Consider the following 44130-nt stretch of genomic DNA (forward strand, 5'->3'; position numbering starts at 1 on the left):
GCATGAGCCACACCGAACTCGCCAGCCAGCATTGCCAGCCACGGAAAGGCAAGGAGCACGCGCTGGACGCAACGCAGGTCACGGCGTTGTTGCAGCAGTTACCGGGGTGGCAGTTGAGCGCCGACCACAAGGCCATCGTCAAAGATTTCAAATTTGCCGACTTCCACCGCACCCTGGGCTTTATCAATGCGGTGGGGTTCATGGCCAACCATGAAGACCATCACCCCGACATCGAGGCGGGTTATGGCCATTGTCATTTGCTGTGGTCGACCCATGATGTGGGCGGCCTGTCTTTGAATGACTTCATTTGTGCCGCCCGCGTCGAGACTTTGCTCGCGCATTGAGCATGAGCCTGCGTCGTTGCTTCGCCGCGGCCGGCTTGGTGTTGGCAATGGCTGTTTTGCTAGGGGCCATTCAGTCGCTGTCGGCCTGGATGACCCGCGCCCAGCTGCAGCAAGATGCGGCGCATACGCTGGAAACCTTGCGCCGCGGCCAGCCGTTATGGCGTTGGCAGCTGCGTCAGCCGGCCGACCTGATCGCTGGCCGCGCCTTCGGCTCGGCCAGGGTGACGCAAGACGGTGATCAGCTTCGCATCACCAGCCTCGATGGCAGCCCTTATGATCTTGGCCTGCCCCTGGCGCAACCCATCGACCTGGCCCATTGGCCGCTGCTGCATCTACATATTGAAAGTAGCGCACCCGGCCAGTTGGGGCTGATATGGCAAGCGAATAATCAGAGCACCTGCCTGAACGCCGATGCGGCCAAGCTGTCCACCGGCGTCCAGAACCTCACCATCGACCTACGCCAATGGCATCCGGATGGAGCCTGCTCCTCGCCCGGCGTCACCCAGCTGTTACGGCTGCGCCCGCAGCTGCCGGCGGGATCATGGCTACGCCTTGGCATGGCCGAATTGCGCGCCGCTACCGCCCCGTCGATACCTGACGCCCATGACGTCGGCAGCAGCTTCACGCTGGCGAATGACCCGGCGGAAGCACAAGCGCAAATCGCAGCATGGGGCAAAAACAGCCACCCGCCGGCCGTTCCATGGGTCCGCCTACCCAGTGAGGCACCCGCAGAAACCCTGTTGGCGTTGCGCGATCGGCTGCGCCCCCTCTGGCCTGCAGCGCTGATACTGCCGGCCAGCGCCACACTCAGCGAAAGTGTCCGCCAGCCACTCCCTGCCTGGATCGGCTGGGCATGTTGCGGCGGCTACTTGCTGTTGCTAGGCCTTTTTGCCCTGAGAAAATCCATAACGATCAAGCGATCGCCCAGCGGCAAACCATGGCTGGACCTGGTGCTAATCCTCGCCGCCCCTTTATGGCTGATCGCCGGGCTGCAATGGGGACTACATCTTTCGGTCCCTGGCGTCATCGCCTTTGCCGCTGCGCTGGTCTATGCCCTGCACAGCGAATGGCGGCAACGGCCGTGGTCTTGGCAATGGCTGGGACGCCGCGGCAGCGACTGGCTTTGGCCACTGGCCCTGTTGCCCGTCGCGGCAGGGCTTTGCCTGGTCTTCGGCCACCATTGGGTTTGGCCAGGGCTACGCCATGTCCTGACCTACCTCGCCTGGGCCTGCCTGCAGCAATGGCTGATGCTGGTGGTAGTGCAGCGGCGGCTGCAGCAGATGCGCTTAGCGCCGATGGCTCAAATGCTGGTTATCGCCAGCCTGTTTGCCTTGCTGCACACCCCCAATGGCGCCCTGATGCAGCTATGCCTGCTGGCTGAGCTGTGGTGGGCCTGGTGCTTTTTGCGTTCGCGCTGCCTGCTTCCGATCGCACTTGCCCATGCCAGCTGCGCACTACTGGTCGAAAGCGGGCTTACTGGCAGCCTCGTTCGATCCCTAGAAATCAGTGCGCGATTTTTCCTGTAGGTAGCGCAGCCTTTTTCCTTTCACAGCAAGGACATCCAGGAAATCCTTCAAGTCGTCTGGCAGAGGCGCGGAGAAGCTATACGCGCGGCCGTCCAGCTCGAAGCTCATATGCGACGCACGCAAAAACAGCCGCTGCAGCCCCATATCGCGAAAACGCTTATTCATCTCGCGATCGCCGTATTTGGGATCGCCGGCCAGCGGATGACCGACATGCGCGGCATGTACACGAATCTGGTGGGTGCGCCCGGTACCCAGCGTCGCATGCATTAAACGGGCACTCGGATATTGCTCGGCCTCGCGGAAAAAAGTGAGCGATGGCTTGCCGTTATCGGCAACTCTTACCATCCGTTCTCCGCCCTGCATGACCGATTTCAACAGCGGCGCGTTGACGTCGAACTTGGCCTTGGACGGGTGCCCCACCATCAAGCACAGATATTGCTTGGTCACCGTACCGGCGCGAATTTCGGCTTGTAGCCCGATCAATCCAGCCCGGGTGCGAGCAAAGACCAGCACACCACTGGTATCGCGATCGAGCCGATGCACCAGCTCAAGGTGCTCGTTGGGGCGCGCGGCACGCAACAGCTCGATCGCGCCATGGCTGACCCCGCTACCGCCGTGACTGGCGATGCCGGCCGGCTTATCGATCACCAAGAAATGCTTGTCTTCAAAGATCACCGCGTCGGCTACCGAGGCCATCATGCCGCTCGGCGGCCCTTGCTCGGGCGGGCGCTCGGCTACCCGAACGGGTGGAATACGCAGCATATCGCCGGCGACCAGACGGGTATCCGGCTTGGCTCGCTTACCGTTGACCCGCACCTGACCGGTGCGAAGAATCCGGTAAATCATGCTTTTTGGCACACCTTTGAGCAGGGTCATCAACGCATTATCTATGCGTTGACCGTCCCGCTCGGGGCCAATCTCTACTTGACGCACTCCGTGAGGTGCATCGTGGGAAGTTACCGTCTGCATTGAAAAAAACCTGGCGAAATAGGATACTCGGCCGGCGCTACGCCCTGCCCGTATAAGTTCGGATGGGGCGGGATGCCCGCCCGCGACGTCGGCGAGGATAGCGCCGGAAGCCTCTGTGGCAACCGGTCGCTGCTCCCTTTCATCGTAACGGTTCGGATTGTCGTTTGTCTGGTATCAATGGGTACTGGGACGGCAGGCGCAATGCCACGAATAACCCCGACACCAGAAAACGGTGCCGTACTATGCCGCTTTACCGCAGCGGCGCAATCCTCGGCAGGCCGCCCCAATGGCGCCACCGCGGCACGCGACGCGCGGCAAGCCGAGGAAAAACTACAATGAAACGCATGTTGATCAACGCAACTCAGCGTGAAGAGTTGCGTGTGGCCATTGTCGATGGCCAAACCCTTTACGATCTCGATATTGAAATACCCTCTCGCGAACAGAAAAAAGCCAATATTTACAAAGGCCGAATCACTCGCGTCGAAGCTTCTCTCGAAGCCTGCTTCATCGATTACGGTGCTGAACGCCACGGCTTTCTCCCGCTGAAGGAAATCGCCCGCGAGTACTTCACCGCAGGCCTGGACCCCAACAAAGCCAACATCCGCGAACTGCTCAAAGAAGGGCAGGAAGTGGTCGTTCAGGTTGAGAAAGAGGAACGCGGCAACAAAGGCGCCGCGTTAACCACCTTCATCAGCCTGGCCGGTCGCTACATGGTGCTGATGCCGAACAACCCCAAAGCAGGCGGCGTCTCCCGTCGCATTGAGGGTGAAGACCGGCAGGCGCTCAAAGAAGCACTCGACCACCTGGCCGTACCCGACGATGTCGGTCTGATCGTACGCACCGCAGGCATGGGCCGCGATGCCGAAGAACTGCAATGGGACCTGGATTACCTACTGCAACTGTGGAAATCGATTTCCGCGGCGGCCGGCTCACAGAAAGCGCCGTTCCTGATTTATCAGGAGTCGAAGCTGTTCATCCGTGCCCTGCGCGACTACCTGCGCAACGATATTGGTGAAATCCTGATCGACGAGGAGTCACTGTACAACGACGCCCGTGAATTCGTTCAGCAGGTCATGCCGAACGCGCTGCGCAAGCTGAAGCTGTACAAAGACGATACTCCGCTGTTTTCGCGTTACCAAATCGAAACCCAGATCGAGAGCGCGTTTGATCGTCAGGTTCGCCTGCCCTCCGGCGGCTCGATCGTTATCGACCAAACCGAAGCGCTGACCGCGGTCGACGTCAACTCGTCGAAAGCGACCAAGGGTGGCGACATCGAAGAAACTGCCTTCAATACGAACTGTGAGGCGGCCGTCGAGCTGGCCCGCCAGTTGCGTATCCGCGATGCCGGCGGCCTGATCGTGATCGACTTCATCGACATGGACAGCCCCAAGCATCAGCGTGAAGTCGAAGAGCGCCTGAAAGACGCCCTGAAGCTGGACCGCGCCCGCGTGCAGGTTGGCCGCATCTCGCGTTTCGGCCTGTTGGAAATGTCCCGCCAGCGGCTGCGCCCTTCCCTGGGCGAAGCCACTGAAATCGTCTGCCCCCGCTGCGAAGGCCATGGCCATATTCGCGGGGTGGAGTCGCTGTCGCTATCGACGCTGCGACTGATCGAAGAACACGCCATGAAGGACAACACCGGGCAGGTGCTGGTACAGGCCCCGCCGGCGGTGGCGAACTTCATGCTCAACGAAAAACGCGCCAGCGTGGTCGAGATCGAGCTGCGTAATAAAGTGCATGTCGTCATCGTTGCGGACGACAAGCTCGAAACGCCGCATATCGAGATCCAGCGCATCCGCGAAGCCGACATGGGCGAGCACAGCAAGCCCAGCTACGAGCGTCTCACGGCGGTAGAAGCCGCCGCCGTACCGAAGATGGGACAGGCCCTGGGCAGCAGTGAACAACCCGCCGTCAGCGGCATTGTTCCGGCCACCCCGGCCCCGGTGCGTGAAGAAACCGCCACCACGGCAACGGCAACGCAGACGGCCCCGCGCCGCTCGGCGGCGGCGCCTGCGCCCAGTGGCGGCGTCATATCGCGCTTGCTTGGCTGGTTCCGTGGCAGCGCCACCCCAGAGGTCGCCGCCCCTGCCCCGACCACCAGCCGTCGCGAAGAATCGAGCTCGAATGCCCGCGGCAACCGCCGTGACGATCGAGGTCGCCCATCGCAAGGCAATGCGGGACGTCAGTCGTCGCGTCGCGAGCAGCAGCCTGCGCAGCAGCAAGCATCTAGCTCGGCCAAGGCCGCGCAACCGTCCTCGAAGAACCCACGTCAACGCGGCAATGAACAGGCTCAGCAGCGCCAGCAGCAACCTGGCAACACCAAGCAAGAGCGCCAGCCCAAAGCAGCTATCGCCGTTGTCGCTGAAAATGCAGCGATGCCGAACGAGCGCAAGCAACCAGCGCAGCAGCAGCCCAAGCAAGAACGCGCGCCTCGTCCGGCACCAAGCGAGCGTCCCGCCGCGGCGCTGCCTGCCGAGGCAGCGAAAGAAGCCCAGGTAGCAAAGCCGTTGGTGGTCGAAAACGGCGCTCCCGAGACCGATACCGTGATGGAAAGCGAGGGTGCGCAGTCGCGTCGCCGTCGCGGCCGTCGCGGTGGCCGTCGTCGTCGTCGCCAAGAAGACGGTACGCCGGAGCAGTTGAACAACGGCGTGCAGCAAGACGTCAATACCGGTGGCGCTGATCTGGATGACGAGGATCGTGACCAACAGGCCAACGCGCAGAATCATGCTGCCGCCAAGGCCCGGCAGGTCACCGAATCGGCAAGCCCGGTCGCAAACGTGGCCGCTGCCGCCACTATCGCCACCGGCGCTATCGTCGGTGCGGTAGCCACCGAGGCAACCCGTAGCCCGGCAGCTGCCGAGCCGGCAAAGCCGTCGCCGTTAACCACGCCGTGGCAGCCAACGCCATCGGCCGTGGAACATGTTCAGACCGAGCGTGCCGATACGGATCGTCCCGCGATGCCTGAACGGGCGCCGCTTGTCGCACCGCCTGAAGTCAGCACCCCGGCGCCCGCCCCGGTCACGTTCAACCTGCCGGTATTGCCACCGATTCCGGTGATGCCCGTGGCTGAAGAAGTGCATGAACAGGTCGCGACTCCAGTCGTGCAGCCCGTCGTCACAGCGGCCGTCATCGCCCCGGTTCAGGCTGCCGAGGTTGAAGTGACGCCGCTAGCTCATGTCGTGCACTTGCCCGACATCTCGGCCGCGCCATCGCCATCGCCATCGCCATCGCCATCGCCTACGACGGAAACGGAAGCCCCGGTGATTCAAACCCCGGTTGCCGTTATCAGCCATGTAGGGACCGAGGTCGCTAGCGAACCGGTTGCGGTTGTTCAAAAGGAAGCCGAGCCAAAACATCATGTTGAGCCGACGCCTCCCAGCGAAATCCCTGAGCCAGCCAAGCTGGTGGCCGACGCGAGCCCGGTAGCTACGCCGAGCGAGGCTGCGCCCGCCGTCGAGCCCCCTGCACCGTCGACCATCCTGCCGAAACAGGGCGACTTGCTGGCACCGCCGCATGTAGAGCCGCAGGTTATCGAGCATGCTCCGGCCCATACGACGGATGACAGCGCCATCGATGAGCACAGAGCGGACCACAAGGGCGCTTAATCGCGCACCTCGTCTTATCTCGATGTGTAAAACAAAAAGCCGGACTTTAAGTCCGGCTTTTTTTATGCGTCAACGCCGATGATCTTATGGGCGATGACCTAATCGGCGATGATCCAATGGGCGATGGGCTAACGGGCTACCGGGCTAATTGCCGACGCGATTGTTATGCGAATCGAGCAGGCCGTGTACCGTCATCAAATGCGCCAGACTGACCAAATGATCGACTTGGAGTTTCTCCATCAATCGTTGCTTATACGTCGATACCGTTTTGGGGCTAAGGCTTAGTTGCTCACCGATTGAAGTCAACGGCTTGCCGCGAACCAGCATCATCGCCACTTCCAATTCGCGGCTGGACAACGCGTCGAACGGCGATTGCTCGCCATCCAGCGTCGACAACGCCAGCTGTTGTGCAACCGCAGGCGCGAGATAACGCCGCCCCTTGGCGACCTGCCGTACCGCATTCAACAATTCTTCCGAATTGCAGCCCTTGGTCAAATAACCAAAAGCACCAGCCTCCAGCAGCCGCTTTGGAAAACGCGCATCGTCAACGATGGTCACGATAATAATGCGCGTCTTCATTTGCTTGGAACGATCGACACGCTCGGTAAGCTCAATGCCGCTCATGCCCGGCATATGTACGTCGACCAGCGCGATATCGGGCTTCTGCGTGCGAATCAGCGTCAGCCCTTCCTCGGCTGTCCCCGCTTCTCCGCTCACACACATATCCGGCTGTTGCTGCAGGATCATTCTGAAGCCGGTTCGCACTAATTCGTGATCGTCGATTAGAACGAGATTGATCACGTTGCTCCCTCCCTGGGTAAGGTACGTCGAACTTAGGCCGTGCGCCCTGTCATTGCAAGTATCAACCGAGGGCGTTTTCATGGCGAAACATACACTCAATGAATGACATACCGTAGGGCGATGGTGAAGACACCCGTGCGCAACTTATCGCACGGCAGCACACTGCCAACGCGGCGACACATGTTAATATGCGCGTTCGCATCGCGACGGCATGCACAAATGGCATGTCCAAGCCCATCCGCCCGGATGGCGAAATTGGTAGACGCAAGGGACTTAAAATCCCTCACCCGCAAGGGTATGCCGGTTCGATTCCGGCTCCGGGCACCATAATTTTCAGCAACTTAGATATAAATCGCGGCACGACGTCATTTTAATTGACCTGCTCGACGCCCGTTTTGACATCCAGCGAATACCGCCCTCTGCCACCAAATATTTCCCGTGGCCAGATATCTGTGCAGGTTAATGACTCCACCTGCCGTTGATAGCGTTTAAGCATCAACACTGACAACCATGACTTAGCTCCGTGCGGCACAGGCGCACGATGCGACTGACCTCCAACTCACACATCAGCGTGGCGAGCGAGTCAGCCTTGCCAACAGTAGACCGGCGAGCGATGCACCCTGGACTGCATCCTTCACGATGCGAAGTCACCTTGGCGATGTACGTCTCAGCACAAGAAACGGAGCGTTATTAACCGCCGGCGTCGATATGGTTGATGCAGGGAAAGGCGATCGCGTTTCTCGATTTCAACCATAGCCAATCAAGGGATTCATCATGTCCAAAGAAGACGACAACAAAGCCATCGTCGGGCGCTGGTTCACCGAGTTCTGGGGTGAAATCTACGACCCTGCCGTGGTGGACGATCTGGCAGCGCCCAATATGCTTTTGCACTATTCGCTGCATGAGCCGCGGCGTGGCCATGCAGACATCAAGGCATTCATGGCCGACTTCCGTGCCGCGTTCCCGAACCTGGCCTTCGCCGGCGCTGCCGATCTGATTGCTGAGGGTGATTATGTGGTCGGACGCTGGATCGGCGGCGGCACACACCATGGCCCAGCGTTCAGTGACTTCCTCATCGGCTCGCTGCCGGCGGCAACAGGACGGACGATGCGATTCACCGGGACCACCGTACTTCGTCTCGAGAATGGCAAGATCATGGAAGAAGTCGGCCTGGATGACGGCGTGACTGCCTTGCAACAACTGGGACTCATCCGCGCAGTCTGATCTACAACACAGGCCACGTTTGCGATCTAGCGATTGCGTTACGTGTAGCCAATGACAAGAAAAGGCCGGAATCTACCGGCCTTTTTTTAATCACGATATCGGCGGGCACACAAGCGACGATAGGTGGCCTCTTAACTTACAGCAAGCCCTCCAAGCGGCTACGCCTGAGCCCAAGATATCCATTCCAATCGCCACTTATTGCACCGGTCTGTCGATGCGCTGCTCTGATGAATCATTCGCGCGCCGATACCTAGCCATATAGACGTCTACTACGCGCATGGAGATGGCGCTTTTATCGGCATCGATGCGATCGAACCCCATCTCATGGCTAACCTCATAATCTTGAATGAACGTTTGTTTGCACGACGTGCTCCACTTGGCGCCGTTGCTCGCTGATGTGGAGGCTACAACGCGCGTCTCGCGAGCAGATCATGCTCTCGCCACCCATGGCGCCATGCATGGTCAAGCCAGCAAGTTATCGCGCGATGCATGCATCACTGGACGATATTCGCGGTGAGCATATGCATGGCTGCGCCTGCCATGACCATGCATTTATGCAGCCATCCATACTCGCAACTCGAAACTGCCAACTGCACCACAAGCATGCCGTGAGTGGCTTCACGTAGTCGCGATTGGATTGACAAGATGGCCGTGCTAGCGTCCGTGGCACAGGTGCGCCGAGCACCGAAGGGGATGCAGAATCATGCGACAGAATGGGTTTGTCCGCCGCTGCCTGCTCTTGGCAGGCTTGTCGACCGCGTTAAGTCTGGGGGTCGGCACGGCTATTGCCGCCGACGCCAATGGCAATTTCACTATAGGTTCACGCAATGTCGCCGTCGCCGATCCCAGCGTACCGCGACCGCAGGGTAAACCTTGCGTCGTTGAATTGTTTCGCGATGTGACATTTACCGATTTCAACACCCGACCTTTTTCCTACGCACCACCGACCGATTGCAACGATGAGCGCGAATCGGCCAACGGGCACGCCGCAAAGCACTGGGCAAAAGTCGTGCTCGAGGCGGACTTCTCGGTAACCGCCGGACGTCAGTACGATCGCACCGCCACGCTGTGGCTGGGTGGCGTCAATCTATACTTCGGCACCACCCAGGAACCCTCCGCCGCGGTTGCCCCGAGTTGGCACGTAGAACGTGACCTCACCGATTACAGTGCGCTGTTTCGCTCAGCCCAGCATGGTCAGGCCATCATCGGCAATGTCGTCAACAGCACCTATACTGGGGTCATCCATGGCAGCGCGCGATTGCTGTTCTATCGGGATGGACCAAAGCATCAGCAAGACAATCGAACCTCCGCACCGGATGCGATCTACCCACTGGGTGCCGATCCCGTCGGCAGCACAACGACACTGAATGGCCCTGGCGACAAGTTGGCCAAGACACTGAGATTGCCACGCAACGTCGAGCGAGCCTTTGTCGATGTGTTCGCCCAGAGCCAGGGTGGCGATGAGTTCTGGTACACCTGCGTGCCGGATGCGTACGCACAACAGGTACAAGATTGCGGCGGCGGCAATTTCCGCGAAGCCGAGGTCAGCATCGACGGCCAGGCAGCGGGTGTCGTGCCAGTGTATCCGTGGATCTACACCGGCGGCATCGACCCGTACTTGTGGCGACCGACCCCCGGCGTGCAAACACTCAACTTCATGCCGTATCGCGTCGATCTGACCCCCTTCGTTGGCCAGCTCAGCGACGGCACGCCGCACGAGGTGGCAATCAGTGTGGCCGGTGCGCACAATTATTTCTCTGCCACGGCGGCGCTGCTGGTGTATCAAGACAAGGGCAAGCGGCAAGTCACCGGCAAGATCACCCGCAATACGCTAGCTCAACAGTCGCCCACGCCAACCATCAACAGCACCCTGACCAACGATGGCAAGGGAAATATCAGCGGCGACATCACCACCGGCTTGAAGCGCCAATTCACCATCGAGGGGTATGCCGATACCTCTCGCGGTCGCGTGACGACCCTGGTCGATCAAACGGTCACGTTCAACAACAGGCAAAGCTTCAACATCAATGCATTGGCCATCGTTCGCCCGTCAAATACTACGCCGAGCACATCGACTATCCACTGTATGTGGACTACAACCAACAAACCGCCGCGGATGGCAGCAGCACCGCGGCCACCCAAGTGCAGCTGGACTACAACAAGACCATTGGGCTTAGCGAATCCAGCGGCAGCTACCAATGGGCCGATGTCCATAACGATGTCATGACGGCCGACACACTCGCATTCGACAAAAGCGGCAATCTCACCGGTCACACCGGTCAAGGCAGCCACCAGAGTTTCGATTTCCGTAACTCACAAGGCGACTGCTATCAGGCCAATGTCGCCAGTCAGGACGGCATGTTGTCGTCTTTCAATCAAGGCTCAGGCTGCCCCAATCATCAAGATCACGCGGCGTGGTACACCCATCCGGACGGTTCGCCGGATAGCCGTCTATGGTTCGGCAGCGCCGCTGGCCCAGCCAACTAACTGCATTTGAACCCACCGCCTGCACCGGGCGGTGGGTTCTGCTGCGGGTCAGTCTTCGCTTCGATGAGCACGCTGAGCCGGTAGAAATCACTCACCATGCACGCGACGATCTACAACGGCTCAAAGAGAACGGGCAACCAACGCAAGCCACTCCTCGAAGGACGTCGCAGGCCAGTTATTGCCGACGTTGAGCCGCGAAGATTCGTAGGGCCGTGGGCTACCGCCGTACCAGTTGAACCACCCCTGGCCCGGAACATACGCCAGCGGGACGTCAAATTCCTTGATCACAAAGTGCGTGCCTGCGGGGAAGTCACTCGATATGGGCAGCCTGGGCTTGTTCATCGGCGTACTAAGTCATCCAGTCATCAGATCGACCATTTGCATATTCGAAAGGCCGATCAAAACCCGTCGTATGGCGAGGTACAAACAACGCAACCGGCCAGCACCTTAATGCGATGGCTGCGCCCCACTCCGGGGGAACCTGGTGATCGCCTGCAGCGCGGCACCCTCCAGTGAATTCACGATTTCATCAATGGCCGGGCTGACGGCAGCGGTGTCTTGCCGCGAGGCCAGCAACTCCGGTAGAAGCATGGCAACGATATAGGCCTGGGGAAACCGGCTACGCATGGCTGCGAGCAAGGCGTCGCCGCCCTGCTCGGCATTCGATTCGGCGCTGACCAGGTAAAGCATGGAGACGGCATTCGGCGTCAGGTCGGGGTGTGGCTCTGCATCGAAAGCGGCAAAATCCTCGCTGGAAAGATGGCGTGCATCAATTTGCAGATCCCGCAGAATGCGGGTGAGAATTTCCGCGGCCAAGTCATCGGCTGCGGATGCGAGACCCACACATAACACCACCGATCCAGGAGCTACCGCTAACGGACCTTGCCAACGTCCAGCCACATCCTCGCGTTGCTGACGCAAACGGCGGGCGATGCTTGTTTCATCGAGAACCGACGCCCGGCGATACCAGCGGGACCACTTGCGCCCATCGCCGCTGAGTTTTTCAACCACGGTCACGATGACATTTCGAACGCCGGCCTGCTGTTCGCGGCGAATAGCTCCCTGCGCCAGATCCATCCGCGCAAGCTGCAAGGCCGGAAGTAATACGGCGTCGCAATAGGCAGCGAATGATTTGCGCTTCAGGTAAGTACGCGCCTCGATGAGGATCTCATCGGAGTCGCCGGAAAGCGCACGCTGGTAAAACCGCTGCGGCATCGTCAGCGCAGGCGTATCGCCCAACAGGATGCTTAGAATATCCAGCGCCTTGACGTGCCGCCCGGCAACGACCAGGCACAACGTCAGCGGCGTCGACATGATCAATCCGATCGGCCCCCACAGCCAGCTCCAGAAAATCGCCGCGACGACCACCGCCAACGGCGACAAGCCGGTGGTATGTCCATAAAGAAAAGGCTCCACCAACTGCGACACAACGGTTTCAACCACGACGTAGAGCGTCAGTGTCATGAGCAGCAGCGACCAGCCGGGGACCACCGCCGCCGCAAACAGTGCGGCAAGCACCGCGACCATCCAGACACCCACATACGGCACAAACCGCAGCACCATGGTAAGGGTAGCCCAAAGCGGAGCGTACGGAAGCCCAATCAAAGTCAGCCCGGCCCAAATAGCCGCCCCAACACCGAAATTGACCGAGAACGTCGAGACGAAAAAGCGCGATAGCCGCTCACCCGCGTCATTGATCGCCGCCGTCGTAGCACGCAGGTCCTTGCCACCCGCCAGGCGGATGAAGCGATCGCGCAGAGACTCATGCTCCAGCAGCACGAAAACCAGCACCACCAGCACAATGCCCGCGGTCTGCAAGGGAATCCACGCGGTAGAGAAGATGCGAGTGATTACCGCCATCGGGGTAGCCGTTGCAGGCGTTTGTGTCAGCGACGCATTGGCCGCAGAGGCTACCGGGCTCGACAACGCACCGGCCGGCACCGTAGCTGAGTCGCTACTCCGATCCAGCGGCAGGCTCATGACCTTGCCAACCTCCCCTTGCATCGCCTCCATCCGGCCAATCGTCATGCTGCGCACGATCTGCACCTTGGCGTGAACGGTCGCCTCGTACTGCGGCAGGCTTCGCGCCATATGAACGATCTGCGAGCCGATAACCGTCGCCAGCCCGGTGATGACAACGGCCAGGGCCAGTACCGCAATCAGCACCGAAGACGTGTGCCCCAGGCCGATACGCCGGTACCAACGAATCCATGGCGCCATCAGCAGGCTAAGAAAAAGCGCCAGCGCGATCGGCACCAGCACTTCCCTGCTGAAGTACAACAGGGCCAACACCGCGACAGCCGCGATAATCGTGATCGCGCGTTGATTGGACGAGGCAGCGGGCAGCTCAGGAGATTCTAAAGACATGGGATGACCCCTTCATCCTTTTGACTTGACGCGAGTGATCCGGCGAAGGCCGCAACAAAGCCCCCAGGCCCGCAAGAGCATACATGCGTGGATCGCCCCTTCGTTACAGTCATTCGTTGCCAGGCAACGGCAGCGCCGCTGCGGCCCGAATCAGCCATGCCAGGCCCTGAGTACAGCGAGACAGCCTCAACTAAGCCAGCTGCCCCAGAGCATAGCCGATCAATACATCGCGCCCTGACCAGGGTTCCGATCACCCTTTCGCATCGGTGCCCAGATCAGCCAGCGCAAAACCAGGATGCCGAAGCGGCGCGGCTCATGGCCAGAAGGCTGCAATCACCAGCACCGAATCCAAAGAGAGGGCTTGCCACTGGCAAAGAAGCCAAATAGTTGCGGCCGCCAATAGCGCCACCTATGGCCTTCAATGACCGGGCTTGCGATCACTCGGCTTGCGATTACTCGATCACCTTATCCATATTTTTGTCGAACAGATCGGTGTCACGATCGCTGGTCATGTCGTAAAGGTTGTAGCGCCGATTAAGGCGCGCGCCGCCGTCGCGAAGCAGCGGCTGCCACATGAAGGTCGCCGTGTTGCGGCTGGAACGTGGCAACAGCAGATCGAATGGAATAGAGACATAAATGCCCTTGTCGAAGCTGCCCTCGCCAGTCGCCTGACCGGACTTGTTAGTCAACGTCATATAGGCGCCTATCTTGGTGCCGTTGGCAAACCCGCGCGAAAAATCCACCGTCACGCCGACATCGCCGGCGAGGTAACGGCCAGCGCTCAGTGCCAGGGTGATGTCTTGAATGCCGGTATTCATATACAGCGAGGCCTGGCCGACCACGATGTGATAATTGCGCAAGGCAAAGTTCTGCCGGAAACCGCGTTGGCGAACCCAGTTCACGTCCATGCCCAGCGCCCAGCGCTCGCCGAATGGCCGGTATAGCACCTCGCCACCGACACCTGCATACATGGTCTCCAGCATGCCGGCATAGGCCATGCTGTACAGGCTCGGCCCCAGTTGATGCGTACCGGTAAGTTGAAAGTTCGGCATGACCACGTCAGAGCTGGTCAGGTACTCGCGTACATTGGTACGCACGCGTGGCAGCAAACTCGGCGCGGTGTAAGTGAACTTGTTGTAGTTGTTGAGCAGGTTGACGCTGAGCTGGCCATCCCACCACAGGTTCGGAGTGAAGTGGTAACTGGCGTTGCCATCAGCCGTCAACTGGTAAAGCACGAAGGCGTTCGGGCCACCCAGGCTTTGCTTGTAACCGACCGCAACGCCGGCATCGAACTTCTTCGGCGTGGTCGTGTAAAGCGTCTGCTCCGGTTGAGTGCTCGGCGCATCCTGTTCGATGCTGCGCTTGAACGCGGCCGTATCGATGCGCTGGTCCAGCAACTCGACGAAGCGCGGCCGATGCAAGGTGTACTCGGTCATCGGTAGACCATAACTTTCGCTGGCTATGGTGAACCAGTCGAAACTGTCGTCCAGCCGATTGTCGAGGATGCGCGCCGTGCGCCCCATCGCCTTGGCTGGATAGAAATAGCGTTGCTGCTCGCCATGGATGATCAAATCCGAACCGCGCCGGCCAATGCTGTGCACAGCGATACCGGCATTGCTATACAAGGTACGGCTCAGCTCGGCCCAGTCCACTTGCTCGGGTGGTTTGGGCTGTGGCGGCTGGGGCTGCGGCGTACTGGCCGCGGCCACCGGGGCTGGCGCAGCCGACGTTTGCATATGCAAGGGTTCTGGCTGCGGATCCATGGTTTTCACCGGCGCCTTGTGCTGGGCCAGGTTCGCATGCAGGCTCAGCGAAGCCATGACCGTCGTGCCGCGCTCATAACCCAGCGTGAAGTCCACGTTGTGATTGATCCGGAACAGCGCGCCCACGTTTACCGGGGTGCGCTGCTCCAGATTCTTTTTACCCGCCTCATGCTGATAGTTGTTGCCATCCACTTCCAGCTTCAGGCGCAGCCAATCCAACGGGGTTTGGTATTCCACACCACCGAACAAGGCGGTCGGACCACGAAAATAATTGAAGACGTTGAACTCACCGCCCAGCGTGTTGGTATTGCCAGGCCGGGTATTGAACCTGCTGGAGACAAAGGCCAGCGGATTACCGAGATTGCCGCGTCCACCGACGTTGCCCCAACCAAGGCCAAGACTCAAATCGAGCGGACCCAAACGCTTGCTGGCGACGACATATTCACCACTGAACCGGCCGGGGCCGGCGATATCGCGGCCACCGACGGAGACCGACGGCCAATAGCGCGTTTCGTCCCACAATCGAAACTTCATGTCGATCGACTTCGACTTCAACGACTGATGGCCGCTCAGCGCCAGCGAGCCGTACAGCTCATTGCTGATGTCGGAATAACGAAAAGTAACCTCTACCCACTTCAATGGCTGCAAGGTGACGTTGTAGCGCGTATAGGGATAAACACGACTTGTGTTGAACGTCAGCTCGCCCTCGTCAGCCATGCGTGCGCTCGGCATCTGCAGCAGGCCAATGCCGCCAAAATCGTCGTCCGTATATCTTGGTGCGTCCTGCGCCCGCAAAGCACCGCTGATCGACGCCGCCAGCAGCATTCCGATCGGCACCACCATCCGGCGGCGCAATCGCCAAGATGGCGAGCGCGCCACGATCCATCGCTCGATAAGCCCGCCCGGCGCACCGATCACTTCGGCACCTCGGCGTCGCTCGCCGCCTGCGTGGCTAGAAACTCGGCGAGTTCGCGATTGAAGGCCCCGTCTGTCACCCAGCGGATCACCCGCTGATCAAGCGGCACATAGATGATCGCGCCCGGTGCCAACACGATCGGTGGGCTGCGATTCCACAAGGCGATACCCAGCTCGGAGACCTGGCCATCCGGCTGGATCACATACAGCAGGTCGCGGTCCGCGGCCTTGGACGGCGGACAATCGGCCAGGTAGTCGCGCGCCGCCTTCAAACCGACCTGCGGCAAGGCGCATGCATGCGCCAGCGCACCGACCACGCGCACCATGCCGGGACGCTTCACATAGCTCAGCTGATCGCCGTCATCCAGTGGAAAATTGTCGGCATCGCTGACCGAGAGCTGCGCCGGATCGAGCGTGTGCACACGACGGCGTCCGGTCACCGGCATGCGTTGCAACCAATCGTGCAACGAGCGGCTGGAGCCGGCCATGGCGTCATCGCCCTGGGTTGACGCCTGTTGACGAATCATTCCCAGTTCAAACAGCAACCCCGCCTGCAAACGCCGCTGCGGTAGCAAGAGCGAGCGCTGCGACCACACCGCGCCGATCGCGTAGACGTCGGGCTTCACTTGCGCCGCCTTGACGGCATCGGCAAGCCGCGGCGAACCGGCCAGCTCGTGCACGCCCGGGCCGGCGACTTCGCCACTCACCGTCACCCGGATCTGCGCCTGTATCGGCAACGACACACAAAGGCACAACAGCAGCCAGCACGCCCTCACGATTGCGGCTCGCCATAAGGACGCAACTGGGTCAGCTCCAGCACCAGGCCGGGCGCCACATACTGGCGACTCTTCCAGACAAAGCCGTCGACCGGGTCCACCCAATAGCGATTCACCACATCGAAGCCCGCCTCGGCTGAGCGAACGCGCTCATCAATGCGGCGCAAACGATGCACGGTGCCGAGGATCGTGACGTTTTCAATCGCCTTAGGTTGCATCTGCGCGCGCGCTGTCACGCCATAACGATAATCGGGCGACCAGTCCATGACTCGGCTGTATTCCAGCGGCTCCCGCACATGCTGTAGACCGGCCGCGAAAGGATCCTGATCCGGCAGCTGTACGGCATCCAGGTTCTGGGTCAGGCCAAGCGTCTTCACCAGCAATCCGTTGCGCAGGAAAACCGCCTGGCCATCGGCACCGTACCAACCCAGCCATGCGCCCTGCACACTCGCCAGAATCAGAATCGCCTCGCCGTCATGACTGGACACCTGCAACTGAAAGTACGGCTGGGCGGCAACTGAGGCAGCCGTCGGATGCACCGTGGCATGACGATGGATCGCCAGCTTTACCGCCTCCATGCTGCCCGACGAGACCGAGGTGCAACCACTGGTCAGCACGGCAAGCAGACATCCCACGGCGAACAGGCTTCGCCAGCCACGTATAGATTCCATGGGCCGGCTCACGGTATGTCCAAAGCACGCCTGGTGTCGGGTGGCAAGGCACGGCCTGACATCGGGCTGATCGCCAGCGAGAGCCGCAAGACAACGCCTGGCGGCTGCATGGCATGAACCCTTTGCGCGGTGTCGGCAGGCACCTGGGTTGTATCAGCACCGGTGTACCGATGCAGCCTCGAACAACACTCAGCTGACGCGCGCAGAGAACTCGCAGCACCCGCTACGCTCAGATCCGCTAGCGGCGCCCACCTCATGACTGCACGCATCAATTGCTATTACCGAGGAAGTTGATCTTTGCGGTGGATGCGTTGCTAAGCAAACCCGACAGCGGCAGTAACTGCTCCAGGAAGCGATTCCAGCGAGTCACGCCGGCAGGCCCCACGAACACCACGTCACCCGGGCGCACCGCAAACTGCGATGCCATGGCAAATGCCGACGGCGACTGCGCATTCAGTTGGTAAATCAGTGCCGGCTCTTTCTCCATGTCCTCGACACCGCGGATCACATAAACCGCCTTGCCCTTGGAGGTAACCTCATTGAGGCCACCGGCACGACCGATCGCCTGGGTCAGGCTTAAATTGGTCGTCTTGAAAGGAATCGCCATCTGCCGCACCACTTCGCCGACGACATAGACTTCCTTGCGATCGTTATAGGGCAAGAAGATCTGGTCGCCCGCTTTCAGCCAGATATCGTCGAGCCCATGCGGCACGCGAGCGAGCGCATCCAGGTCAAGATGAAATTCATGACCATCGCGACTTAGCACCAGCCCGGATAAATCGGCCTGCTCGGTGTTGATCTGCGCCAATCCGATCGCTTGCGATAGCGACAAGGGCATCACCGTGATCGGCTGCGGCTCGGTCTTCAGAAACGCACCGCGCAAGGTAATCCGCTGACTGCCATAACTGATGACGCTGAGATCGACCTGCGGACTTTCCACATACTTGGCCAGCTTCTCGGTAATCGCAGTGCGCAATTCCTCGATCGACATACCCTCCGCTTTCAGCAGCCCTACATAGGGATAAAACAGCGTGCCGTCGGCCCGAACCAGGCGTCCGTTTGCGCTCGGCTGCTGTTGCGGGCCGGCCGGAGAAGTCAGTTCGGGATGCTCCCACACCGTAATGTAGAGGGAGTCACCCACGCCAATGCGGTAGGGTTTTGGCTTGAACGCCAACAGCTCGGGCGGCAGCGTCACCGGCACCTCGGTGGCCTTGTCCATCGCCAGCAACTTGGGGGTGATCTGTACCAGCTGATAGTGAGCGGCTTCGGTCGATCCCTCCTGCCAAAAGCGCTCGGTGTGCATCTGTTGACCGGGAGCTAGCACGCAGGCATGCAGGGCCAGGCCGGCAAATACGATACTCAATGCCCGCACAGTTTTCTTCACGTATAAAACCTTTCAAGCTCGAGCGCTGCCATGGCAGCGACACGATCCCCCTTCCGGCCCCCTACCGATGGTGATCGACAAAATGATGACTCTGGCCAGACTTATAGTCAGCCAGCGACAGTGAAACACCCGTCACGCAACGGGTGTTTACACAAACCATGCAGCCGTCAGTGGCCGGTGCCGGTCGTACCGGTACCTGTGCCGGTACCCGTCCCGGTGCCCGTCCCAGCCGTACCCGCCGCTACCGCTGCGGCTGCGGCACCTGGGCCCGTTTGCGGTCTCTTCAAGCTACCCTGAGCACGCGCCTTAGCTTGCGCGGGCGTTGCCACTTGTGCCGGCGTCGCAGCGACAGCTTGCGCTGAATTCTGGCTATTGGCGTCTGCTGCCGGTGTTGGCGCGACGGCCTGCGCAAAAGCCTGTCCGGCCATAGCCAGGGTGAAAGCCCCCATCACGAGAATTTTCATGTCTATCTATCCACATTAGGTAGGAGTCAACATCGCCGGAGGCTAGCAGAGTTAAACAACAACGCCCACCCTCTGATTGAATGCGAACTCAATAATATGAACTTCAGCACTCATGCCCGTCGGATATATAAAGTGAAAGTGAATATTTCGCCGCAGCGATTGTGATCGAATCAACAGAATCAGATCACTGAATTAAAGCCACCATTCATATTATTCATGTGCAACCGCTGGCAGCATGCTATCTATCGGCGCACAGCGCCCAAGATGGTCATCAGCATCCATCTGGCAGGCGCTATCTCAGCTCAGCGCTGGCCGTATGGAAGCAAGCCTGGATGAGGATGCAACACGCATCCACGAGGCTCGATACGCAGGCAGAACATGGGCGCACGCAAGACATGAATGAGGCTTTATACCGGTAGCATCGAGTATGTCTTTGATCTGTGAACCCTGATCAAGCTGAAATGATCAAGGGATACCCAAGCGAGAGATTGTCCGCACGGATGCACTGCCTGACTGATGCACCTATGTCGTTCGGCCATCTATTCAATCGCGATGATTTCAGTCGCAATGAGCAACAAATTCTGAACATAAAATTGAACCATTGCCACGCCGATCAAGCTCGCACAGTTGATCGCCAAAATGAGACTTTCATTCGATTGATCGAGATGCACCCATGGTATGGTTTCGCAGCAATATCAACCCAAGCCAACCTCATAAGAACCACAAAACAAACGATTGGCCAATCACTCAATGAGTATATGTGCTGACACAATATTGTCAGATAATCACTTGTACTTTTAAGAATTTATAATTCACCCCACAGATACAGCAGTTTATGCAGAGTAACCACCTTCACTCATTTGCAGGAAGTGATGCCAATGCCGTCAATACGCTATTGATGTAATGGCCCACATGGACATCGGTCCATACAGATGAACTGCCTCACGTTTTGTCGCCTAACCAGGGGGTAACAAAGCTATACGGGACAGCAATATGCTGGACGCGAGAATACTGTCAGCGTGCGTCATGACCTTGGCAACATCGGCCTTTGGCATAAATGTGTTGCGTAAATGCGCCGATGCGTTAGGTCTGATCGACAAACCCAACGAACGAAAACTGCATATCGGTAGCGTGCCGTTGATCGGCGGCTTGGCGATATTCATGGCCGTACTGAATGGCACCGTGTATTACGGGGACCTCGGCGAGTTCACGCAAAAACTGCTCGGCACGGCCACCGTGCTGGCGATCTTGGGTGCGCTGGATGATCGTGACGATCTAAGCGTACGTTCGCGGCTATTCGTGCAAACCGTGGCGATACTCACCATGATCGCCAGCACCGGTATTTACGTGCATAGACTTGGCCATGTTTTCGGCACCGAGGTGGATCTGGGCTGGGCCGGGATACCGGTAACGGTCATCGCCGTCATCGGCTTACTGAACGCCTTCAACATGATGGATGGTATTGATGGATTGGCGGGCGGGCTCAGCTTGATGAGCATTGGCAGTATCTTCCTGTTCAATAATCAGATCGGCTTGCAGGGTGTCACCGTACTTGTGCTGCTGCTTGCGGTGGCGATGCTGCCTTTCATGCTGACCAATCTCGGCCTGCTCGGGCGAAAGATCTTCATGGGCGATGCCGGCAGCATGGTCTTGGGTTACTTACTGGCTTGGACCCTGATTCAGCTGAGCCAGGGTGCGCAGCCGACCATGTCCTCTAGCGATGTGCTGTGGTGCGTGGCACTACCGGTGTTCGATACGCTGGCCGTGATGTACCGCCGTATGCGCGAAGGAGCATCGCCCTTCCGCCCAGATCGTGGACATATTCATCACATGCTGATGCGGGCAGGTCTTGGCCCCCGCCGCACTTTGCTGGCACTGTTGATGCTGGCAGGCGGCTTTACCTTTATCGGCAATCTCACCCACAAGCTCGGGCCAGGCGTCAATTTCATTGTGTTCGGCGGCCTGTCGATCATCTATACCGTGACGATGGCACGCGTATGGAATATGCAAACCAAGACCAGCCACGAGCCGATCACTCTACGGAGCACAACCTGATTGCGCCGGCTTGGTTGCGTATGTCAATGCGCGATGAAATGCGCCACCGGGGCTCGCTCGACTATCATCTTGTCGTAGGAGCCCATGTGGCGTTGCAGTGATCTGGAAGAAAATGCGCGTCTGCCGCAGCAGCATCAACATAGCAAGGGCGACGGATTGACATGCTCCCGCCCGCGTACTTCTATGATCGGTGCTATCCCACGGCTCAAGCACTGTTAATGGCCATCGTCGGCCTTTTGCTTGTGATAAAGCGGCGGCAGAAAACCGGCCTCGCCTTTTTGAGCGTGGGATTCTTGTGGCTCGTCGCCTGCACCACACCCGCCTTCGTCGCTTGGCTTAACCGTGGGCTAGAGCATCAATTCCCGCAACGCGACGTCGCGATGTATCCGCAGGCGGACGTCATTGTCGTCATCGGCGGGGATGGTTTTCCCGGCGATGAAAGTGATTGGAATAACGACCAGGGCGATGCCGCACAAACCCGCGTAGGCTTTGGCTATCTGCTCTACAAGGCCGGCAAGGCGCCGGTGATTGTGCTTTCCGCCGGACAAGGTGGCGCATTACGTATGTCGGCCATGCTGCAACAGCATGGCGTGCCGTCTTCTGCGATACGTATCGAAAGCCGTAGCAATAACACCTACGAAAACGCCATCTTTTCGTCGCACATCCTCGACCAAGAGGGCTTGCGGCGGATTCTGCTGGTGACCTCTGCAGCGCATATGCCCAGGGCGGCGGCGGCCTTCAGCAAGCAAGGCCTGGAGGTTATTCCCGCGCCCGCACGCAATGGCCTGCCCCTCGACATTCTCGCCGCGGATGCAGCCTGGCGACCGCAGCGCCTGATGCTTTGGCGCAGCCATCAAGCGTTCCATGAATACATCGGCTTCTGGGTATACAAGCTTTGTGGCCGGGCCTAGTACACGGATGACAACGCCAACCTCAAGATGAAACCCTGCCACGGAACTGAATAGCCGTGCCGTTGGCCGTGCGATGAACTGCACTGTCGAGCCGATTGTTGTATTCGAAACTGGTCGCATCCAGCTGCAAACTGCCACTGCCTACTTGCAGGCCCTTGCCCGCGCCCAGAAACGTCGTGGTCGCGGCTCGCCCGGCCGCGAACCGGGTGGTGTGCGTCACGGTGTTACCTGAAATGATGACCGCATCGATATGCCCGGCCGTATCGGCAGACTCTTCGGCCGAGAAACCAATACAGGTCCCGTAAATATCCTGAAAAGTATTGCCGGCACATACCAGCCCGTGCACACCGAGCACACCAATAACCCCAAGCTGCGGATGAATACCGCTGAAGGTATTGCCGGTAATCACGGCGTTGATGGCGTTGGCGCTGGTCGCCGAGGCAACACTACCAAGCCGGATCGCATCGCCGCCGGCGCCCGAGCCCGGCGGCGAATGCTCGAATACGCAGCGACTGATCTGCGTGCCATTCAACCCATTCACTGCAATATCGGTACGCACCGAATTGAGAAAGTGACAGTTGAGAACGGTGAGGTTGTCGGCCGGATCAACCGCGGTCTTGGGTTTTGAGGCACAGGCAATGCCCCAGTAACAGTTATCGAACTGGCAACCGCTGACCAGCCAGTCATGCATGTTGCGACTGGTTTGGTAGACATTGTGGAACGTGATGCCGGCGGTATTCACCGAATCGATATTGCGGAAGGTGCAATTGCGGATCTCGATGTTGCGATAAACGCTCCAGTCGTGGTCCGGCTCAAAATCGATACCACCAACGGATGCCGAGAGCTTGGCGTTGCCGATGTTTTGGAAGATGCAGTTGCTTACGATCAAGCCATCGCAATCGATGATCGACAAACCATTGCGATTATTCTTGACGACACCATCGAACAGACAATCTTGCACGCTGACCTGCTGATTGTAGCGCTGAGTCTTGTGCAGCGTTCCCGACCCGACATACATGCCATCGCCGCGAAAACCATAGAAGGTCACCTGCTGCACTTTCATGTCGGAAGTCGCATTGACCGCCAGCAGGTAATAAAACGGCTGATATCCGAATTCAGCCACCCGGCCGTTGAGCTTCAGATGATGGATCGAGATATGGCGCATATTGTCCGCAGCGTTAGCGGTACCGCCATCACCGACATAGGTCGCCAATAGATACTGGCAAGCCAGGCTGCCGTCGTAGGCCTTCAATTCGCTCGACGGACCGGCGCCATAGAACTCAACGTCCGATTTCAGGTTCAGTTGCTTGGTCAGATAGACGCCAGGCGGCACAAATACCTTGTTTCCGGCGTTGATCGCCGACTGGATCCCGCTGGTGCAGTCGTACCGGCTGGTACCCGCGCGAATGGCGGCGTGCTCCTCCTTGGGCAAAAAATCCAATACGCTTACTTGCTTTTGCATTTTGATCACCTCATGGAGTCTGTCGGAGGTATGCCTTTCAACCCACGTGTTTCGGTGATGGCCCGATCGAGCTCACCGGCTTAACTCTGGAGAGCGACCGCTGTATACCGTCGAACGCTCGCCCTGATGCACTTCGGTCTGCGCGATCGGAACCGCCCCCATACGCTGATAAAACTTGTGTGCCGGCCCGAGTGCCGCGCCGACAACGATCTTGAATTCCGCAACACCCTTGCTTTGGAAGAACTGGGCCAGCCGTTGATAAAGCGCCGCCGCCATATCCCGCCCGCGGCAGGCAGGGTCGAGCGCAATGCTCAACAACTCGGCGCGAGGCCACGACGACGCTTGAGCGTGGCCCCGGCTATAGCGAAGAATCTCGATGATCCGCCACACCCTCCGTGGCGATAACACGGATGGCAGCAACGCCAGCGCCAGGCGTGGCGCGTGCCGCAGCATGCGGCGATAAACCGGCCCCATGCCCATGCTGCCGGCAACAAAGCCGACGACGCGATCATCGCTCTCTACCGTCAACAGCACACTGTCCTCGCCTTCGTCGATCGCCTGATACAACAGCGACAAGAACCCTACGCCCAGGCTTGAAAGAAAGCCTTGGTCGATATTGGCGATATGAAGCTCCGCCACGCGACGATAGATTTCACGCTTGCTCATCGCCTCTGCATCCGCATCAGGTTCCGAACACTTCGGCCAAACCCATCGGCGGCGGCGGTAGGTTGCCGAAGACCCTCCACACGATCGACGACTTCGGCAGCAGCACCACCCAGACGGTCAGTACGATCAACAGAAAATACGTATGCAATCCTTGATTGGCGACGTACCATTCCTCCAGCGCCCCCTTATACGGCGCAATCACTTCGTCGTAATAGCGCTCCTGCTGCTGATGCTCATGCATCAGGTTTTCCTCATCGCGGAACACGATGGAGCCAATGCCGGACAAGCCCGGCCGCACCTTGACGATCTGATCCTGCACCAGTGCCGGAAAGGCGTCGAAGCAGCGCTGCGTCTGGGGCCGCGGACCGATGACACTCATATCGCCCTTGAGGATATTGAGCAGTTGCGGCAACTCATTGAGCTTGGTCTTACGCAGAAATTTTCCCATCGGCAGAACGCGTGGGTCGCCCTTTACCGTAATCGTCCCCGTGCCTATGTTCGGACTGTTCTTGAGCATGGTGGCGAACTTGATCAGGCCAAAGGATTGCCCGTGTCGCCCCACCCGTTTTTGTATGAAGAAAATTTCACCCTCGCCGGTGAAGCGCAACAGCAGCATTACTGGAAACAACAGCGGCGACAGCAGCAACAACGCCAGCGCAGAGAAAAACACGTCAAAGAAACGCTGCATGGTTACATCCTCCCATCCAGGTACTTGCCGGTTTCCTTGTGTGCGAAATCCGGAATCATGTGATTGAACAGGTCGACGATGGCTTCTTTTTCCCAACTGGCGCCACCGCGTATCGTGCGTATCGTGTTGAGAAAATGGCCTAGTTTGGCTTCGTCATAATCCGGCGTGTTCTTGATCACGCCAATGCTGGTGAAGCGCTGCAAATCCAGCGTCTCGCTATGCGTAAAGAACTCCTCGAAGTCCTTTTCGCCGGTGGTGTCGCTGGCGAAGAAATAACAAGGCCATTGCCGGCGGGCGATCAACTCGGCGGATCGATCGCGGGCTTCCTCTTCGCTGTCGCAGGCATAGGGCTCGTAGCCCAGGCTCTCCAGATAGCGCGTGGCAATGTCGGAAAACCGCGTGAGATGCAGGCTTTCGCTCAACTTGGGGAAAAAGATATCGCGATTGCCACCAAGCAGGCAGGACATCAGGCATAGCTCGCCGGACTCCTGCGGGGTGACGAAATAGCGCCGGACATCATTAGGTGCCGAAATAGGCTGACGCTTGGTAAAACGCTGATTGAAGCCATGCAACAAGGAGCCATCCGAAAAAGCCACATTGGCGAAGCGCGCAGTGGAAATGGGTAGCTCCATGCTGGATCGCATCAGGAACATTTCCATGATTCGCTTGCTGGCACCCATCATGTTGACCGGATTCGCCGCCTTGTCGGTTGACACACAGAAATATTTGCGCGCGCCATGCTCCCGGGCAAGCTCAATGGTCTTAATCGTATTGAGCACATTGACTTCGATCAGCCGCATCAGGGTAAACGGGTCTTTCTCGCTGCGCACATGCTTCAGGGCGGACAAATTAAGTACGTAGTCGTAGCCCCGCTCTGCCTGCAGCAGCGCCTCGTACTCGCGTCCGCCGCAATCAATGGCAAAGGTACGAAAGTCACCGTCGATATAGCCGAGCGTGCTGCGAATATCGCGGACCAGCTCGACCATGTTGTTCTCACTGATGTCGACGACGTGCAAGGCTTTCGGTCGACGCTTGAAAATCTCGCGGGTAACCGCCTGGCCGATCGATCCGGCACCACCAATAACCATAAAGCGGCTGGCGGCCACGCGCGCCGACAGCTCCTTTTCCTCGCGCTGTACGTCCACATCGAACAGCGGTTGCTCACGCCCGATCATTTGCAGCATGTTCATGGGTTCAGCGCCGGCAGTGCGTTATCGGGAACACTCGAGGGAATGTTGACTACGCGGTCTTCCAGCCAACGCGAGTTGTCGAGACCATCGTGCTGGCAACCGCTATACATCTCCAGTTGCGTCATCAAACGCCAGATCGGCCGGGTCATCACCCCCCGTTGGTTGCTGTACTGGAGAAAAGCATCGCGCTCGGCACGTGAATCCAGTACCAGTGCATTGAGCCAGTAATTGGATACCGCACCCGCTGGCGATGTCACGAAGTGCATGCCGTTGGCGTCGAAGAAGGCCTCATAGCGTGCGGCGATATCCGCCTTGATGCGCAGAAACTCGTCTAGCCGCTCCATCTGCGCGCAGCCCAGTGCCGCATTGAGATTGGGCAGCCGATAGTTGTAGCCGGTCTCATCATGGACGAATTCGAAAGGGTGCGGAACCTTGGCCGTCGTGGTGATGTGCTTGGCGCGTGCGGCCAGCTCGCTATCGTCAGTCAGAATCATCCCGCCGGCACCGGTCGTGATGACCTTATTGCCGTTGAAACTCAGTGTAGCGAGCTTGCCGAATCGGCCCGTATGCAGGCCATCGCGATAACTTCCCAACGATTCGGCGGCGTCCTCGACCACCGAAATACCGTATTCATCGCAGACCGCAATAATCTCTTTGATCCGCGCCGGATGGCCAAAGGTGTGCATCGGCAAACAGGCCGCAATGCGGCGCCAGGTCTTGCGGTTATAGCAAAGCCCATCTCGATGCACCGCGTACTCGGACAGAAAGGTGCGCAGCGCATCCGGGCTCAAGCTCATCGTCTCGCGATCCACATCCACGAACACCGCATGCGCACCGCAATAGGCCACCGCATTACAGGTAGCAATGAAAGTCAGCGCCTGGGTGATGACCTCGCTGTCGCGCTCGACTCCAGCCAACTGCAGCGCCACATGCAGTGCCGCCGTGCCATTGACCGTTGCCACGGCGTGCTTAGCCCCGGTGAACGCGGCGACTTTCTGCTCGAACTCGATCACTCGCGCACCGACCGACGAGACGAAATTCGAATCGATGCAATCGATCAGATAACGTTTTTCGTTACCCTCGAACACCGGTCGGTGCAGGGCGATCGGGCCGTCACCATAAATGCTTCGCACGACATCGAGTATGTCATCGAAGCGAGCACTCATTGGCAACGCCTCGTGTCGATTATTTTCTGGCATTGGGACACTCATACCACCCCCATTTGCTCTAGCATGGATTGATTGACTTTGTGGACGTCGTACTTGTTTTCTGCGATCGCGCGCGAACGGCGACCCATGCGCTCGATCAGGCCGGGGTCGTCGATAAAGCGCTGCATCGCCTCGGCAAGGCCGCTGACCGACTTGACCGGCACCAGGAAACCGTTGTCGCCGTCTGTCACGGTTTCGCGGCAGCCCGGCGCATCGGTGGTGATCACCGCGCGCCCCATGGCCATCGCCTCGAGCACGGTTCGCGGCGTGCCTTCGCGATACGAAGGCAGCACATAAATACTGCTGGCGGCAATCGCCGGGCGTACATCGCTCAAGCGACCGGCATACTCGACCAAGCCATCGGCAAGCCAGCTGTCGAGTTCCTGTTGCGCAATCGCATCGGGGTTCTCGTCGATCCAACCGACCAGGGCGAACACCACCGCCGGATGGCTGGAACGAATGTGTCGCGCGGCGGCGGCGTATTCGCGTACGCCTTTGTCGCCCAGCAAACGCGCGATAAGTAGAAAGCGAGGTGCCTCCGGCAAGGGCTCCACACGGTAGGCCGCCACGTCCACACCCGAGCCATTGACGACAAACGATGGCGTGCCAGTGGGCAAGATGCCGAGGCGACGAAATAGCGACTCGTCGTCCGGGTTCTGGAACAACGCCTTGTGCACGTTACGCAAGGCAAGCCCGTACAAGCGCTTCGCCAATGCACGCAGCAAACCCCGCCCCTGCTCCCCTTCGCCCTGAAACGTGTAGCCCAGTCCGGTGATCAGCGCATAGCGCTGCGGCACACCGGCGAACTTCGCCGCCAAGGAGCCGTAGATCACTGGTTTGATCGTGTACGCCAGCACGTAATCGGGGGCAATCCTGCGCATCAGCCGCCACAACGCCATCAGCGTCTGCAGATCGGTCAACGGATTCATGCCGGTACGCTGCAATGGAATATCGTGCACCGTCATGCCGCGCGCGCGAAGCGAACGATGCCACTCGCTGCCCTCGACCAACCCCGGCGCGGCGACATGCACGCTCAAGCCTCGCGCCAGCAAGGCGTCCAATAGCGGCCCGCGAAAATGCAGAATCGAATCGGGGAAACTGGCGATGAGGAGGAAGGTCATTCAGGCTACTCTCGAAAGCTCTGTCTGGTGCCACCGTCCCCCAACGGTATGCCATTACTGAAGCGTGCTACGACTGTTCAGCCAACCATGCCTGGAACATTAATACGGTCCATAAATGATGTTGCCAGTTACGCTTGCCACTCAGGTGTTCCGCCCATAACTGACGCACCGGGGCGGGCCGCAAATAACCCTCGCGCCGCAGTCGACCTTCGTCGAGCAGGCTTTCCGCCCATTCGCGCAAAGGTCCGCGCAACCAACTGTCCAAGGGAATACCGAAACCCATCTTCGGCCGTTCAATCAGCTCCTTCGGTACGTGCCGGTACAGCACCTGGCGCAACAGCCACTTGCCCTGCCCGCCACGAATCTTGAAACCAAGCGGCATGCGCCAGGCCAACTCGATCAGCCGGTGATCCAGCAACGGCACGCGAGTCTCCAGACTATTGGCCATGGCCGCACGATCGACTTTCACCAAAATGTCATCCGTCATATAGGTCTGCGCATCCATCGCCATCATCCAGTGCTCAAGGCTGTCTGTCTGTGGCGATGCACGCAGATCTGTCAGCAGTGTCGGCGGCTCCGTCGCGCCAATCACGATATGCGCCGGATCGCTCCAATGACTGGTCAGCTGGCGATAAAACGCATGACCATCCGATAGCGACAGCACACCGGCCAGCTTCTGTGCCTTATCGCCCGGTGTCGCCAGATGCAAACGCTTTGGCAACAAGAATTTCACGCTTTCAAACAGTCTGTCCCAGGCCGCCGGCGACAATGCACGCAAGGTACTCGCCGCGGCGCGACGCGCAAACAATGGCATCTGCTGCATGCGCCCCCACACCTTGCGGGCCGACAAGTATCGATTGTAGCCACCGAACAGTTCGTCCCCGGCATCACCACTCAAGGCCACGCTGACGTGCTGGCGGGCGAGTTGGCTGACCAGAAAAGTAGGAATCTGCGAGCTGTCGCTGAATGGCTCGCAATACATCGACGGCAATCGAGGAATGACCGCCAATGCGTTCTCGGGGCGAACATACAACTCGGTATGCTCGGTGCCCAGGTGCTTGGCTACGGCTTTGGCATGCACAGCCTCGTCGTAACCGCCTTCGTCGAAGCCGATGGTGAATGTCTTCACCGGTCGGCCACTGTGCACTTGCATCAACGCAGTGATCGTACTGCTGTCGATGCCACCGCTGAGAAAAGCCCCCAGCGGCACGTCGGCAAGCATTTGCCCCTGAATGCTGCTGACCAGTTGCGACTCCAGCGCATCGATCGCCTCGGTTTCCGAGCCGACAAATGGATTGCTCAAACCTGCATGCACCACATCGTTGAAACGCCAATAAGCCACGGTGACAGCTTCGCTTGCCGGCGTCGCCGTGACCAGCGGTATCCGCAGCAGATGTCCAGGCGGCAGTTTCTTGATCCCCGAATAGATACTGTACGGAGCCGGGATGCAGTTATGCCGCAGCAGCAAAGCCAGCGCATTACGGTCGATGTCGCCGCGGAATGTCGGGTGTGCGCGCAGCGCCTTGAGCTCTGAACCAAACACCAGGGTATCGCCCTGCCAGCCGTAGTACAGCGGCTTCTCGCCGAGCCGATCACGTGCAATCGTCAGCGCTCGCTCTTGTCGATCCCACAAGGCAATCGCAAACATGCCGACGGCGCCCTGCAAGCTGCGCTCGACCCCCCAGGCGACAAAGCACGCCATCAAGGTTTCGGTGTCCGAATGTCCGCGCCATGACAGCATGCGGCCCTCGGCGGCCAACTGTGCGCGTAGATCGAAATGGTTATAGATCTCGCCGTTGAACACCGCTACATAACGACCACAGGAAGAATGCATCGGCTGGTGGCCGGCCTGCGAAAGGTCCTGGATTGCCAGACGTCGCTGCGCCAATGCGATGCCTGCGGCCTCATCACACCACGAGCCATCATCGTCAGGCCCACGATGCAGCAACCGTGCGCCCATCCGATCGACCTGCTGCTGCATGGCGGTCTGCGAACCGCCCCGAGGCTGCCAGAAACCCGCGATGCCACACATCAGCGCGGCTCCAGGCTATGCAGCACACTGGCCAGGTGCGGTGCCTGCGCCACGATGCTGTACTCGCGCTCGACCCGCTCGCGTCCCGCACTACCCATGCGTTGTCGCAGGGACGCATCCGTCAGCAATCGATTCAGCGCATCCTCCCAGGCAGCGTTATCGGCGGCGAGATATCCGTTGTCGCCAGCTCGCACGATGTCGGCATTCACGCCCACCGGCGAAGCTACCACCGGCAAACCACAAGCCATGTACTGAATCAGCTTGTAGCCGCACTTGCCACGCTCCCATGGGCCATCGATAAGCGGCATGATGCCGATGTCCATGAGCGCAATGGTTGCCGCTTCACTGTCTTCTGACCATGCATGATGTCTGCTGCAAACCTGCGCCAGGGCCGCGCGGATGTCGAGCAGATATTTTTGCGTCGCCGGCGAACCGATCCAGCCGATCACCGGTTGCGCCCGATCGCGATGCGTCACGGCAACGTAACGGCGGTGATCCACTGCGGTGGGAATAATCTCGATGCGCTGCGCCGCTGCCTGACCGGCACGTGCCGCAAGGTAGCGGTTACCGGCAATGACACAGGATGCATGCCGCATGACCATGTCGATTTTCTTGCCGAGCAATCGCCTGATCAACGAACTCGACGATAAGTCATAGTTGTGGAACAAGGCGTCATCGTATTCAGCCACAAAAGGTATACCGGAACGGCTAAGCATCGATTCCAGCCAATAGGGTAAATAAGGAAACAGCTCAGCCTCGACCCACATCACGCTGTGCCTGTCCGCACGCAGCAGCTGGGTCAAACGCCGCCAGTAATATTTCCACAGATGTTTTCTCGCTGAAAACATGTGGCCACCATATCTGGCCTGCAAATAGGCGTCCGGGAACAACTCACAAATTTCCACATCGATGCCATGTTCGGCCAGCAATGGCAGGTATTGCATGCTGCGCAGGCGCGAGCTGGCGCCCATGCGGCCATGCGTGCGGCGGAGTAGTCGACAAAGAAGCCCACTACGGGAATGACATACATCCATTGGAACGTAAAAGCTTCGATATACGGATTGGTATTGGACGCCACGAAAGCCGCCATGAAACCGCAGAACATGAACTTCATGCCTGGCGTTAGTCGCCGCCGCATCGCCAACTTGGTCACCTTGACGGCATACCAGAAAAATAGCGAGGTGTAGATGATCGCCCCGACAATACCGACCCTGAGCACAGTAGCCAGCCAGACCAACTCATAACGCCATGGGTAGTCGGTGCTGCGGATGTAGGAGACGCCAATTCCGTGACCGACGCCGACCCCGCCACTGTCGAGAATGCCGTCGTACAGCGCATACGCCTGGCCGGAACGTGCGCTGCCGCCGCCGGAGGACAATTTGTCGATGAAGTTGCCGAAGATCACCGATAAATGAATATTGCCCAGTTCGCTCAATGCAAACACCGCGGCGATGGCGGCCAGCAACATTGGCAAGCCATAAATAGCCGTGACAAAAATCGAGCGGCGGCGCTTGTAGCCAATCGTCCGTGGAGTCAGCAACGCACCCAGCAGCAGGCCGATCGGCACCGAGAGAATCAGCGCCGAGCGCCCCGAGGTGATGATGCATATCAGCAGCGAGGCCAATAGCAGCATGCGCAGCAATTTGTTCTGAATCAATTCGGGTGAACTGAAAAAACCGCCGCACAAGAAAATCAGCGAACCATAGACGTGCATCACTGCGGCCGAATAGCCGTCGCTAGTGTTCACATTGGCCGATTCGGTGAAGAACGATACCGCGGCCGCGCCACCGATCCGGTAGAGCGCGAAATAAATCGCCACGCTGACGCAGCACAGCAAGGCCAGCCAGATCAACCAGTGGATGAGCCGCTCGGTGCCGACTCGCTGGGACAGGCTGGCTGCAATAAAGGTCCATAGCAGCGGCGAAACGATATAAATCGCCGTTACCTGCGCGGCGGCGATCCATGGCGCGTCATTCAAATAGCCCACGGCGATGTAAATCAGCGTCACCATGGCCGAGCCGGTATAGAACAAGAGCACCGTCTTCAGGCCTGGGACCAGCTTGAATCCATGCAGCGACAGCAGAAAACAGATCGCCAACATGCCGGCCGTCGGGACCTGCAACGAATTGGGAATGACCACGGATAAAAACAGCAACAACATCGACGCGCCAGTGAACAGGCCACGCACCGTCAGCAGATCCCGCCAGAAACGGCGTCGGCGCGGCGTGGCCGTCGAAGCCATGAGATGCGTTGAACTCATAACCGTCCTCGCGACATCGCGCACCGCCACCGTTGCAAAAGCAACATGGCCAGCGGCCAGGCGAATGAGCGCGACCGGCGCAGCATCAGGCAACCATGCCGCTAAGCCAGCGGTCAAACTGACGAACTTGTTCGACCTTACTGTACGCACCGATGCGACGTATGGCCGAGATGCCCGGCGAGGTCGAAAAAATACGATCTAACGTCCCTGCCGCTGTCACCTCATCGGCGATGAGTATGGTAATGCCCGCACCCGTCTCCGAGAGAATATGCGACGCCTCGTTCGTCACACCGGAAAAACAGATCACATCCGGCCCCGCCGCCAGGTACTCGAATAGCTTGCCGGTTGCGCAACCGACGCCGTCACCGGTAATCAGCAAAAGCTGGTTGCAGTGTTTCATCACGTCCAACGCCACCGGCCTGGGCACCGCATCCACCGTGCTGTAGGTGCAGCTCAGTTGACTGATGATGGTGCGCTCTACCGGGGCCAGCTCACCGATGAACAGCGCATGGGCATGCTGGCGCGCCTGATGGCTTGCGTTCATCGAACGAACAAAGCACTCCAGCGTGCTGATACGGCTATGGTCACTGGTACCGATACGCCCAAAATGGCCAATCACTCGCTTCCCGGCCGGCACGTGTTGCGCCATAAGCTGGGCAGCAGCGGCGTGACTGGCGTCGTCTTGCATCGAAAAATCGGCGGGATCGTAACCATTCGGCATCAGCCGGACCTGCTTGCCTGGGTAACGACGTTCGAAGTCGCTGACCAGCGCACGACTGACCGTGGTCACCAGTTGGGATGAAGCCACCACGCGGGTTTCGACCCATTGCCGTAGCAAGGCACTGAGTTTGCCCTGCCGACCCAAGGTCTCGAAGGTGAGGCCATCCCTGAAATCTTGCAGACAGGGAATACGGTGTTTTGCGGCCAGCGATCGGGCGGCGATCAGCGCATCGATCGGCGAATAGGTGCCGACGGCAATGCAGGCTTCGCCATCGGCAAGCCGCTCGCGACACAGTGCATCGGCGGCAGTGAGTGCGTTGACCAGCCAGATATCGCTGTGGCGTCCGATCAGGCGATCGGTCGCTGCGGTCAGGAACGGCACTTCAGCCACAAAAGCCGACAACAACGAGACGATCGAACTGGATACCGACGATTCGTTGCCGACGCAGCGACCGCGCAGATTCATCACCGTGATATCGCTGCCCGCGGCCATCATCGCCGCGCCGAGATCGGGCCCGCCATCACGCGCGAAAATAAACACCCGGTACTTCTGGAAGTCCAGATACTTCAACAGCCCCTTAAACCGCTGCGAAGCGATGTTATTGGTCGAATGATGAGTCGCGAAGACAAACAGATTGATTTTTTTCACCATGAAATCCTCAGCCTGCCAGCCTTGGCCAGCGCGGTTCGGGTCGCACTTGCGCATATGCGTGCATAGCGGTCAAAGCGCCTCGGTAACGCGTTCTGCGGCATGGCCGGTGCCGTAGGGTTGCACCGATGCCGATATCTCGCAGGTCAGCATCCGCGCGAAGGCTTGCTGGATCGCCTGTGGCGACGCGCCGACGATGCAGTTGGCGCCGATCTCGACCAGCTCGACCCATTCCGTTTCGTCGCGCAAGGTAATGCAGGGCTTGCCGTGGAAGTAGGCTTCCTTCTGCACCCCGCCTGAATCGGTCAGCACCAAGCGGCAATGCGCTTCCAGCCAGACCATCTCGAGATAGCCCACTGGATCGATCACCCGTACGTTGTCTGGAAAGCTGATGCCGGCCGAGACCATTCGCGCGCGGGTGCGCGGATGCAGCGGCAGCACCACCGCGATGGGAAGCGCCGCAAGACCGTCCAGGATCCCGCCGAGCCTGGCCCGGTCGTCGGTATTTTCAGCCCGGTGGATCGTGCAAAGCGCGAAGTCGTTGTCGTGCAAATCGCCCAGCACAGGGATCGCTGGCCGCCGCGCTTTTTCGCGGTAGTACAGCGCGGCGTCATACATGACGTCACCCACGACACGTACCGAGGGGCCGACAATCCCTTCGCTTTTCAGGTTATCGCTGGCACCCATGCTCGGGACCAGCAGCAACCCCGCCAGATGGTCGGTCAACACGCGGTTGATCTCTTCTGGCATGCGTCGATTGTATGAGCGCAGCCCTGCTTCGACATGGGCTACCGGAATATGCAGTTTGCTCGCTGCCAGGGCGCCGGCCAGGGTGCTGTCCGTGTCGCCGTAAACCAGCATCCAGTCGGGCTTTTCAGTGACCAGTAGCGCCTCGATCTGCTCGATCATGCGACCAGTGTTCTGACCATGCGTGCCACCACCGATACCCAAATGATGGGCCGGCCGCGGAATATCCAGCTCGTCGAAGAACACATCCGACATATTGGCGTCGTAGTGCTGCCCGGTATGCACCAGCACCTCGCGCACATCAGTGCGATATTTAAGCAGTGCGCGCGATACCACCGCCGCCTTGATGAATTGTGGCCGGGCACCGACGACAGTCACGACCTTCATGCAGGGACTCCAGCAAGAATGTCGGACAGCGTATCGATGACGCGGTCCTGATCGTCTTCCGCTAAGTCCGGCCCCATCGGTAGGCTCATGACATGTTCGGCCAGCCAGCTCGCCACCGGTGTGACGGCGTGGCTGTCGAAGTGCCGATAGGCCGGTTGTTCATTCAGCGGCACCGGGTAATGCACCGCCGTCGGCATGCCCGCGCTATTCAATTCGCTCTGGACGATTTCGCGGTGCGGCGTCAACACGGTGTACTGCGCGTATACCGATTGGTTTTCCGGCAGCAATACCATGGTTCGCAGACTTGTCAGTGGACTCTGGAGATCGTCGCCACTCACGGGTGCGGCATGAGCGATCCGCGCCAGCAATTTTTTCGTGTAGCCCGCACCGATGGTTTGGCGCTGCTCGCATTCCCATTCGAATCTCGACCACTTGGCCAGCACAATGGCGCATTGCAAGGTATCCATGCGTCCACCCAGGCCAATGCGAGTGTGGACATAGCGCTTGCTCTGCCCATGGATGCGGATCTCGCGTGCCGCCTGGGCCAGCATGTCGTCATCGGTAAACAAAGCACCGCCGTCGCCATAGCAACCCAGCGGCTTGCTCGGAAAGAAACTGGTGCAGCCAATGGTGGAAACGCCGCAGCTGCGCCGGCCGTGACTTACGGCTCCGAAACTTTGCGCAGCATCCTCGATCACCGGAATATTGCCGTGGCGCATCGCGACATCCTGGATGGCCTTCATATCGGCCATTTGTCCGTACAGACTGATCGGCATGATGGCTCGCGTGCGGCTGCTGATCCGCGCCTCGATCAAGCTCGCATCGATATTGCCTGTGCGGGGATCGACATCGACGAACACCGGCTTGGCACCGAGCAAAGCGATGACTTCGGCGGAGGCCGCGAAGGTGAACGGGCTGGTGATGACCTCGTCACCCAGACCGATCCCCAGGGTCATCAGCGAAATCAGCAAAGCCTCCGTACCGCTGGCCACGGAGACGCAATGCTTTACGCCGACAAACCGAGCCAATATCTGCTCCAGCTCGGCGACTTCGGGACCCATGATGTATTGGCCGTGTGCAAGCACAGCCGCGATCCGCCGATCCAGTTCCGGCTTGATGGCGTGCTGCTGCGTCTTCAGATCAATGAAGTGCATATCAGATCTCTTTGAGGATTTTTGCCGGCGTACCGCCGATCACGATGTTGCCTTGCGGATAGCTGCGAGTGACCACGGCACCCGCCGCTACCACCGTTTTATCGCCTAACACCACACCAGGCAGGATGACTGCATTCATGCCGATCCAGCACTTTTCGCCGATGACCACGTCCTGGCCGTCTTCGTGTTCATCGAGCGCATCCAGGCGATGATTCGCCGTAATGATGCCGACGTTGGGCCCGAGGTAGGTGCCGCGTCCCAGCTGGATTTTGCCCTTGAAATTTTGCAGATAAATGCCCGGCGACTGGAAGTTGTTGATGTCGTCTGGGTGAAACACGATGTTGTCCGGATTGGAGACATAACAAGTCAGGCCGCTCGGCCAGGGCAGCGGTCGTGCCAGCCGCAGAATGTTCCTCTGCCAGGCCGAGCGAACGGCCCAGAAATAGCCGCCATAGCTGGTATCAAAATGCCTACCTTGCAAATATTTTTTCTTGAAAAATAACGACAGCAGCAGCTTTGCCACCGGGGTGATCAGAAAACCGATCTTCTTGAGCGTGCGCTTCATCATTCAAATCAACCGATGCAGCGCGAAACGCACGACCAAGCCAAGCGCTAGCCACAGCAGCACGAAATTCAGGCCCGACCTCAACAGCTGTCGATAGTCTTGCCGCGTCAATCCAGCAAGGTTCGAAAAGATAAAGAAACAGGCGAGGTAGAAAACCGCACCGGATACGGCGTACAGCTCGGAAAGGCGACTAGGCAACAGCAGCGCTGCCGCACCGATGGCACCAACGCGCAGGCAAAGGCCAGCGATGGTCAGCAGCATCATGCCGCGCTGTTTGTTGCGCACATGCATAACCATAGACACCGGCGATGACATCAGCTGCGCGATAAACCATGGCGTCATCCAGGCCACCAGCACGCCGGCACGCTGCCATTTTTCACCGAAGATCAGCACGAACGCCTGCGGTGCCACCAAGGCGGCAAACAACAGCGGCCCAACCCCCGTCTTCATCAAGCCGCCGAGAATCTTCGCGGTGAACCCGCCCAGCGTACCGGCCCGGTATTCTTCCGGCGCATGCGCCAGATAGACTTGCGAAATGGCATTGCCGATCAAATTCATCGGCACCTGGATCACCCGCATCGCCAACATCAAGAAACCGGCCTCCGCACCCACCGCCAACGCCGCGATCATGATCACCGGCAATTGGATGCCACCGGTGTTTGCCAATGCCTCGAACGTCGAATACTTGGGAAAGCGGTCATATTGCCGAAACAGCCTGCGCATGCCCGGCAGGCTTACCGCGCCCAGCGCAGCTCGATCCACCGTCAATACCCGCGCGCCCAGGCCAACCACGCCGGCACCGCTAGTGATCGCCTGCCCGACCAATAACCCGGAAGGCACGAAACCGAGCCAGCCCATGCCGAGCTGTGCGCCGGCGCCGCCGATCGCCTGGGTCATCCGGGTTTTGGCAATAACGCCAAAGATTTTCTTCCGTGTCGCCCAATATTGCAGCGCGCTATAAGCGCCGGTGAGCAGCACGCCAATCGGCAACAACCATAGATAAGGCTGCAGCTCCGGTTGGCGGAGTAATGCCGCCACCGCGACCGGAGCCAGCAGAATCGGCAACGCCACCAGCATCGAAATCAGCAGGCAAAAGCTCAGCGCCAAAGCCAGCAGGTTGATTGCATCGCCATCGGTCTCTGGCATGGGTATGGCGATATCCAGGCGCAGACATGCCGCCACCGAAATAATCCCCAGCAATGACGCATAGACCGCCAGCACGCTGAAATCCTGCGGCGAATAAAGCCGGGTCAATATGGGCAATACCAACACCATCAGCGCCTGCGCAAACGCAGTGCCGCCGACCAATAACGTAATGGAACCGATCAGCCCGCCCTGCCGAAACCGCGCTATTTTTTCACGCAGCGGCACTGCCCATCTTCCAGCTGGTAAAGCAGACCTGTAGTCGGACATACGGTTTCACCCTTGCCAGTCAGCGGCAGGTCGAGTTGTTCGCCGAATTCGCTCATCCAGCCTATCTGTCGCGCCGGCACACCCACCATCAGCGCATAGGCCGGCACATCTTTGTTGATCACCGCGCCTGCACCGACGAAGGCAAACTCACCTATCGTCACGCCGCAGACGATGGTGCAATTGGCACCCAGCGTGGCACCCCGCTTGACCAAGGTATCGCGATACTCATCCTTGCGCGCCACCAGCGAACGTGGGTTGTAGACATTGGTGAAGACCATGCTTGGACCGCAGAACACACCCTCTTCCAGGCTTACGTTGTCGTATACCGATACGTTGTTCTGGATCTTGCAGTGATCGCCGATAGTGACTTTGTTGCCGACAAATACGTTCTGCCCCAACGACACGCCCTGGCCGATACGCGCGCCTGCGCAAACATGGACGAAGTGCCAGATGCGCGAGCCTTCGCCGATCTGGGCACCGTCGTCGATGATCGCACTGGGATGCTGGTAAAAACTCATGGCGATAAACCTTTCACTGGCGCTTTCAGCGGTGGCTGTTCTTGAGAAATGGATGGTAGTCCCCCTGCGCCCCCAATGGCTGGGTATTGCGGATCGCCGCGACGGTATTGATGGCGGTACGGTTAGCTTCCAGACCGTACCCGCGCCCCGCCAGGATTTCCTGGTAGCTGATCGTGTGCAGATCAGTGAAACCGCCGGAAAATTCGATCTCTTTACCGTCCACCGTGATCGAGCGGAAGGTGCGTTGTCCGGCGTCGCGCTGTGCCACCGGCACATCCTCCACGTTCACCGACAAAAACCAACGCACGCGGGCGTGCTCGTACTCAAGAAAACCGGCGGCCTTGGTTTCGGACGCGTAATGCACCATGTTTTCCTGCAGCTCACCAAAGATGAAATGCAGCATGTCGAAAAAGTGCACGCCGATATTGGTAGCGATGCCGCCGGATTTCTTGGCATCGCCCTTCCACGACTGCAAATACCAATGGCCGCGCGAGGTGATGTAGGCCAGATCGACCTCATGCTTGCTGGTATGCATTCCGCGCTGTACTTGTTCCCGCAGCGCAATGATCGCCGGGTGTACCCGCAACTGCAGAATCGTGTTGACCTTGCGCCCGGTGTCCTGTTCGATTTCCTTTAGGCCATCGATGTTCCACGGGTTGAGCACCAGTGGTTTTTCGCAGATGGCGTCGGCCCCCGAGCGCAGGGCAAAACGCATGTGCGAATCGTGCAGGTAGTTCGGCGAGCAGATCGAGATGTAATCAAGCCGATGGCTGTGATTGGCGCGACGCAGCTTGTCTACATGGCGGTCAAAACGCTCGAATTCGGTAAAGAAATCGGCTTCCGGAAAATGGCTGTCGATGATGCCGACCGAGTCGTTCGGATCATAGGCGGCGACCAGCTGATGGCCGGTATCCTTGATGGCCTGCATATGGCGCGGAGCAATGTAGCCGGCGGCACCGATGAGGGCGAAGTTCTTCATAAAGAAACGGCTCCGTAAACCTGCGGCGTCTGATAGCTCAGGTACCACTCAACGAACCGACGTACGCCCTCCTCCACCGACACCTTGGGCCGATAGCCCACCGCGTCGATCAGGCTGGACACATCGGCCTCGGTATCCGGCACATCGCCGGCCTGCAGCGGCAGCAGCTCCATCCTGGTCTTGCGGCCCAGGCATTGCTCCAACACCTCGATATACCGCAGCAGCTCCACCGGTTGCTCGTTGCCGATGTTGTAAATGCGATAAGGCGCAGTGCTGCTGGCCGGGTCGGGCGCGTCGCCGCGCCAGGCGGGGTTGGGCCCTGGCACCTGGTCCAGGGTGCGCACCACGCCTTCCACGATATCGTCGATATAGGTGAAGCTGCGCTTGTGCTTGCCGTGATTGAACACCTTGATCGGCTCACCGGCGAGGATTGCCTTGGTGAACAGAAACAACGCCATGTCCGGCCGGCCCCACGGCCCGTACACGGTAAAAAAGCGCAGACCGGTGCAAGGGACTCGATACAGATGCGCGTAGCTATGCGCCATCTGCTCGTTCGCCTTCTTGGTGGCCGCGTACAGCGTCAGCGGATGCTCCGTCGGTTGATGCTCGGAAAACGGCATCGCCGTATTCGCGCCATATACCGAACTGGTCGAAGCAAAGACCAGATGCTCCACCCCGTGATGACGGCAACCCTCCAGCACATGCAGAAAGCCGGTGACGTTGCTGCTCACATACACATGCGGATTTTGCGCCGCGTAGCGCACCCCGGCCTGGGCCGCCAAGTGCACCACGCGCTGCGGCCGATGTTCGGCAAAAGCCGCCTCGACCGCCGCACGATCCGCCAGGTCGGCCGACACGTGGGTATAGCCGGGGTGATCCATAAAGCGCGCTAGGCGTGCGTGCTTGAGATTGACGTCGTAGTAATCGTTGAGGTTGTCGAGGCCGACCACCTTGTCGCCACGCTCAAGCAGCTTCATCGCCACGTGCGAGCCGATGAACCCGGCGGTACCGGTTACCAGCACCGTCATGCTCATAGCCGCCCATCCACCGCGTCACGCGGCAACACGTATTTTACGTCGTAGACCACGGATGTCGGCTTGCCGAACGCCCGGATACCAGCGCCGCCCAAGGAAACGAACTGGTGATGGCCGACCGCGATGATGATGGCATCGTAGTCGTTGTTTTTCGGTGCCCCAATGGGCGCCAGCGCGTATTCGTGCTCGGCTTCTGCGGCATCGATCCAGGGATCGTGGACATCGATATCGGCGTTATAGCCCTTCAACGCATGCACGATATCCACGACACGGGTATTGCGCAGATCCGGGCAATTTTCCTTGAACGCCAAACCCAGGATCAAGATACGAGCACGCACCGGATTGATGCCCTTGCATACCATCAGGCGCACGACCTCGCTGGCGATATACGGGCCCATGCTGTCATTGGTACGACGCCCGGCGAGAATCACATCGGGATGGTGGCCGACCTCCTGCGCTTTATGCGTCAGGTAGTACGGATCGACACTGATGCAATGGCCACCGACCAGCCCCGGACGAAACGGCAGGAAGTTCCATTTGGTGCCCGCCGCCTGCAGCACTTCCAGGGTATCGATACCGAGCTTGTTGAATAAAATGGCCAGATCATTGACCAGGGCGATATTCAGATCGCGCTGGGTGTTTTCGATCACCTTGGCTGCTTCGGCCACCTTGATGCTGCTGGCCTTGTGTGTACCGGCGACGATAATGCTGGCATACAGCGCGTCGACGAAATCCGCCGTTTCCGGAGTGGAGCCGGAAGTGACTTTGAGGATGGCAGTGACCCGATGCAGTTTGTCGCCGGGGTTGATGCGCTCGGGGCTGTAGCCGGCGAAGAATTCGCTATTGAAGGCCAGGCCGGAGACTTTCTCCAGGATGGGAATACACACCTCTTCCGTGCATCCGGGATAGACCGTGGACTCGTAGATAACGATGTCACCGCGCTTGAGCACCTTGCCCAGACTTTCGCTGGCTTTGACCAACGGGCTTAGATCAGGACGCTTGGCCACATCGATTGGCGTAGGCACGGTAACAATGTAGACATTGCAGTCGCGGATATCCTCGAGTTCGGCGCTGTAACGCAAATGACTCGACGCGGCCAATTCAGCCGGCTCCACCTCGAGCGTGCTGTCACGGCCGGCACGCAACTCTTCCACCCGAGCCGCGCGGATATCGAAACCAATCGTCTGGTATTGCCGACCAAACTCAACCGCCAATGGCAAACCGACATAACCAAGACCCACAATCGCTATTTTGGCGCTATCCAGTTTCTGCATTTCGATCTTCCCGCGTCGTCATGATTCGAAATACAGCCTTTACTGGCGTAATTCGGCCCATATTTAAGCCGAGCCCAAAGAGCTCGGCTATGCATCCAAGACACCTAATGTCGCAGGCGCTTCTTTACTGCCGGCTGAAGCGTGAGCATAAATTTCATATACGTCCAGCATTCGCGATGCACGTCACTCTTTGGATGCTAAGACGTCTCAAGTTATACATTTCGCACACCATCATGGCGATCAAGATACACAACTCAATTCATTGATAGCGTGAAGGTATCGTTATGCAAAAAACACTTAAAAATAGCGCTTATTTTTGTTCTAGCGTGCAAGTTGCCCTTGATCGACACCACCAAGATGCCTATCTCGAAATGCATAGACACAGCAGCGCTTAACAAGCATTCCGACAAGGGACTTGTCGTCTCTATGACTTGTTATCAGGCACACGAAAGCGCATGGCCGACTTAATCCCATGGCGCTATCGGAAGGAGATCCCTCGGGGGATAGGGCTTGATTCGCTTATTTAATCGACACTCAACTGTCCATGATGATCCATGACACTTGCATGAAATCGATCGACCATGAACATGAAAAGGTTCGCTTGAGGCAACTTATTTCGTGCTTTTGTATTCATAGTAGCCATAGGAGTAATAGCCGCTGCTACGTTTTTCCAACGCGTTGAAGATCGCGCCTTTGATCTCGACGCCATTCTGTGCGAATCGCTGTTTGGCCAAGGCAATTTCGCGAGGCTGATTCAACCCAAAACGCACGACCAAAAGACTGGTGCCCGAAAGATGTCCGATGATCGCTGCATCAGTAACGGCGAGAATCGGCGGCGTATCGATGATCACCAGATCGTATAGCGGCATCAATCCGGTGAGCAGTTCGGTGAAACGAACATTCATCAACAACTCGGACGGGTTCGGCGGCACCTTACCGCGCGAAATGTATTGCAGATTGTCCAGCGAAGGCACCTGCCGGATCGCCGTCACCATGTCGATCTGACCTGAGATCAGTTCGGACAGGCCGCGATCGTGATGACCACCCATCACCTTGTGCAACGTACCCTTACGCATATCGCCGTCGATCAGCAATACACGCTGGCCGGCCTGAGCGATCACCGCAGCGAGGTTCGCCGAGACGAAGGTCTTACCGACCCCCGGGCTGGAACCGGAGATCATCAGCACATTGTTTTTGGCCTCCAGCCGCGCGAAATGCAAGCTGGTGCGCAGGCTGCGCAATGCCTCGATCGCCAGATCCGCCGGGTCACTTAGTGCCAGCAAATGCTGTTGACCATCGCTGCGTACGCGCTTGTCGCCCTTATCGCTGACAAAGGTTGTCCGCTCGATCTGACTGATCGGTATCGAGGCATATACCGGCATGCCAAGCTGCTCGATGACAGCAGGATCTTCCACGCCACGGCTCAACGCCTGCCGCAGGAACACGATACCGATGGCCAGGAATGCACCCAAGAACGTGCCACCTATCGTTACGATCGCCCGCTTCGGCTTGACCGGATGCGTGACATCCACCGCAGCTTTATCGACGACGTGCACATTGCCTACCTTGCCGGCACGGGCAATATCCAGTTGCTGTTCCTGGTTGAGCAAACCGGTATAGGTTTGATTGCTCACCTCAACATCGCGAGTCAGCTTAAGCAGCTCTTGCTGGGTATTGGGTAGATCGCCGACCTGCTTGTTCAACGCATCTTTCTGTGCTTCCAGCTCGCCGATTTGCTGCATCAATGCCATATGAGCAGGATGTGCTGCGGTGAAACGTCGATCGATATCCGCTTTTTGCATGC

36 protein-coding genes and 1 tRNA gene are annotated in these 44130 nt (G+C 58.8%); 10 read left to right on the forward strand and 27 right to left on the reverse strand.

Annotated features, from left to right (window positions below):
• Nucleotides 1-2 precede the first annotated feature (2 nt).
• Both OUZ52_RS07635 and OUZ52_RS07640 read left to right on the forward strand, forming a co-directional pair.
• A complete protein-coding gene (locus OUZ52_RS07635) occupies nt 3-344 on the forward strand; it encodes a 4a-hydroxytetrahydrobiopterin dehydratase (RefSeq protein ID WP_266157790.1) in 342 nt (113 codons plus the stop codon).
• 2 nt (nt 345-346) lie between these two features.
• Nucleotides 347-1870: a CPBP family glutamic-type intramembrane protease gene (locus OUZ52_RS07640; protein ID WP_266157791.1), complete on the forward strand. Its 1524-nt coding sequence runs from the start codon at nt 347-349 to the stop codon at nt 1868-1870.
• On the opposite strand, the gene OUZ52_RS07645 is transcribed toward OUZ52_RS07640, so the two are convergent.
• Nucleotides 1841-2839 carry an RluA family pseudouridine synthase gene (locus OUZ52_RS07645; RefSeq protein ID WP_266157792.1) on the reverse strand — a complete coding sequence of 333 codons (999 nt, stop codon included), beginning with the start codon at nt 2837-2839 and terminating at the stop codon, nt 1841-1843. The genes OUZ52_RS07640 and OUZ52_RS07645 overlap by 30 nt on opposite strands.
• A gap of 201 nt (nt 2840-3040) precedes the next feature.
• Here OUZ52_RS07645 and OUZ52_RS07650 point away from each other — a divergent pair, with 201 nt between their 5' ends.
• Nucleotides 3041-3178 (forward strand): hypothetical protein, encoded by a 138-nt coding sequence (locus tag OUZ52_RS07650; RefSeq protein WP_266157793.1) that lies wholly within the window; start codon nt 3041-3043, stop codon nt 3176-3178.
• On the forward strand, nt 3175-6441 hold the full coding sequence (locus OUZ52_RS07655) for an Rne/Rng family ribonuclease (RefSeq protein ID WP_266157794.1): 3267 nt from the start codon (nt 3175-3177) through the stop codon (nt 6439-6441). The genes OUZ52_RS07650 and OUZ52_RS07655 overlap by 4 nt, the downstream gene beginning before the upstream one ends.
• Before the next feature lie 144 nt (nt 6442-6585).
• On the opposite strand, the gene OUZ52_RS07660 is transcribed toward OUZ52_RS07655, so the two are convergent.
• Nucleotides 6586-7242 (reverse strand): response regulator, encoded by a 657-nt coding sequence (locus OUZ52_RS07660; RefSeq protein WP_266157795.1) that lies wholly within the window; start codon nt 7240-7242, stop codon nt 6586-6588.
• A 240-nt stretch (nt 7243-7482) separates the two neighbouring features.
• On the opposite strand from OUZ52_RS07660, the gene OUZ52_RS07665 reads away from it, so the two are divergent.
• From OUZ52_RS07665 to OUZ52_RS07680, 4 genes are all read left to right on the forward strand, one after another.
• Nucleotides 7483-7569, forward strand: a tRNA-Leu gene (locus OUZ52_RS07665).
• Nucleotides 7570-8016: 447 nt separating this feature from the next.
• The gene (locus tag OUZ52_RS07670) at nt 8017-8466 is read left to right on the forward strand and encodes an ester cyclase (protein ID WP_266157796.1); all 450 of its coding nucleotides are present in this window, start codon (nt 8017-8019) and stop codon (nt 8464-8466) included.
• 703 nt (nt 8467-9169) lie between these two features.
• Nucleotides 9170-10693: a peptide-N4-asparagine amidase gene (locus tag OUZ52_RS07675; protein WP_266157797.1), complete on the forward strand. Its 1524-nt coding sequence runs from the start codon at nt 9170-9172 to the stop codon at nt 10691-10693.
• Nucleotides 10690-10953 (forward strand): hypothetical protein, encoded by a 264-nt coding sequence (locus OUZ52_RS07680; protein ID WP_266157798.1) that lies wholly within the window; start codon nt 10690-10692, stop codon nt 10951-10953. Before OUZ52_RS07675 ends, OUZ52_RS07680 begins: the two co-directional genes overlap by 4 nt.
• A gap of 447 nt (nt 10954-11400) precedes the next feature.
• Here the strand turns inward: OUZ52_RS07680 and OUZ52_RS07685 are convergent, their stop codons facing one another.
• The 6 genes from OUZ52_RS07685 to OUZ52_RS07710 form a co-directional block, all read right to left on the reverse strand.
• Complete coding sequence (locus OUZ52_RS07685) at nt 11401-13320, reverse strand: AI-2E family transporter (protein ID WP_266157799.1); 1920 nt, start codon at nt 13318-13320, stop codon at nt 11401-11403.
• A gap of 452 nt (nt 13321-13772) precedes the next feature.
• Nucleotides 13773-16001: a YjbH domain-containing protein gene (locus tag OUZ52_RS07690; RefSeq protein WP_266157800.1), complete on the reverse strand. Its 2229-nt coding sequence runs from the start codon at nt 15999-16001 to the stop codon at nt 13773-13775.
• Nucleotides 15998-16741 carry a capsule biosynthesis GfcC family protein gene (locus OUZ52_RS07695; protein WP_266157801.1) on the reverse strand — a complete coding sequence of 248 codons (744 nt, stop codon included), beginning with the start codon at nt 16739-16741 and terminating at the stop codon, nt 15998-16000. The genes OUZ52_RS07690 and OUZ52_RS07695 overlap by 4 nt, the downstream gene beginning before the upstream one ends.
• Nucleotides 16742-16770: 29 nt before the next feature.
• Nucleotides 16771-17445 (reverse strand): YjbF family lipoprotein, encoded by a 675-nt coding sequence (locus OUZ52_RS07700; protein ID WP_266157802.1) that lies wholly within the window; start codon nt 17443-17445, stop codon nt 16771-16773.
• Between the two features lie 268 nt (nt 17446-17713).
• Nucleotides 17714-18829, reverse strand: coding sequence for a polysaccharide biosynthesis/export family protein (locus tag OUZ52_RS07705; protein ID WP_266157803.1), 1116 nt, complete (start codon nt 18827-18829; stop codon nt 17714-17716).
• A gap of 167 nt (nt 18830-18996) precedes the next feature.
• Nucleotides 18997-19293: a hypothetical protein gene (locus OUZ52_RS07710; RefSeq protein ID WP_266157804.1), complete on the reverse strand. Its 297-nt coding sequence runs from the start codon at nt 19291-19293 to the stop codon at nt 18997-18999.
• Nucleotides 19294-20352: 1059 nt separating this feature from the next.
• On the opposite strand from OUZ52_RS07710, the gene OUZ52_RS07715 reads away from it, so the two are divergent.
• Both OUZ52_RS07715 and OUZ52_RS07720 read left to right on the forward strand, forming a co-directional pair.
• Entirely contained in the window at nt 20353-21348 is a 996-nt protein-coding gene (locus OUZ52_RS07715; protein WP_266157805.1) for an undecaprenyl/decaprenyl-phosphate alpha-N-acetylglucosaminyl 1-phosphate transferase, read from the forward strand.
• A 284-nt stretch (nt 21349-21632) separates the two neighbouring features.
• Nucleotides 21633-22259 carry a YdcF family protein gene (locus tag OUZ52_RS07720; RefSeq protein WP_266157824.1) on the forward strand — a complete coding sequence of 209 codons (627 nt, stop codon included), beginning with the start codon at nt 21633-21635 and terminating at the stop codon, nt 22257-22259.
• 22 nt (nt 22260-22281) lie between these two features.
• Here OUZ52_RS07720 and OUZ52_RS07725 read toward each other — a convergent pair whose 3' ends face one another.
• The 19 genes from OUZ52_RS07725 to OUZ52_RS07815 all read right to left on the reverse strand — a co-directional run.
• Complete coding sequence (locus tag OUZ52_RS07725) at nt 22282-23721, reverse strand: glycosyl hydrolase family 28-related protein (RefSeq protein WP_266157806.1); 1440 nt, start codon at nt 23719-23721, stop codon at nt 22282-22284.
• A gap of 72 nt (nt 23722-23793) precedes the next feature.
• On the reverse strand, nt 23794-24387 hold the full coding sequence (locus OUZ52_RS07730) for a GNAT family N-acetyltransferase (RefSeq protein ID WP_266157807.1): 594 nt from the start codon (nt 24385-24387) through the stop codon (nt 23794-23796).
• Nucleotides 24388-24403: 16 nt separating this feature from the next.
• Nucleotides 24404-25075 carry a sugar transferase gene (locus tag OUZ52_RS07735; protein WP_266157808.1) on the reverse strand — a complete coding sequence of 224 codons (672 nt, stop codon included), beginning with the start codon at nt 25073-25075 and terminating at the stop codon, nt 24404-24406.
• Between the two features lie 2 nt (nt 25076-25077).
• On the reverse strand, nt 25078-26265 hold the full coding sequence (locus OUZ52_RS07740; RefSeq protein WP_266157809.1) for a UDP-N-acetylglucosamine 4,6-dehydratase: 1188 nt from the start codon (nt 26263-26265) through the stop codon (nt 25078-25080).
• The gene (locus OUZ52_RS07745; RefSeq protein ID WP_266157810.1) at nt 26262-27431 is read right to left on the reverse strand and encodes a LegC family aminotransferase; all 1170 of its coding nucleotides are present in this window, start codon (nt 27429-27431) and stop codon (nt 26262-26264) included. The genes OUZ52_RS07740 and OUZ52_RS07745 overlap by 4 nt, the downstream gene beginning before the upstream one ends.
• A gap of 41 nt (nt 27432-27472) precedes the next feature.
• The gene (locus tag OUZ52_RS07750; protein WP_266157811.1) at nt 27473-28594 is read right to left on the reverse strand and encodes a glycosyltransferase family 4 protein; all 1122 of its coding nucleotides are present in this window, start codon (nt 28592-28594) and stop codon (nt 27473-27475) included.
• Between the two features lie 67 nt (nt 28595-28661).
• The gene (gene asnB / locus OUZ52_RS07755; protein ID WP_266157812.1) at nt 28662-30626 is read right to left on the reverse strand and encodes an asparagine synthase (glutamine-hydrolyzing); all 1965 of its coding nucleotides are present in this window, start codon (nt 30624-30626) and stop codon (nt 28662-28664) included.
• A complete protein-coding gene (locus OUZ52_RS07760) occupies nt 30626-31474 on the reverse strand; it encodes a glycosyltransferase (protein ID WP_266157813.1) in 849 nt (282 codons plus the stop codon). Before OUZ52_RS07760 ends, asnB begins: the two co-directional genes overlap by 1 nt.
• Entirely contained in the window at nt 31426-32886 is a 1461-nt protein-coding gene (locus tag OUZ52_RS07765) for a hypothetical protein (protein WP_266157814.1), read from the reverse strand. The genes OUZ52_RS07760 and OUZ52_RS07765 overlap by 49 nt, the downstream gene beginning before the upstream one ends.
• 85 nt (nt 32887-32971) lie before the next feature.
• Complete coding sequence (locus tag OUZ52_RS07770; RefSeq protein WP_266157815.1) at nt 32972-34312, reverse strand: glycosyltransferase; 1341 nt, start codon at nt 34310-34312, stop codon at nt 32972-32974.
• A gap of 15 nt (nt 34313-34327) precedes the next feature.
• A complete protein-coding gene (wecB, locus tag OUZ52_RS07775) occupies nt 34328-35389 on the reverse strand; it encodes a non-hydrolyzing UDP-N-acetylglucosamine 2-epimerase (protein WP_266157816.1) in 1062 nt (353 codons plus the stop codon).
• Nucleotides 35386-36543 carry a DegT/DnrJ/EryC1/StrS family aminotransferase gene (locus OUZ52_RS07780; protein ID WP_266157817.1) on the reverse strand — a complete coding sequence of 386 codons (1158 nt, stop codon included), beginning with the start codon at nt 36541-36543 and terminating at the stop codon, nt 35386-35388. Before OUZ52_RS07780 ends, wecB begins: the two co-directional genes overlap by 4 nt.
• Before the next feature lies 1 nt (nt 36544).
• Nucleotides 36545-37111 carry a DapH/DapD/GlmU-related protein gene (locus OUZ52_RS07785; protein ID WP_266157818.1) on the reverse strand — a complete coding sequence of 189 codons (567 nt, stop codon included), beginning with the start codon at nt 37109-37111 and terminating at the stop codon, nt 36545-36547.
• Entirely contained in the window at nt 37112-38479 is a 1368-nt protein-coding gene (locus OUZ52_RS07790; protein WP_266157819.1) for an oligosaccharide flippase family protein, read from the reverse strand.
• Nucleotides 38458-39039 (reverse strand): UDP-2-acetamido-3-amino-2,3-dideoxy-D-glucuronate N-acetyltransferase, encoded by a 582-nt coding sequence (wbpD, locus tag OUZ52_RS07795; RefSeq protein WP_266157820.1) that lies wholly within the window; start codon nt 39037-39039, stop codon nt 38458-38460. Before wbpD ends, OUZ52_RS07790 begins: the two co-directional genes overlap by 22 nt.
• Before the next feature lie 25 nt (nt 39040-39064).
• A complete protein-coding gene (locus OUZ52_RS07800) occupies nt 39065-40018 on the reverse strand; it encodes a Gfo/Idh/MocA family oxidoreductase (protein WP_266157821.1) in 954 nt (317 codons plus the stop codon).
• Nucleotides 40015-41046, reverse strand: coding sequence for an NAD-dependent epimerase (locus OUZ52_RS07805; RefSeq protein WP_266157825.1), 1032 nt, complete (start codon nt 41044-41046; stop codon nt 40015-40017). The genes OUZ52_RS07800 and OUZ52_RS07805 overlap by 4 nt, the downstream gene beginning before the upstream one ends.
• A gap of 2 nt (nt 41047-41048) precedes the next feature.
• The gene (tviB, locus tag OUZ52_RS07810; protein ID WP_266157822.1) at nt 41049-42326 is read right to left on the reverse strand and encodes a Vi polysaccharide biosynthesis UDP-N-acetylglucosamine C-6 dehydrogenase TviB; all 1278 of its coding nucleotides are present in this window, start codon (nt 42324-42326) and stop codon (nt 41049-41051) included.
• A 611-nt stretch (nt 42327-42937) separates the two neighbouring features.
• On the reverse strand, nt 42938-44130 hold a 1193-nt coding region (locus OUZ52_RS07815; RefSeq protein WP_266157823.1), incomplete at its 5' end, for a polysaccharide biosynthesis tyrosine autokinase.

It is taken from the genome of Dyella silvatica, from assembly GCF_026283955.1.
GTDB lineage: Bacteria > Pseudomonadota > Gammaproteobacteria > Xanthomonadales > Rhodanobacteraceae > Dyella_C > Dyella_C silvatica.

Bases quoted from the DNA above. Each gene is read 5' to 3' on its own strand.
- OUZ52_RS07635 (WP_266157790.1), top strand. From the start codon at position 3: ATGAGCCACACCGAACTCGCCAGCCAGCATTGCCAGCCACGGAAAGGC.
- OUZ52_RS07640 (WP_266157791.1), top strand. From the start codon at position 347: ATGAGCCTGCGTCGTTGCTTCGCCGCGGCCGGCTTGGTGTTGGCAATG.
- OUZ52_RS07645 (WP_266157792.1), bottom strand. From the start codon at position 2,839: ATGCAGACGGTAACTTCCCACGATGCACCTCACGGAGTGCGTCAAGTA.
- OUZ52_RS07650 (WP_266157793.1), top strand. From the start codon at position 3,041: ATGCCACGAATAACCCCGACACCAGAAAACGGTGCCGTACTATGCCGC.
- OUZ52_RS07655 (WP_266157794.1), top strand. From the start codon at position 3,175: ATGAAACGCATGTTGATCAACGCAACTCAGCGTGAAGAGTTGCGTGTG.
- OUZ52_RS07670 (WP_266157796.1), top strand. From the start codon at position 8,017: ATGTCCAAAGAAGACGACAACAAAGCCATCGTCGGGCGCTGGTTCACC.
- OUZ52_RS07675 (WP_266157797.1), top strand. From the start codon at position 9,170: ATGCGACAGAATGGGTTTGTCCGCCGCTGCCTGCTCTTGGCAGGCTTG.
- OUZ52_RS07680 (WP_266157798.1), top strand. From the start codon at position 10,690: ATGACGGCCGACACACTCGCATTCGACAAAAGCGGCAATCTCACCGGT.
- OUZ52_RS07685 (WP_266157799.1), bottom strand. From the start codon at position 13,320: ATGTCTTTAGAATCTCCTGAGCTGCCCGCTGCCTCGTCCAATCAACGC.
- OUZ52_RS07700 (WP_266157802.1), bottom strand. From the start codon at position 17,445: ATGGAATCTATACGTGGCTGGCGAAGCCTGTTCGCCGTGGGATGTCTG.
- OUZ52_RS07710 (WP_266157804.1), bottom strand. From the start codon at position 19,293: ATGAAAATTCTCGTGATGGGGGCTTTCACCCTGGCTATGGCCGGACAG.
- OUZ52_RS07725 (WP_266157806.1), bottom strand. From the start codon at position 23,721: ATGCAAAAGCAAGTAAGCGTATTGGATTTTTTGCCCAAGGAGGAGCAC.
- OUZ52_RS07730 (WP_266157807.1), bottom strand. From the start codon at position 24,387: ATGAGCAAGCGTGAAATCTATCGTCGCGTGGCGGAGCTTCATATCGCC.
- OUZ52_RS07735 (WP_266157808.1), bottom strand. From the start codon at position 25,075: ATGCAGCGTTTCTTTGACGTGTTTTTCTCTGCGCTGGCGTTGTTGCTG.
- OUZ52_RS07740 (WP_266157809.1), bottom strand. From the start codon at position 26,265: ATGAACATGCTGCAAATGATCGGGCGTGAGCAACCGCTGTTCGATGTG.
- OUZ52_RS07745 (WP_266157810.1), bottom strand. From the start codon at position 27,431: ATGAGTGCTCGCTTCGATGACATACTCGATGTCGTGCGAAGCATTTAT.
- OUZ52_RS07750 (WP_266157811.1), bottom strand. From the start codon at position 28,594: ATGACCTTCCTCCTCATCGCCAGTTTCCCCGATTCGATTCTGCATTTT.
- asnB (WP_266157812.1), bottom strand. From the start codon at position 30,626: ATGTGTGGCATCGCGGGTTTCTGGCAGCCTCGGGGCGGTTCGCAGACC.
- OUZ52_RS07760 (WP_266157813.1), bottom strand. From the start codon at position 31,474: ATGTTTTCAGCGAGAAAACATCTGTGGAAATATTACTGGCGGCGTTTG.
- OUZ52_RS07765 (WP_266157814.1), bottom strand. From the start codon at position 32,886: ATGAGTTCAACGCATCTCATGGCTTCGACGGCCACGCCGCGCCGACGC.
- OUZ52_RS07770 (WP_266157815.1), bottom strand. From the start codon at position 34,312: ATGCGCAAGTGCGACCCGAACCGCGCTGGCCAAGGCTGGCAGGCTGAG.
- wecB (WP_266157816.1), bottom strand. From the start codon at position 35,389: ATGAAGGTCGTGACTGTCGTCGGTGCCCGGCCACAATTCATCAAGGCG.
- OUZ52_RS07780 (WP_266157817.1), bottom strand. From the start codon at position 36,543: ATGCACTTCATTGATCTGAAGACGCAGCAGCACGCCATCAAGCCGGAA.
- OUZ52_RS07785 (WP_266157818.1), bottom strand. From the start codon at position 37,111: ATGATGAAGCGCACGCTCAAGAAGATCGGTTTTCTGATCACCCCGGTG.
- wbpD (WP_266157820.1), bottom strand. From the start codon at position 39,039: ATGAGTTTTTACCAGCATCCCAGTGCGATCATCGACGACGGTGCCCAG.
- OUZ52_RS07800 (WP_266157821.1), bottom strand. From the start codon at position 40,018: ATGAAGAACTTCGCCCTCATCGGTGCCGCCGGCTACATTGCTCCGCGC.
- OUZ52_RS07805 (WP_266157825.1), bottom strand. From the start codon at position 41,046: ATGACGGTGCTGGTAACCGGTACCGCCGGGTTCATCGGCTCGCACGTG.
- tviB (WP_266157822.1), bottom strand. From the start codon at position 42,326: ATGCAGAAACTGGATAGCGCCAAAATAGCGATTGTGGGTCTTGGTTAT.